A 56,658-nucleotide genomic window follows, 5' to 3' on the forward strand; every position below is an offset into this window, starting at 1 on the left:
GTTGTCGTGGTCACGCAGCAGGCGGTCGTCCTGCTGCAGTGCGAACGACAGCTGCTGCTCGAACTCGTTGAGCGGCATCAGGATGGCGTAGCGGTCCGGGCCGACCTTGCGCTTGATCGCCGCCATCACCTGTTCCATCTCGGCCCAGGTCTTGGGCATCTGGCTGTAGCCGGCCTCGCGCAGCAGGTCCTTGCGATAGAACAGCAGCCGGGTGTCCACGTACCACGGCACGCCATACAAGGTGCCGTCGACCAGATTGGTGTCCCACACGCCGGGGAAATAATCCTGCGGGTCGACGATCCTGGAACGCGCCACGTACGGCTGCATCGGTTCCAGCGTGTCCAGCAGGGCAAACTCCGGCAGCCAGGTGTTGCCGAGCTGGCACACGTCCGGCAAGCCGTCTGCGGCAAAGGCGGTCAGCAGCTTTTCGTGCGCCGCCGTCATCGGGATGTTCTGCACATCCACGTGGATGCCCGGGTTCTGCTTCTCGAAGTCGGTCACCAGCTCGGCGACCACTTCGGCCTCCTTGCCCATGGCCCAGAAGCGCACGGTGGTCTTGCCTGGATCGGAGCGTTCGCATCCGGCCACACCCAGACAGAGTGTGGCGGACAGTATCAACAGTTTCAAAAGGCGCACGGATTACTCGGGTTTGGGGCGTTGCGTGGAGTTTTGGCGTTGCGAGGGGTCTTGCTGGGCCTGGGCAGCGGCGGCACGCGACTCGGCCATGCCCAGCGAACGCGCGGCGGCCTTCTGCTCGTCCTTCTGCGGCGCCGGCTGCGGCTCGCCTTCGGGGGTGAGCCAGCCGCCGGTGAAGCCGGCGCGTTCCAGACCGGCCCGGATGTAGGGGTTCTTCTTCATCACGGTCCAGACGAATTCGTTCTGGTAATTGGCGATCATCGCCAGGATCGGGCCCTGGTCGATGGCGATGTAGTCGCTGGCCACCCAGCCGCGATCGGGCACCATGCGCCCGGTCTTGAGCGGGATGTCGTAGTTGAAGCTGGGATTGAACGAATCCAGAAAGCCGTAGCTCGAGTACAGGAAGTCGCCATAGCGCTTGTGCATCTCCTCGGTGGCCGGGATCACCACTTCCGGGGCGAACACGATCGAGGAAATCGCCGCCGACGGCACGATGGTGCCGTCGTCGAAGTTCTCGCGCAGGCCGGCGCCGCGCGAGGAGTAATGGCGGAACTGGCGCTGCTCGCCACGGTATTCCTGGCTGGTGTTCTGCGGGCCGTCGCCGGCGGTCAGACCCCAGACGTTCTCGCCGTAGTCCTTCCACTTCATCGGGTTGTCGATGGCGTAGTCGCGCTGGGCCAGGGTGGCCCGGCGGCTGTTGAGGAAATAGTCGATGCCGCGTTCGCGCATGTACTGGTCCTGGATATCGCGGAAATCGATCCAGACATGGCTGTATTGGTGACCGAACAGCGGGCCGAAGGACAGGTATTCCTGGCCCTGGTAGACGCCCCAGTCGTTGTTGTAGGTGCGGGTCCAGCTGGTCCACGCATCCACATCCACCCCATGGGTCGGCGAGCCGAGCGCGAGGATGTACAGCATCATCGCCTCGTTGTAGCCCATCCAGTCGTGGTCGATGAAGCCGCTCTCGGGGAACCAGCCCATCGAGATCAGCGGTGCGCGCTGCTGCAGCCAGCGCCAGTCCACGCGCTTGTACAGCGTATCGGCGATCTGGCGGATCTCTTTTTCGCGCGGGTCGTCGCCGTCGTAGTACGACTGGGTGAACAGCACGCCCATCATCAGCAGCGCGGTATCCACGCTCGACAGCTCGACCCAGCTGTCGTAGCGGTTGCCCTGCTGCATGTCCAGAAAGTGGTAGTAGAAGCCCTTGTACCCGGCCCTACCGGTCCGCTGCGGCCCCATCGGCGCATCACGGAAGAATTTCAGTGTGGTCAAGGTGCGGTCGATCGCCTGATTGCGACTGACCCAGCCATTCTCGATCCCGATCGGATACGCGGTCAGCGCGAACCCCACCGAGGCGATGCTGGCGAACGGGCGCGACGGAAAGCGGTCCGGCGACAACCCATTGAGTTCGTTGGTGGTGTCCCAGAAAAACTGGAAGGTGCGACGCTCGATGTCCGAGAACAGCGGCGGAAGCGCCGGTTTGACCGGCTTGGGTGGCAGCTGTGCTTCCACCAGGATGACTTTCACCGGTGCCTTCTTTTCGGCCACCTTGGGCTCCTCTGCCTGTTTGCAGGACGCCAGCACCAGCGCACCCAGCAATAGTGGAATCGTCAACCAATACGAAGTCCTGCCCCTGTTCATCCGCCCCCCACTCGTGTAATCGATTACATCTCGCACGCCAACCTACCCTATCCAAGCGCCGAGTTCGACCGCCCCGGCAGCTGCCGGGGCGGTCGGGTACCTCACCAGTTCAGGCCGAAAGCCAGACGGAAGGTACGCATCGGCGACGCCAGCACACCGGTCGGGGTGCCGTAAGCCGTGTTCAAGTCTCCGAGTGTCCCGGTCTCGCCGTTAAAGTTGGCGTAGTTCACCCAATTGAACACGTTGAGGATATCCGCACGCACGTTGAATTTGACACCGCCGCCGGTATCCCATTCTTTATTGGCGGCGATGCTGAACTCCTTGTAGCCCAGCGTGCCGTCCGGCTTGAACTGGACGATGTAGCACTGGTCGTTGCCGGCCAGGCAATTCTGCCCGTAACGCGCGGTCTGGCTGGCCAGCGACAGCTTGCCGGACAGTTTGACCTCGTAGGGCAGCTCGTAGATGCCGGTGACCACCAGGCGGTTCTTCGGAATGCCGCCGGCCTCGCGCCAGCCATAGTCCTCGATGCGTTCGCGATCCAGTGCGTAGTGCTCGCCGAACTGGCGGTTCTCCTTGGCATCGGAATAGGTGTAGGCCACGGTCAGGCCCCAGCCAGATTCCTCGTCGAACGGCTTTTCGACCTGCAGGGCGAGCTGGTTGTTGCGGGTTTCCACGCCGTTGGTCCCGAGCACGATGGCGCTGTAGCCGTCCGGGCCGTCGGTCGGCGAGCCGGAGGTGGTGCCCGGCTGGAAGAAGGAACCGTCCGGCAGGCGGTTGCCGCGCACGAACGCGAAGCCGTCATGGCTTTCGATACGGCTCAGGGTCACGTCGGTGAACCAGTCCTGGCCCCACAGCGGCACCATGTTGCGCATGCCGATGCTGAACTGGTCCGAGTACGGGGTCTTGATGTTGTTGTCGATCAGGTAGACCTCGCGCCCGCCGCCGCCGGTGCTGCTGCCGGTCAGGGTGTTCAGCCCTTCCTGCGTGCCGTAGGCCGGATTCCATGCCGTGCATGGGTCGCCCAGGCAGGCCTGGTTGTTGGCGCTGGTGAAGTAGTAGCTGTAGGAATTGAACGAGTTGTTGAGCTGCTCGAGCGCCAGGTAGTCGAAGATGTTGCGGTCGTAGGCGCGGCCGGCACCGCCGTAGATCACGTGGGCCTGATCGCCGAACAGGTCATAGGAGGCACCCAGGCGCGGCTGCCAGGCATTCTTGAACGCCTTGCGGTTGTTGCCGGTGCTGATGAAGTTGTTGATGTCGTAGTTGGCGTTGCGCAGGTTGGTCCAGTTCTGCAAGGCACCGGCGACGTCGGACGGGGTGACGAAGTCCAGGAATGCCGGGGTTTCTTCGTAGTCGTAGCGCACGCCCAGGTTCAGGGTCCAGTGCTCGTTGACCTCCCAGTCGTCCTGCAGATAGATGCCGTACTGCTTGTTCTCGGACACCACCGAGCCGCCACCTTCGACCAGCGGCGCACCGAAGCGCACCCGGTACGGCGTTTCCACATCGCTGAGGATGTTGTAGTAGTACTGCGGGTTGGCCGGGTTGAACTGGGTGGAATCCAGATCGATGCTCTTGAACTTCACGCCCATCTTGACGGTGTGCGCACCGTGCCATTCCAGGCTGTTCAAGGTCAGGTCGTCCTGGAAGGTCCAGCCCTTCTGCCCCTTGCGCTGGAAGCTGCTGCCGGCGCCTGCGGCAAGCACATCGGTCTCGTTGCCGCGGTTGGGCGTGTAGCTGAGGATGTAACCGTTGCCGTTGTTGATCGGCGCCTGGTTCCAGAACGCGCTCTCGTAGCTGAGGTTGGCCTCGTTGAGGAAGTTGGCGCCGCTGTACTGCCAACGCAGGTTGGCGCGCTTTTCTTCCTGGCCGTTGATGCTGCCGTGCTCAAGGGTCGAGGTGCCGCCGACGTCGTTGAGCTCGTCTTCCTTGCGGTACTTGCCGCTCAGCTCGAACAGGCTGTTGTCGCCGATGGTCCAGTCGATCTTGGCGAAGTACAGGTCTTCCTTGAACGGCGTGCTGTAGGTGGCGACCAGCGGCTGCAGCTGCGCAGGCAGCTGATCGACGCGGTCCGAATAGATCGAGCCGGGGATCACCACGTTCGGGGTGGTGTATTCCTTGGCTTCATAGGCGACGAAGAAATGTGCCTTGTCCTTGAGGATCGGGCCGCTGAAGGTCGCGCCGTACTGGGTCTCCTCGAAGTCGTCACGCACGCCGGCGCGCTTTTCCAGCGGGCTCTCTTCACGCCAGCTGTCGTTGCTGGTGTCCCAGAAGAAGCTGCCGTGGAAATCGTTGGTACCGGACTTGGACGAGGCGACGATGGCCGCGCCGCTGACCTGGTCGAACTCGGCCTTGTAGTTGGAGGTGATGACCTTGTATTCGCCGATCGCCGACTGCGGGAACGGATTGCCGCGGCTGGAGTCCTGGCCGCTGACGCCGCCGGTGAGCACGTAGTTCTTCTGGCTGACGCCGTCGATATAGACGTTGGTGCCTTCGGCCGAGGTGGCGCCCGAACGCACCTTGGTGGTGCCGTTGGCATCGCGGGTGAACTGCACGTTCGGCACGGTGTCGGCCAGTTCCAGGAAGTTGCGCGTGGCACGCGGCAGGTTCTGGATCTGCACGTTGGAGATATAGGTGGCGTTCTCGGAGGTACGGGTTTCCACCAGTACCGGCGGCGCCTTGACCTGCACCGCGTCCAGCGTGGTGGCGTTACCACCTTCGGCCGTGGCCGGTTCGCCGCCGACGCCCAGGTTCAGGGTCGCGGTCTGGCCGACCTGCACGGTGACGTTCTGCGAGGTGGTCTGGCCGTTGGCGGTGACGTCCAGGCGGTACGAACCCGGCGGCAGGCCGCCAAGCGAGTAGCCGCCGTTGCTGACCTGTACGGTGCGGGTCAGGCCGGTGGCGAGGTTGGTCGCGGTGACCTGGGCCTGGCTGGCAGGTGCCGAGTCGACGGTGACCTGGCCGCGGATCGTCGCGGCAGCGCTCTGCGCGAAGGCCGGGGCGGCGCCCAGCAGCAGGCAACTGGCCAGGGCGCAGCTGAGCAGCTTGCGCGCCGGACTGGCGGAATGGGGGTAGTGGTGGCGCATTGGTCCCTCCAGGGATCGGTACAGAATGTTGTTGTGGCGTTGCGGCTTGCAGGAACGACCGCTGCGGGGGGCAGCGGGAGCGGACAGGACGTCCGCGAAAGGGTCAGGGGCTGGAAACGTCAGAGGCCGGGCTCGCCGGCGCCGCAGGAGGCGCGGACCACCAGCTCGGGCGTGAGCAGTTGGCGGATGCCGTCGTCGTGGCCGGGCTGGTCCACCAGCCGCATCAGCCGGCTCATCGCCTGTTCGCCCAGGCGCGCGATGCTGACCCGCATCGTGGTCAGCGCCGGATGGACGAAACGGGCCAGCGGAATATCGTCGAAGCCGGCCAGTGCCACGTCGCCGGGTACCGAGACATCGGCCTGGGCAAAGGCGTACAGGCAGCCCAGTGCGGTCATGTCGTTGGCGGCGAATACCGCGTCGGGCAGCGCGCCGTCGGCCAGCATCGCCTGCCCGGCACGGTGGCCGGAGGCCTCGTCGAAGTCGCCAGGGAATTCGATGCCCTGCGCGGTGTCGCCGTGTGCGGCGATCGCATCGCGGAAGCCGCGCAGGCGTTCGCGCGCATCGAAGTTGAGCGCCGGCCCGCCGATGAAGGCGATGCGCCGATGCCCGGCCGAGAGCAGGTGTTCGGTCATCGCCATCGCGCCGGCATGGTCGTCGATGCTCAGCACCGGATAGGCGTCGCCCGGAACGTGCGCGTTGATCAGCACCGTGGGCAGCGCCTGCGGCAGGTTGTCGGTGAGGAACCCGGGCTGCTCGGCATACGGCGATAGCACCAGCAGACCATCCACCCGCCCGCGCATGGACTGCAACGCCCTGCCCTGCGCTTCGGGGTCGCCGTGGTAGCTGGACACCAGTAGATGCTGGCCGGCAGCACGCGCCGCGCCGTCGATCCCGCGGATCAGCTCGGAAAAGAATTCGCCGTACAGATCGGGCAGTACCACGCCCAGGGTCTGGGTGCGCCGGCTGCTCAGGCTGCGCGCCGCCGCATGCGGGCTGTAGCGCAAGCGTGCGGCGACGTCCTGCACCAGCTGGCGCACCGGCCCGGCGACGTTGTCGTGCCCATTGAGCGCACGCGACACCGTTGCAACGGAGACCTGTGCTTCCCGAGCGACATCTTTGATGGTGACCGCACCCTTGGCCATTCGTGTCGCCCTCCGCGACCGAGTCCCAAAACTGGCGCGGACTGTAAGCGTTTTCATACAAGGGCGTAAACCCCTGTCTTCACGCCCGTGAAAACGCTTACAGATCAAGCATCTGCAAGTGATGAATACGTGAAGCACCGTGTTGCGACGCAACAAATACTGCCCATATGTCCACGGATGAAGGCCGACGGCGATCACGGTTGGGGCGGTTTGGCCCGCTGCGCATGGACCCCGTAGGAGCGCACCCGGGCGCGACGGGCCTTACCGATAACCTGCGTCGCGCCCGGGTGCGCTCCTACTACGCAGTTGGCGTATTCAGTTATTCGGCCTCGCCTGGCGTATCGATATTGCGAGTGCGAGCGCCAATCGGGTTGCCAGTGACGCGGTTTCGCTCGGGCGCGCCCCTGCAAGAAAGCCAGCCTTCAGCCATCGCGCCCGATTGTCGAATGTCCACCCCGGCAATGCCTGCCCGTAGGAGCGCACCCGGGCGCGACCGGCCTTACCGGTGTAACCTGCGTCGCGCCCGGGTGCGCTCCTACGGCGGCGGCTTGATCGGCCTGGTTACCTCGCCTCGCCTGGTGCGAAGGCCTCGATCGACAGCGCGTGAATATCGGTCTGCATCATCTCGCCGACCGCGGCATAGACCGCGCGGTGACGTGCCAACGGCGGCTTGCCGGCGAAGGCGGCGCTGACCACGCGCACATTGAAATGCCCCCGCCCGTCGCGCGCACCGGCATGCCCGGCATGGCGATGGCTGTCGTCCACCACCTCCAGCTCGGTCGGCGCCAGGGCCGACTGCAGCGCGGCGCGGATCCGCTCGACCCGGCTCATGGCAGCACCCGGCGGAACGGGCGGACCTCGGTGCGCACATACACGCCCGCCTCCACATACGGATCGGCATCGGCCCAGGCGCGCGCGTCGTCCAGCGCGTCGAATTCGGCGATGACCACGCTGCCGCTGAAACCGGCCGGGCCCGGATCCTCGGCATCGATCGCCGGGCACGGGCCCGCCACCAGCAAGCGACCTGCCGCCGCCAGCGCCTGCAAACGGGCCAGGTGCGCCGGTCGCGCCTGCTGCCGGGCCGCCAGTGCATCGTCCCGGTCATACCCCTCGATTACGTACCACATCGACCACCTCGCCAAGAACCTGAAGATCAGCCGTGGGATTCTAGCCGCCTCGGCGCTGGACACCGGCCCTGCGCACGCATTACCCTTGACACCACTGCACACGCAATCGGACGCAGCGGCCCGTCGGCCCAGGCCCCACGCCTCACTCGACGACCGATTCGCTGCCCACCGCCGACCCGCGTAGACGACCTCCTCGCTGTCCCGTCGCCGCATGCCACGCGGCGCACGTTGTATGTGGATTTGTAGGATCGTGCCGGCACGGGCACGACATTGATTGCAATAACTCAAGGCAAAGCCCTGCAGGCGCGGCCCAGACCGCGGCCGGCGACCGTAAGACCCGATGTCGACCTGATGAATTCCGAACTCGCGCACGACGCGAATCCGCCAGCCACGAGCGCGCCGCCACAGCAGCAGGAAATGCCGCTGGCGGTGGTGCATGGGCAACCGGTGCTGCAGATCCCGCAGGATCTGTATATTCCGCCGGATGCGCTGGAAGTCATCCTGGATGCCTTCGAAGGTCCGCTGGACCTGCTGCTGTACCTGATCCGCCGCCAGAACCTGGACATCCTGGACATCCCCGTCGCCGAGATCACCCGGCAGTACGTGGCCTACATCAACGTGATGCAGGAGCTGCGCTTCGAACTGGCGGCCGAATATCTGGTGATGGCCGCGATCCTGGCCGAGATCAAGTCGCGCATGCTGTTGCCCCGCCCGCCCAGCCAGGAAGGCGAGGAAAACGATCCGCGCGCCGAGCTGGTACGCCGCCTGCAGGAATACGAACGCTTCAAGCAGGCCGCCGAGGATCTGGACACCCTGCCGCGCATGGGCCGCGACAGTGCGCCGGTGCAGGCGCATCTGCCCGAGCGCGCCGCGGTCAAGCTGCCGCCGCCGGTGGAACTGAAAGAAATGCTGATGGCGCTGTACGACGTGCTCAAGCGCGCCGAACTGTTCACCGGCCATGCGATCAAGCGCGAGGCGCTGAGTGTGCGCCAGCGCATGGGCGATGTACTGAGCCGCCTGGACGATGGCAGGTTCTATCGCTTCGAATCGCTGTTCACGGCCGAGGAAGGCAAGCTCGGCGTGCTCGTCACCTTCCTGGCGCTGCTCGAACTGGCCAAGGAGCAATTGCTGGACATCGTGCAGGAAGCGCCGCTGGCGCCGATCTACGTGAAGTCGCTGGCCTTGGGCAACACCAATGCGCCGTTGCAATTCTCCAGCGAATTCGATGACAGCGATGCCGCCAACGAACCTATCTGAAGCCGATCACCGAATGGATCAAGCGTTGATCACCCGCATTATCGAAGCCGCCCTGCTGGCGAGCAGCCAGCCGCTGACGCTGGCGCAGCTGCAGGGACTGTTTCCCGAAGAAGAGCCGGCGCCGCCCGGCAGCGTCGAGCGCGCGCTGGAACTGCTGCGCGAGGGCTGCGCCGAGCGCGGCGTGGAACTGGTCGAGGTGGCCTCGGGCTTCCGCTTCCAGGTCAAGGCCGAGGTGCATGGCTGGGTTGCCCGGCTGTGGACCGAGCGCCGCACCAAGTACACCCGCGCCACGCTGGAAACCCTGGCACTGATCGCCTACCGCCAGCCGATCACCCGCGGCGAGATCGAACAGGTGCGCGGCGTGGCGGTCAGCAGCAACATCATCCAGGCGCTGGAAGAACGCGAGTGGATCCGCGTGGTGGGCCACCGCGACGTGCCCGGCAAGCCGGCCCTGTTCGGTACCACCAAGGGCTTCCTGGATTACTTCGGGCTCAAGCGATTGGACGAGCTGCCGCCATTGTCTGAGTTGAAGGACATCGCCGAGCTGGAACCGCAGCTGCCGCTGGACCGCGACGGGCAACTGGATGGCGCGGTCCCGGCGTCGGCAGCGATGGATGCGGAGCACGCTGAAGCAGGTCAGGAAGCGGACGCCGATGCGGAGATGGCGGATGCACACGGCGCCGGCGCCGATGCGGCGACTGCCGCTGCGGCTGACTTGGAGTCCGAAGCGGATGTTGGCGCTGACGCAGACCCGAGCGAGGATGCGCCGGAACGCCGCGATGCGGATGTATTGCAGGCGGCGGACAGCACGACCGACGCAACCAGCGACACCGATGACGCAGCGCATGTGGATACCGATGTAGATGCCGAGATGGATGTCGATGTCGACGATCAGACCGCCAGCACCGCGACTGCAGTCGACGAAGAAAACGAACACCACGCCGCCGCGGTCGATGACCACGCCAGCGCCGATGAGTTGAGTAACGAAACACCGCAACACCCCGGGCATGCCTCGGCGCAGGACACGAACCCGTTGGACCCAGATGACGCCCGTGAGGGCGACCCCGACACCGCGCCGGGAACGCGCGCGGAAGCAGTGAACGAAGACGAAGACAACGCCGTCGCGACGACGACCGTGGCTGTTGACGAAGCCGATTCCGACCCAGAGGCCGACCCGCAACGCGTCGGCCGGAGCCAGACACATGAGTGACACCCCCCGCAAGCTGTCGTTGAACAAGCTTTCCCTCAAGCGCGACAGCGCGCCCGAAGCGCCCAAGCTGGAAGAGCGCCTGCACAAGGTGCTGGCCCAGGCCGGCCTGGGGTCGCGCCGCGCGCTGGAACAGCGCATTGCCGATGGCCTGATCAAGGTCAATGGCGCCGTCGCGCAGACCGGCATGTCGGTGCGCAGCGGCGACAAGATCGAGCTCGATGGCCGCAGTTTCGTGGCCAGCGCGCTGACCGAACCGGCACGCGTGCTGATCTACAACAAGCCCGAAGGCGAAGTGACCACGCGCGAAGATCCCGAAGGCCGGCCGACCGTGTTCGAGTCGCTGCCGGTATTGAAGGGTTCGCGCTGGATCGCGATCGGCCGCCTGGACATCAACACCACCGGCCTGCTGCTGCTGACCACCGACGGTGAGCTGGCCAACGCGATGATGCATCCCTCCTACGAGGTCGAGCGCGAATACGTGGTGCGCGTGCGTGCGCCGGAAGGCGAGGACAAGGTCTCCGACGCGATCATCGAGCGCCTGTCGCGCGGCGTGCTGCTGGAAGACGGCGGCGCCAAGTTCGACGAGATCGAACGCATCGGCGGCACCGACTCGCACGACTGGTTCCGCGTGGTGGTCAAGGAAGGCCGCAACCGCGAAGTGCGCCGGCTGTGGGAGTCGCAGGGCTGCCAGGTCAGTCGCCTCAAGCGCAGCCGCTACGGCAAGATCTCGCTGCCGCGCGAGCTGCTGCGCGGGCAGTCGATCGAAGTGGCGCAGGACAAGGTCGATGCCCTGCGCGCCGAACTCAAGCTGGAAGAAGGCGCGCCCTCGGCATTGACGCTGCAGCCGGTGATCGGCCAGCGCCGCGCCGCCAAGTCCACCGTGCACGTCTCGCGCGATGGCCGCAGCAATGCCTATGTCAACGGCCAGACCTCCGGCGCCGACGAAGGCCGTGAGCTGCGTCGCTTCGACAATCTGCGCGAGGATCGCGGCGGCCGTGGCCGTGGCAAGCCGGGCGGTTTCCGCGGCGGCCTCACCGTCAGCGGCGAGGCGGCGGCCAAGCAGTCGCAGCAGCGCCCGTTCAAGCAGCGCGCTCCCGGCAAGGGCGACCGTGCCCTGCCGGACGGCAACCCGGCCGCGTTCCGCAGCTGGTACGTGCCCGATGGCGTGAGTACCGGCCCCAGCGGCCACCGCAATGCCGGCCCCAGTGGCCCCGGCACCGGCCAGGCGCGCCCGTATGCGAAGAAGGGTCCGGGTGGCGCGCGTCCAGGCGGCGGCCCGGGCAATGCACGTCCCGGCGCAGGCGGCCAGGGGCGTGGCGGCGCCGGTGGCGGACAGGGCCAGTCGCAGGGCCAAGGCCAGCGCAAGCATCCCTATGGTCATCCGGGCAATGCGCCGAGCTTTCCGTCCGACCACGCCAACCCGGGCTTCAGCCCGTATGGCGCGGCACGTCCGGCAGCCGGCCGCCCAAGCGGCGCACGTGCAGGTGGCCCCGGTGGCAACCGTGGTCCGGGCGGCAATCGCGGCCCCGGTGGTCCCGGCGGCGCGTCGCGTGGCCCCGGCGGTCCGGGTGGTCGTCCGCCGGGTGGCGGCAATCGTCGCCCGCCAGGCGGCGGTAATCGCGGACGCTAAGCTGGCAGGACGCACATGAAAAACGGCCCTGCGAAGGGCCGTTTTTCGTTGCTGCTCAGGGCACGCCTGACGTCCAGGTCAAAGCGCGGATGGGTCGGTGTGATCTGCCCCGCTCGATGAAGTCACCGCGGGCCGCGCGAGCGGCGGGGCACCGCGCGCTCGACCGGCGAATTACTTGCGGCGCTCGATCACGAAGTTGCCGACATTGACACCCAGATCCACGCCCTCGCCCGTTCCGGCCAGTGCCAGCGAAATGTCGCCCTTGGTGACCACCTGTGCGGTGCTGGACTTGACGATGCCGGCATGCGCTTCGGCAGCTGCATAGGTGCCGAACAGATCATTGAGGCTGTAGGCGCCGGAGAAGCTGCCGCGGCCACCAACGATCTTGGACTTGCCGACGGTCAGGCCACCGCCCTTGCTGGAGATCTTGACCGGGATCACCGCGCCGTTGTTGCAGGTGATGGTGCCGGTGCCGCTGGCGGTCTTGTAGAACACCGACCAGCCCGACAGGTTGAACGACAGCTGGCAGTCGATGTTGCCGGCGGCCTGCGCCTGCGGTGCCAGCGTGGCGGCGCCCAGCAGCGCGAGAAGGGAAAGTGACTTGATCATGCGGGCATTCCGGTTGGTGAACGTGGCGCCGAGCCTAGCAGCGCCGATGTGGCAGCCGCGACAACATGCCGGCACCGCGCAGGCGACCGTTCAGCGAATGATTATTCGCCGCTGGCTGCCTGCGCCATGACGGTCTGCAACCGCGGCGTGGGATGATCGCCACATGCCACGAACTGCCTACAGCCTGCTCCTCGCCGCCCTGCTGCTGCCTCCGCTCGCCCATTGCAGCGACGCCATCCCGACCCAGGGCTATACCGTCGTGCGCACCTATCCACACGACACCGCCGCCTTTACCGAAGGCCTGTTCTATCTCGACGGGTTCCTGTACGAGAGCACCGGTGAGTTGGGCCGCTCCAGCGTGCGCAAGGTCGAGCTGGAGACCGGCCGCGTCCTGCAGCAGGTCACGACACCGTTGCCTTTTTTTGGCGAAGGCATCGTGGCCTGGCACGACCGCCTGATCCAGCTGACCTGGCGCAACCAGCGCGGGTTTGTCTACGACCTGGCCACGCTGACGCCGCGCACGCAGTTCAGCTATTCCGGCGAGGGGTGGGCGCTGACCCGCGACGACAGCGGCCTGTACATGAGCGATGGCACTGCCCGCATTCGGCGGCTGGATCCGCAGACGCTGCAGCAGGTCGGCAGCATCAAGGTCACTGCCGGCGGCAAGGCGCTGGACAATCTCAACGAGCTGGAATGGGTGAAAGGCGAGCTGTTGGCGAACGTCTGGTTGACCACCCGCATCGCGCGCATCGACCCGGCCAGCGGCAAGGTGATCGCCTGGATCGATTTGCAGGCGCTGGTACCGGACGCCGACACCCTGACCGACCCCGGCAACGATGTGCTCAACGGCATCGCCTACGACGCCGAGCACGATCGCCTGTTCGTCACCGGCAAGCGGTGGCCGAAGATCTACGAGATCAAGCTGGGTGAGTAGCCGGGATTGGGGATTTGGGATTGGGGATTCGCAACAGCGGGCAAACGGATAGCTGTGCCTTGCCTGCTTGCACCAATCCCCAATCCCTAATTCCTAATCCCGAATCACAAATTCATCGGCATCCAGCATCGCGGGAAAACGTGCGCGATGTTCGGCCAGGGCGGCAGCGCTGAGCGTGGTGGTGACCACTTGCGGCTGCTCGCGGATTTCCACCTGCGGCTGGCCGAGGAAATCGATCACCGCGCTGTCGCCGGCGTAGTGCAGCTGATTGCCATCGACGCCGACGCGGTTGACCGCCGCCACGAAGCACAGGTTCTCGATCGCACGTGCGCGCAGCAGCGTCTTCCAGGCATAGGCGCGCGCGGATGGCCAGTTGGCAACGAACAGCTGCAGATCGAAATCCAGCTGGCCCGGCCGCTCGACATCGAAGCGATTGCGGCAGAACACCGGAAAGCGCAGGTCGTAGCAGACCTGCGGATTGATCCGCCAGCCCTTCCACTCCACCGTCAGGCGATCGCGCCCGGCCGCGTAACGCAGGTGCTCGTTGCCGAAGCGGAACAGATGGCGCTTGTCGTAGGACTGCAGCGCCCCGTCGGGCGTGGCCCACAGCAGCCGGTTGAACACGCCCTGCCCGGTGCGTAGCTGCACGCTGCCGGTGACCGCCGCCCCCAGCCGCGCGGCCTGCGCACGCAGCCAGGCCACGGTCGGCCCGTCCATGTCCTCGGCCTTGTCGATGGCGTCGTTGGAGAACCCGCTGGTGAAGGTCTCCGGCAGGATCACCAGATCGGTCTGCCCGGCCAAGGGCTCCAGCAAGGCACCGTAATAGTCGCGATTGCCGGCCGGGTCATGCCAGCGGGTGTCGCCTTGGACAAGCGAGATGCGGAGGTCGTGCATGCTGAGGCTCGGGAATGGAGAATCGGGAATAGGGAATAGGGAATAGGGAATAGGGAATAGGGAATAGGGAATAGGGAATCGGACAGCGGTTTGGTGAGGGCGTTACGGCATCGGGCCAAGTGCAGATTCAGATCAAAAGCGACCAACCGCTCTTACGATTCCCGAATCCCCACTCCCGATTCCCAGCTCGTCAGAGCTGCTGCAACCGCGCGATCGCCGCCTCCAGCGTTGCATCGTTCTTGGCAAAGCATAGCCGGGCCAGCCGTTGTCCTTGCGGCGCCGTCTGGTAGAACGGCGACAGCGGAATTGCGGCCACGCCCTTCTCCACCGTCAGCCACTTCACGAACTCGGTGTCAGGCAGGTCGCTGACCGCCGAATAGTCCACCAGCTGGAAATAGCCGCCGGGCACCGGCAACGGCTGCAGGCGCGTGGTCAGCAACTGCTCGCGGAAACGGTCGCGCTTGGCCTGGTAGAACGCGCCGAGTTGCTCGTCGTGTTCGGGTTCGTCGCGGATCATCGCGGCAAATGCGTGCTGGGCCGGCCCGAAGCTGGTGAAGGTGTTGTACTGGTGCACCTTGCGGAACTCGGCGCTCAATGCCGGCGGCGCGATGGCGTAGCCGATCTTCCAGCCTGTGCAGTGATAGGTCTTGCCGAAGCTGGAAATCACGAACGCACGCTCGCGCAATTCCGGCCAGCGCAGCACCGATTCGTGGCGGCGGCCATCGAACACGATGTGTTCGTACACCTCGTCCGAGAGCAGGAAGATGTCGCTGCCGCGCAGCAGCTCGGTCAGGGTCTGCATGTCGTCGGCAGACAGCATCGCGCCGGAGGGATTGTGCGGCGAGTTGATCATCAGCAGGCGCGTCTTCGGCGTGATCGCCGCGCGTAGCGCCGGCCAGTCGACGGCGAAGGTCTGCGGGTCCAGCGCCACGTGCACCGCGCGCGCGCCGGCCAGGTCGATCGCCGGCTCGTAGCAGTCGTAGGCCGGGTCCAGCACGATGACCTCCTCGCCGGCACGCACCACCGCGTGGATGGCGTTGAAGATCGCCTCGGTGGCACCGCTGGTGACGGTGATCTCGCTGTCGGCATCGACCTGCGCGCCGTAGCAGCGCTGCGCCTTGCCGGCGATGGCCTGGCGCAGGACCGCCACGCCGGTCATAGGCGGGTATTGGTTGTGGCCGGCCGCCATGGCCCTGGTCAGTTCATCGACCAACCGCGACGGCACCGCGAAATCGGGAAAACCCTGGCCCAGATTCACCGCGCCGTGTTCGGCCGCCAACTGCGACATGACGGTGAAGATGGTGGTGCCCACCTTGGGCAGCTTGGTCGTGAGGGGCATCGGGCCTGTCCGGGCAGCAAACGGGGGACCGCGAGTGTACGCAAAGCCGCCAGGCGGTTGCGTCCGGGCGATGCAAAACAGCGTTCCCGGACACATCACGCCGCCCGATGCGCCCCGGCAGCGGGCCATCGTCGCTACAATGCGCGCCCTGCCTCACAGCGTGTCGTGCCAGCTGCTTCCCCGCGATGGCACGACACCCGCTCGCCCACCCCATGCCGTCCTGCGACGGGAGCCCGCTGCGCCGATGATCGAACCGCTGCACACTGCGCCACCGCTGCTGGCGGCGCGCGCGCTGGCTTTCAGCCGCAACGAGGAGCCGGTGTTCGGCCCGCTGGATTTCCATGTCGATGCCGGCGAAGCGCTGCTGGTGCAGGGCGACAACGGCGCCGGCAAGACCACGCTGCTGCGGGTGCTGGCCGGGCTGCTGCATGTGGAGCGGGGGCAGATCCAGATCGACGGCAAGACTGCGCGGCGCGGCGATCGCAGCCGCTTCATGGCCTATCTGGGCCATTTGCCGGGCCTGAAGGCCGATCTCAGCACGCTGGAGAACCTGCACTTCCTGTGCGGCCTGCATGGCCGCCGCGCCAAGCAGATGCCTGGCAGCGCGCTGGCCATCGTCGGCCTGGCCGGCTACGAAGACGCATTGGTGCGGCAGCTGTCGGCCGGCCAGCGCAAACGCCTGGCGCTGGCGCGGCTGTGGTTGTCGCCGGCCCCGCTGTGGCTGCTGGACGAGCCCTATGCCAACCTGGACCTGGACGGCATCACCCTGGTCAACCGGATGATCTCCGCGCACCTGCGCGGTGGCGGCGCGGCGCTGGTCACCACCCACGGTGCCTACGCGGCGCCGCCGGTGCGCACGCGCATGCTCACGCTGGAGACGGCGGCATGAGCCTGCATTCGCCACAACCGTCGCTGTGGCAGGCCGCGCGTGCATTGCTCAGCCGCGACCTGCAGCTGCTGTGGCGCCGTCGCAGCGATGCCTTGCAGCCGGCGTTGTTCGCCCTGCTGATCGTGGTGTTGTTCGCGCTGGGCCTGGGCGGGCGCCCCGACCTGCTGGCGCAGGCCGCGCCGGCGGTGCTGTGGCTGTCGGTGCTGCTGGCCGGCCTGCTGTCGCTGGATGCGCTGTTCCGCAGCGATGTGGAAGACGGCTCGATGGAGCAATGGCTGCTGGCACCGGTGCCATTGGCGTGGCTGATCGCGGTGCGCGTGCTGCTGCACTGGGCCACCAGCGCGCTGCCGTTGATCGCGGTGACCCCGCTGCTGGGCGAATTGCTGCACCTGCCACATGACCAGCTACCGGTACTGCTGGCATCGTTGGCACTGGGTACACCGCTTCTGAGTCTGCTTGGCGCCGTGGTCGCGGCGCTGACGGTGACGATGAAACGCTCTGGTATTCTCGTGGCGTTGCTGGCGTTGCCGTTGTACGTACCGGTGCTGGTGTTCGGTGCCGGCAGCGTGGCGGCCAGCGGCCAGGGCCAGGATGCGGTGGGTGCGTTGTTGTTGCTGGGCGCCGGGCTGGTGATCGGCGTGGTGCTGGCACCGCTGGCTGCGGCTGCCGCGATCCGGATTTCGTTGAGTTGAGCCGTGCGGTCGATGCGCTGTCGATAAGACGCTCCACTCACTGCGTTGTTGCTGTTTCGAGAGCCAATGCCATTCCAAAGGCCGTTGCCATCGCATGAACGTCGTCGTCCGCTGGTTCCATCAACTCGCCTCGCCCCCGACCTTCGACCGTTTCACTGCGCGCTGGGCGCCGTGGTGCCACGCGCTGGCCGCGGTGTTGCTGGGCGCGGGCATCTGGCAGGCCTTGTTTGCGGTGCCGGCCGACTACCAGCAGGGCGACAGCTTTCGCATTCTGTATATCCATGTGCCAAGCGCGTGGATGAGCCTGTTCGTGTTCGGGTTGATGGCGGTATACGCGGCGATCGCGCTGATCTGGCGCATCAAGATCTGCGAGATCCTGGCAATGGCCTGCGCGCCGATCGGCGCGGCGTTCACCGTGATCACCCTGCTGACCGGCAGCATCTGGGGCAAGCCGATGTGGGGCGCCTGGTGGGATTGGGACCCGCGCCTGACCACCGAGCTGATCCTGCTGTTCCTGTATCTGGGCGTGATCGGCCTGTACCAGGCCATCGACGATCGCCGTCAGGCCGCACGCGCGGCCGCCTTGCTGGCGATCGTCGGCGTGGCGTTGCTGCCGGTGATCCGCTATTCGGTGGTGTGGTGGAACTCGCTGCATCAGGGCCAGAGCATTCGTCTGCTCGGCCCTTCCACCATCGATGCGAGCATGCTGCTGCCGCTGTGGCTGATGGTGATCGGCACCAAGTTCTGGTTCGCCGGTTCGCTGCTGACGCGTGCGCGCGCCGACAACCTGCGCCGCGAAGCCGGCAAGGCCTGGATCGTGCGCGACGCGCCGGAGGGCGCGGCATGAGCTACCTGCCCTACGTCATCGCCGCCTACGCGGTGTTCGTGCTGGTGCTGCTATGGGACCTGATCGCCGGCCGCTGGCAGGTGCGTCGCGCGTTGAAGATCGCGCAGGCGCGGCGCCTGCGCGAGCGCAAGCGCGCGGTGCCCAGCGATGCGGAGCTGATCCGGTGAACCCGCAACGGCGCCGCCGGATCTGGCTGGTGATTGCGCTGGTACTGGCCGGCGGCCTGGCGACCACGCTGGTGGCAATGGCACTGCAGCGCAACGTGGCCTATCTGTACACACCGTCGGAAGTGCTGCGCGGCGACGCCGGCGAGCACGCGCGCTTCCGGCTCGGCGGCATGGTGGAGAAAGGCTCGTTCCAGCGCGCCTCCGGTTCGTTGGAAGCGCAGTTCCGCGTCACCGATGGCGATGCGCAGTTGCCGGTCCGCTACGACCGCATCCTGCCGGACCTGTTTCGCGAGGGACAGGCGGTGGTGGCGACCGGTCGCATGCAGCACGGCGTGTTCGTGGCCGAAGAGATCCTGGCCAAGCACGACGAGACCTATATGCCGAAGGAAGTCGCCGACAAGATGGGCAGCGCGCACCGCAAGCACGATGTGCCGGCGGCCGCGGACCAGGCCGGAGCGCTGCGGTGACGTCAGGCATCACGACGTTCGCGTTGCTGCACGGTGTTGGCGTGCAAGGTGCTTGCGCGGCCGACGCCGTCGCTGCGCGCAGGCAGGCGCAGGCAGATGCTGCATGGATGCCGCCTCTGCCTTGCGCCCGCACTCGTTGCCCCACTGCATGCTCACCAATGCGCCGACCCGATGCTGCCTGAGCTCGGTACCTTCCTGCTGATTCTGGCGTTGCTGGTGGCCCTGCTGCAGGCCGCGTTGCCGCTGGCCGGTGCGCAGCGCGGACGCAGCAGCTGGATGGCAGTGGCGCGGCCAGCCGCGTTGGTGCAGCTGGGCCTGATTGCGGCGGCCTTCGCGCTGCTGACGCATGCATTCCTGGTGCAGGATTTTTCGGTGCGCTACGTCGCCGAGAATTCCAACAGCCTGCTGCCGGTGATGTATCGCTATTCGGCGGTGTGGGGCGCGCACGAAGGTTCATTGCTGCTGTGGACGCTGGTGCTGGCGCTGTGGACCGGTGCGGTGGCGTTGTGGTCGCGGCAGCTGCCCGCGCACGTCATCGCGCGCGTGCTCGGGGTGATGGCCCTGGTCAGCATCGGCTTCCTGGCCTTTTTGCTGTTCACCTCCAACCCGTTCGCGCGCTTGTTGCCGGTGCCGCTGGAAGGCGCCGACCTCAATCCGCTGTTGCAGGACCCGGGGCTGATCATCCATCCGCCGATGTTGTACTGCGGCTATGTCGGCTTTGCGGTGCCATTCGCCTTCGCCATCGCCGCGTTGCTGGAAGGCCGCATGGATGCGCGCTGGCTGCGCTGGACGCGGCCATGGACCAATGTGGCCTGGGCGATGCTCACCGTCGGCATCGCGCTCGGCAGCTGGTGGGCGTATTACGAGCTGGGCTGGGGTGGCTGGTGGTTCTGGGACCCGGTCGAAAACGCCAGTTTCATGCCGTGGCTGGTGGGCACCGCGTTGCTGCATTCGCAGGCGGTCACCGAAAAGCGCGGCAGCTTCGCCAGCTGGACCTTGCTGCTGGCGATCGCCGCGTTTTCGCTATCGCTGCTGGGCACCTTCCTGGTGCGCTCGGGCGTGCTGACCAGCGTGCATGCGTTTGCGGCCGATCCCTCGCGCGGCCTGTTCATCCTGGTGTTCCTGCTGGCGGTGGTCGGTGGCTCGCTGGTGCTGTACGCGATCCGCGCGCCCCGCCTGTCGCTGGTCGATGATCCGCGCCGCGCCTTTGCCGGCAGCTCGCGCGAAACCTTGTTGCTGTTGAACAACCTGTTGCTCACCTGCGCCTGCGCGATGGTGTTGCTGGGCACGCTGTATCCGCTGCTCGCCGACGCCTTGGGCCTGGGCAAGCTGTCGGTCGGCCCGCCCTACTTCGGCACCTTGTTCGTGGTGCTGATGGCGCCGTTGGTGGCGCTGCTGCCGTTCGGTCCGCTGACCCGCTGGCAGCGCGAGCAGGCCTCGCGCCCGTTGGCGATGCTCGCGCCCTGGGCCGGACTGGCGGTTGCCGCAGGCGTATTGGCCTGGTTCGCCGCGCCGCAGGGGCAGTGGAAGGCGGCGATCGGCGTGGCCGGCGCGGCCTGGGTGCTGTTGGGCACGCTGCGCTTTTTGTGGACACGGCGCGCCGCCAAGGGCCGTCAATTCACCGCCGAAATGCTGGGCATGGTGCTGGCCCACCTGGGCGTGGCGGTCTTCCTGGCCGGTGCGTTGCTGGTGGAATCGCTGAGCCTGCAGCGCGAGGTCGCGTTGGCGCCCGGGCAGCAGATGCAGATCGGCCGCTATGCGCTGCACTTTGATGACGTCGAAGAACTGCGCGGGCCCAATTACGTCTCCGACCGTGCCAACCTGCAGGTGTTCGAGGATGATGTGCCGGTCGGCCTGCTGCATGCGGAAAAACGCCGCTACGCCAGCGGCGGGCAGACCCTGACCGAGGCGGCGATCCGCCCCGGCCCGTTCGGCGACCTGTATGTCGCCCTTGGCGAACCGCTGGGCAATCAGGCCTGGGCGGTCCGCGTCCACCTCAAACCGTTCGTCCGCTGGATCTGGCTGGGAGCGCTGCTGATGGCGCTCGGCGGCCTGGTTACCGCGGCCGACCGGCGTTTTCGTCGTTCTCCGGAGATCCAAGATGGCTGAGTCACGTTCACCCCGCCTGCCCACTGCGGTTCTGGTGGGTGCCATCGTGCTGCTGCTCGCACTGGCAGCGCTGCTGGTCTATGCGGTGGTGCGCTCCGGTCAGGACGATCGCGATGCCCTGCCCTCTGCGCTGATCGGCAAGCCTGCGCCGGAGTTCGCGCTGCCGCTGCTGCACGACCCCAGCATCGTGGTGCACGCGCGCGAACTACGCGGCGCACCGTACATCATCAATGTGTGGGGCAGCTGGTGCCCGGCCTGCCGCGAGGAGCATCCGGTATTGAGCCGCTTTGCGCTGACCAAGCGCGTGCGCGTGATCGGCTACAACTGGAAGGACGAGCGCACCGATGCACTGCGCTGGCTCGAACAACTGGGCAACCCGTACCTGCTGGTGGTGGCCGACAAGGATGGCCGCACCGCGATCGACTTCGGCATCGCCGCGGCGCCGGAGACCTTTCTGGTCGACGGGCGCGGCGTGGTGCGCTGGAAGTACAGCGGCATGCTCACCCAATCCATCATCGACACGCAGCTGATTCCGGTGCTGAGCAAGATCGAGCGCTCGCCCAGTGCCGCACCGGACCTGCACGCCACGCAATGATGCGCGCCTGGCTGCTGACGCTGCTGCTGTTGCCCTGGCTGGCGCTGGCCCAGCCGGTCGGCGACCCGGCGCCGCTGCGCTATGCCTCGGCCGAGGAAGAGGCACGCTTCCATACCCTCACCGCCGAGCTGCGCTGCGTGCAGTGCCAGAACCAGTCGCTGGCCGACTCCAATGCGCAGATCGCCCAGGACCTGCGCCGCGAAGTACTGGCGCTGATGCACGAAGGCCGCAGCGATGCGCAGATCCGCCAGTTCCTGGTCGCGCGCTATGGCGAGTTCGTGCTGTACCGCCCGCGTGTGGAATCGCGGACCTGGCTGTTGTGGTTCGGTCCGCTGCTGGCGCTGTTGATCGGCGGTGGCGCCGTCGCGTTGGTGGTGCGTCGACGTAGCGTGGCTGCGCCCGCCTTGCCCGCCGATGAGCAGGAGTGGTGATGGTCGGCTTCGTCATTGCCGTGGTGGTGCTGGCCCTGGTCGTTTTCGGCGTGGCGCTGCGGCCGCTGTGGCGCGATGCGCGCGGGCTGACTGCCGGCATCGCGGTGTTGCTGCTGGCCGCGAGCGCGGCGCTGTATTGGCAGGTCGGCACGCCGGGCGCGATCCAGGCACCCGCCGAGCGACCGGCCACGCCACGCTCGCTGGATGAAGCCATCATGCAGCTGCGCGCGGCACTGGCGCGCAATCCCGACCAGGCCGAAGGCTGGGTGTTGCTGGGGCGCTCGCTGTCCAGCCAACAGAAATTTGCCGAAGCGCGCGATGCGTTTGCACGCGCGGTCGCACTGCGTCCGGACGAGCCGGACGTACTGGTGGCTGCCGCGCAGTCGCGCATGCTCGCCGACGACAGCGGGCGCCCGGATCCGCAGGCCATGCGTCTGCTGGAACACGCGCTCAGCGTGCAACCGGACCATCAACGTGCACGCTGGTTCTTGGGTGTGGTGCAACGACAGGCCGGCCAGCCGGCCAGGGCCAGCGAGACCTGGGAGCCATTGCTGCGTGTGGTCGATGCCGCGACCCGCCCCGGCCTGCTCGAACAGATCAATGCCGCGCGACAGGAAGCCAAGCTGGAACCGATCCAGGCACCGGCGGCGCCTGCCCCCCCTACCACCAATGCAGCCAGCGGAAAACGCATCAAGGTGCGGGTGACGCTGGATGCCGAGTTTGCCAAACGCGCCGGAATGCCCGGCGATACCAGCGTCTTCGTCATCGCACGCGCTGCAGACACCCCGATGCCGGTAGCAGTGGAAAGACACACGCTGAGCGAGCTGCCGTTGACTATCACCCTGGACGATGGCGACAGCCCGATGCCGACACGTGCGCTGTCGTCGCTGGACACCGTGCAGGTGTTGGCGCGACTGTCGCGCAGCGGCAACGCGATACGCCAGGCCGATGATGTCGAGAGCGCGCCGGTGATGGTGGAACTGCCCGCCGCCGCGCCAGTGGAGTTGATGATCGGCCGCTGATTGCTCGCCGCATGTCGTTGCGACGCAATCAACGATGACACTGCACCGGAGTGCGTCGGTTGCACTGTTGAAACCCACGCACACCGACTGAAACCCACGCATACCGACCATCTGTGCTGGTCCTTGCCCGCCCACCGTCGCGGGACCCTGAGCGGCATGGATGCCGCGCCGGAGCCTACATGGACGTACTTGCGGCGTGTCCCGCGATGGTGGGCGGGCAAGGGCCTCGCAGCAAACCCGCAGCGTAGAGGGCGCGGTGCCCTCACCGCTTGCGGGACACGCCGTGAACCCGTCCCTGGGGGGTTCGGTGGCGGCATCCATGCCGCCACACGGTCCCGCAACCGGCAAGGACACCGCACCAGACAATTGGTCGGCTCTTTGTTTGAAGAGCTGTTTGTCGCGCGGTGCGCATCAGACGTGGACACGATGCTTCACGATCGAACAAGGCGCATCAGGCGCTGCTCTTAACTATGCGTACCGACCATCTGTACTGGTCCTTGCCCGCTCACCGTCGCGGGACCTTGAGCGGCATGGATGCCGCGCCAGAGCCTACACGGACGTACTTGCGGCGTGTCCTGCGATGGTGGGCGGGCAAGGGCCTTGCAGCCAGGCCACAGGTCCGCCGCTCTGGAGAATGGCATCGCACAGCGCAAGGCCTCAAACCGACTCCCGACTCCCCATTCCCCATTCCCCATTCCCATCCTGCACCCTGGCGTATGCCATGGCAGATAGAATTGCCGCATGACCGAATTCATTCCCCCCGGCACGCTGTTCCACGCGCTGCCCTCGCCGTTTCCGATGAAGCGCGGCGGCGTGTTGCACCAGGCGCACGTGGCCTATGAAACCTGGGGCACGCTGGCGGCCGATCGCAGCAACGCGGTGTTGATCGTCACCGGCTTGTCGCCGAACGCGCATGCTGCGGCAAATCAGGCCAATGCCGAGCCGGGCTGGTGGGAGGCGATGCTGGGGCCAGGCAAGCCGATCGATACCGGGCGCTGGTTCGTGGTCTGCGTCAATTCCCTGGGCAGCTGCAAGGGCTCGACCGGTCCGGCATCGATCAACCCTGCCACCGGCGCGCCGTATCGCCTGAGCTTCCCGGAATTGTCGATCGAAGACGTGGCCGATGCCGCCGCCGACGTGGTGCGCGCATTGGGCATCGCACAGCTCGCCTGCCTGATCGGTAATTCGATGGGCGGCATGACCGCGTTGGCGTTGCTGCTGCGGCACCCGGGTATCGCGCGCAGCCATATCAATATCTCCGGCAGTGCGCAGGCATTGCCGTTCTCGATCGCGATCCGCTCGCTGCAGCGCGAAGCCATCCGCCTGGATCCGCACTGGAACGGCGGCCATTACGACGACACCCGTTACCCGGAATCGGGCATGCGCATGGCGCGCAAGCTTGGCGTGATCACCTATCGCTCGGCGCTGGAATGGGACGGCCGTTTTGGCCGGGTGCGGCTGGATTCCGAGCAGGCTGCCGATGATCCGTTCGGGCTGGAATTCCAGGTCGAAAGTTATCTGGAAGGCCATGCGCGCCGCTTCGTGCGCTTCTTCGATCCCAACTGCTATCTGTATCTGAGCCGCTCGATGGACTGGTTCGACCTGGCCGAGTATGTCGATGACACACCGGCCATCGACACACGTTCTGATGGCACGCAAGCTGGCGGCGCTGCTGTCGCCGCCAAGCCGGACATGGGCGCCTCGACCGACGCCACGGTACTGGCCGGCCTGGCGCAGATCCGCATCGCGCGTGCGCTGGCGATCGGTGCCAATACCGACATCCTGTTCCCGGTGCAGCAACAGGAACAGATCGCCGAAGGCCTGCGTGCCGGCGGTGCCGATGCACGCTTCATCGGGCTGGATTCGCCACAAGGCCACGATGCCTTCCTGGTCGACTTCGCGCGCTTCGGGCCGGCGGTACGCAACTTCCTGGACGCTTGCTGATTTCCAGACCTGCGCAACGGCGGCGTGGCTCGTCGCACCCGCGTGGCCCGTCGCACCCGCATGGCCTGCCGCGCAAGACGCTGGCGCTGCTGTTTCTGGTCGGCATGGCCGCGATGGCGTTTGCAGGTCGCCTGCCAACGCTGCTGGCGCTGTGGTACGCGGCCACCAGCATCGTGGCGATGCTCGCCTACTGGCGCGACAAGCGCGCGGCCCAACGCGGCGGGCAACGCACACCGGAAGCGACCCTGCACCTCATCGCGCTGCTCGGCGGCTGGCCGGGCGCGTTGCTGGCGCAGCAACTGTTCCGGCACAAATCCAGCAAGGCGACCTTCCAGCTACGGTTCTGGATCACCGTCGTGGTGAACGTCGCTGCCTTGTGTTGGGCATGGCAACACCCCACGATGATGGCTGCGTTGGACACATTGCCTGGTTGAGGCAACGCACGCACTCACTGCGACCGAGCGTTGCCCGCATGCATGCGCGGTGCCTTGGTCGGCCGGCTACGACTCGCCCCTGGACAGCAGCTTTACCGGCGAGTCCACCACCACGGTCTGGTCTGCGGTGTCTCCAAGCGCCTGGAGGCACTCCCGCGACAACGCCTGCCGCGGCAACTCCAACGAGCGCTGGTTGTCGAGATCGCGCGGAGTGGTCGGGCCGCCCGACAGCGTGATATTCGTCTGCATGCGAGTGGACACCGGCACATTGTTCAACTGCTCGGGTTTGAAACGCTGCGCCTTGACCCATTGCGCAGCCATTCCCTCCAACCAGCGCGCTCCGCGTGCGTCGGTCGGGCTGTTGATGTGCACCTGCTCGAACGTTGCGCGCCCGTTCGCCAGCACGTTGTAGTCAATTGTCAGCTGCAACGCCGTGGCGGACAGCAGGCCCGGGGGTGGCGCCGATCTGGGCTGGAACTCAACACGCGGCGGCCGGTAAGGACCATTGCCCGCATTGGCGATCGCCAGACTGACTGCATCCTGTTTCGACACCAGACATGCTGCGACCTGCACATAAGTGACCGCCGAGACCGGCCTGCCTTGCTCGGTTGGCGGTGCGAACGTCCAGGCGCTTACGCGACGCTCGATGGATTCCCGCACTTTCTCGTGCAGGCCTTGATCGGCCTGCGCCGAAACGATGGAACCATCGGGACCGACCTCGACCCTGACCTGTGTCATGAACGCCGAAGGCCTGGAGACCTCGGCCACTGCGGCCTGCGTCATGCACGCAGCCGCACAGAGCACTGCCTTCATCCATCCTTGCATGTGCTGCATCATCGATTCCTGTCGAAGTGGTTACCCGATCCTCGCTGATGGCAGCCGCCTGCGCAAGGACCCCTAGGCCAACGGCTCCAGTGCACCGGCGCGCATGCGGTAGCGCCGCTGCACTACACCCTCGGGCACGCTGTCGTGGGTGATCATCACCAGGCTGCGTTCGCCCAGTGCCGCCGATAGATCCAGCAGCAAGGCGTGCGCGGTATCCACGTCCAGGCCGTCGGTGGGTTCGTCCAGCAACAGGATCGCTGCATCGCGCAGCAAGGCTCGCGCCAGCGCCAGCCGGCGCGCCTGGCCGGCCGAGAGCGTGGCGCCGTTTTCACCGACCCAGGTGTCCAGGCCGTTCTGCGCGCTGGCCCAGGCGCGCAGACGCACCTGGTCCAGCACGCTCCACATCGCCGCATCGCTTGCGTCCGCATCGCCGATGGCCAGGTTATCGCGCACCGTGCCGGCAAACACCGGGGCATTCTGCGGCAGCCAGGCGATGCGGCGATGCCAGTGCGTCTGCGCCACGTGGCGCAGGTCGATACCGGCGTAGCGCACCTGCCCGGCCTGCGGGTCCCACAGCCGCAGCAGCACTGCGGACAAGGTGCTCTTGCCGCTGCCGCTGTCGCCGCTGATGGCGATGCGTTCGCCGGGCGCCAGCGTCAGATCGAGCGCCTGCAGCACCGGACGTGCGCTGCCCGGCCATGCAAAGCCGACCTGATCCAGCTGCAGCGTGCCGCTGCGTGGCACCTCCACCGGCTGCGGGGGATCGAGCACCGATGGCGCCTGATCGACGATGGACTGCAGGCGCCTGGCTGCAACGCGTGCGCTCTGCAGCGCCTGCAAGGCGAGCCCGGCGCCGGCCCAGACTTCCAGCAGCGCCATGGTCAGGAACACCAGCCCGGCCGCCATGTCCGCCGCAATCGATCCGCGTTCGGCCGCGCCCAATGCCAGCCACAGCATGCCGGCCAGGCCGAGACCGCCGCAGATTGCATGCAGCAGATTGCCGCCGATCAGCCGGCGGCGCTGCAGGCGATCGCCATCGACCACTGCCGCCGCCGCCGCATCGACCTGATGCAGCCAGGCACCTTGCGCATCCACCGCGGCGAGATCGGCCGCACCTTCCAGGCCCTCGAATGCCTGCGTGCGCAGGGCCGTGCGTTGCCGGGCGCGCAGCTGTTCGCGCTGCGCCCCGCCGCGCGCCACCTGCCACGGCACCACACCACCGATGACCACGCCAAGCACCACCAGCAACAGGCCAGCCGGCGGGTGGATCAGCGCCGCGGCAACCACACCGGCAAGCCAGATGCCGAGCAATGCGCTCAACGGTGCCAGCGCGCGCACGCTCACGCCATCGACCTCGCCGATGTCGGACATCAGCCGCGCCAGCAGATCGCCGGTGCGCGTGGCCGACAAGCGGCCCGGCGCGAGCGGCAACGCGCGGCGGAAGAACCATACGCGCAGATCGCGGGCGATGCGCAGCGTGGCGTCGTGGCCGATCAATTTTTCGCCATAGCGCGAAAAGATGCGCGCGAAGGTCAGCGCACGGATGCCGGCCGAAGGCGAGAAGAAATTGAAACCGGTGCCCATGCCCGCGACACCGGCCAGGGCAGCGGCGGTCAGAAAGCTGCCGGACAGGCCGAGCAGGCCCACGCCGGCCAGCATGGTGACCAGTACCAGCAGGGCCGACAGCAGCAGGCGCCAGGCATGCCGGCGGAACACGGTGCGCAGACGATCGGGCTGTGCGGCGTTCATGGCTGCTCCGATACCACGGTGGCGCCGCGCAGGTCGATCACCGTATCGGCCCACTGCATCACCGCAGCGCTGTGCGTGGCCACCACCACCGCGCGGCCGCGTGCGAACACACCCAGCGTGCGCAGCAACTCCGCTTCGGTGTCCGGGTCGAGAAAGGCGGTGGGTTCGTCCAGCAGCAACAGGTCCGGCTCACGCAGCAACAGCCGTGCCAGGGCCACGCGCCGTGCCTCGCCGCCGGACAGCCCGAAACCGCGTTCGCCGATCACCGTGTCCAGGCCCGCAGGCAACTGCGCAGCGAAGCGCAGCACCTGCGCGGCATCGGCCACCGCGTGCAGGCGCGCAGCGCCGGCCTGTGGGTCGGCCAGGCGCAGGTTGTCGGCGATGCTGCCGTGAAACAGGTACGGCCGCTGCGTGGCATAGCCGATGCGGGCATCCGGACGCAGCACCACGCTGCCTGCCTCCGGCGCAAGCCAGCCGGCCAGCCCCTCGAGCAAGGTGCTCTTGCCGCTACCGCTGGCACCGATCACCGCCACGCGCTGGCCGGGCTGCAAGGTCAGCGAAAAATGCGCGACCACGCTGTGTGGCGCGCCCGGCGGCCGCAGCGCAAGATCATGCGCCTGCAGCAACGGGGCCTGCGTCTGGGCAGGTTCCATCACGCGCAACGGAGGCACCGGCACCCGCACCGTTGCCGACGGTGGCTCGAATCCTTCCAGCAGACGCTCGGCTTCGGCCACCGCCGCCAGGGCATTGGCGCGGTCGTGGTAATGCGCGGCCAGCCGCCGCAATGGCGCAAAGAATTCCGGCGCCAGCAACAGGCAGAACATGCCCGCGCCCAGCGTCGGCAAGCCGTGCAGATTCAACATACCCAGATAGCTCAGGCCGAAGTACAGCGCCACGATCGCCACGCTCACCGAGGCGAAGAACTCCAGCACCGTGGACGACAGGAAGGCGATGCGCAGCACCTTGAGCGAGCGCTCGCGCACGCCTTCTGCCGCGGCGGCAATGCCGCTCAACTCGGCGTTGCCGCGGCCATACACGCGCAGCAAGCCCAAGCCTTTGAGGCGATCGGCGAAGTGCCCGCCCATGCGTGCCAGTTCGCCCAACTGCTCGCGCCCGGCGGCTTCGGCGCCCCAGCCCACCAGCATCATGAAAAACGGAATCAGCGGCGCGGTCAGCAGCAACACCAGGCCCACCACCCAATCGACCGAGAACACCGCGAGCAGGATCAACGGCGGCACCAGCGTCATTTCGGTGCGCGCGAGCTGGTAGCCGACGAAGTAGCCCTCCAGCGCATCGGTGTGCGCCAGGCTCAGCTCGCCCAGTTCGCCGCTGCGTTGCCGGCGCAACCACACTGGCCCGTGCTGCACCAGGCGCCGCGCGATGCGGGCGCGCAGCTCGCGCTTGGCCACATCGGCCACCTCGCCGGTCAGCGACTGCGCCCAGGCATTGAGCATCGCCCGCCCCACCAGCGCACAGACCAGCCCCGCGCCCACGTCGCGCAGCTGCGTCAGCGCCAGATGCTGCACCAGCACGGCCTGCAGCAACCAGGCGATCGCCGCCGCCTGCGCCAGCAGCAGCACGCCGGACACCGCCACCGCCACGCCGGCCAGGCGCCGCGCACGCGTGGCCGGGGCTGCCAGTGCATCCAGCCACCGGCCGCGTTGGCGGCGCTGGGCTGGCGTTTCGCTGGCTCGCACGCTGGGCTGGCTCACATCGCTCTCTGGGAAGACATCGTGTTGCAGGCGATTGTAAGGCGCCACCTCCCGCTCCGGGCTGCGCATTGTGCCGCACCCGTCCGCCCCGGCATTGATCTGGATCAACGCGCATGTTGCGGCAAGCGCAGATGATCGGCTGCATTCCTTCATCGACACCCAACCAGGCCCACCCGCCATGATCGACTCGACAGTTGTTGAACTGTCGCGGCTGCAGTTCGCAGTCACCGCGATGTACCACTTCATCTTTCCGCCGCTGACCATGGGCCTGTCGTTCCTGCTCGGCATCATGGAGAGCGTCTATGTGATGACCGGCAAGGAGATCTGGCGGCGCATGACCATGTTCTGGGGCGTGCTGTTCGGCATCAACTTCGCCATGGGCGTGGGTACCGGCATCGTGATGGAGTTCGAGTTCGGCATGAACTGGTCGTACTACAGCCATTACGTCGGCGACATCTTCGGCGCACCGCTGGCGATCGAGGGCCTGATGGCGTTCTTCCTGGAAGCGACCTTCCTGGGCCTGTTCTTTCTCGGCTGGAACCGGCTGAGCAAGGTGCAGCATCTGGCCACCACCTGGCTGGTGGCACTCGGCAGCAACTTCTCCGCGTTGTGGATCCTGATCGCCAACGGCTGGATGCAGAACCCGACCGGCGCGGTGTTCAACCCGGACACCATGCGCATGGAAGTGGTCGATTTCATGGCGGTGCTGTTCAACCCGGTGGCGCAGGCCAAGTTCGTGCACACCGTCAGCGCCGGCTACGTGCTCGGTGCGGTGTTCGTGATGTCCATCAGCGCGTTCTACCTGCTGCGCGGCAAGCATGTGGAGATGGCACGGCGTTCGTTCGCGGTGGCTGCCGCGTTCGGCCTGTTGTCGTCGCTGTCGGTGGTGGTGCTCGGCGATGAGAGCGGCTATGCCGCCAACGAACATCAGAAGATGAAGCTGGCCGCGATCGAGGCCATGTGGGAGACCGAAGCCGCGCCGGCCGACTTCACCGCGTTCGGCATTCCCAACCAGCAGACCCATCGCAACGACTACGCGATCAAGATTCCGTATCTGATGGGGTTGATCGCAACACGTTCGCTGGACCAGCCGATCCCCGGCATCCTGGAACTGGTTGGCCGTGCCGAACACCGTATCCGCGGGGGCCAGATCGCCTACGGCGCGCTGGAGCGCATCCGCGCCAACAAGGACGATGCCCAGGCACGCCAGGTCTTCAATGCGCATTGGCAGGATCTGGGCCACGGCCTGCTGCTCAAGCGCTATCGCGACGACATCGGCAATGCCACGCCGCAGCAGATCGCCCAGGCCGCCATGGACACGGTGCCGCGGGTACTGCCGTTGTTCTGGACCTTCCGCATCATGGCCGCCATCGGCATCTACCTGATTGCGTTCTTCGCCATTGCGTTCTGGTTCGCCTGCAAGCACAACTTCCAGGACAAACGCTGGTTCCTGACGGTGGCGCTGTGGACCTTGCCGCTGCCGTGGATCGCGATCGAGTGCGGCTGGTTCGTGGCCGAGTACGGCCGCCAGCCGTGGGCGGTGGAAGGCGTACTGCCGACCTTCTATGCCGCCTCGGGACTGGACCTGTACGAAATCGTGTTGACCCTGGTCGGCTTCACCGCGCTGTACACCACGCTGCTGGTGATCGCGATCAAGCTGTCGCTGAAGACGATCCGCAAGGGCCCGGATGCGCTGTTCCCGCCGACGCACCGCACCCCGGCACCGCACAACGACTCGCCCCACGCGTCATCACCCAACGCCCCACTGAGCACCGGCGCGCTGGCCGGCGGCGCACCGTAAGCCAGGAGAGACACCATGGATTTCATCTTGCTCGACTACACCACACTGCGCGTGATCTGGTGGCTGTTGCTTGGCGTATTGCTGTCCGGTTACGCGGTGATGGGCGGCTTCGACCTGGGCGTCAGCACCTTGCTGCCGCTGGTTGCCCGCAACGATGCCGAACGGCGGCTGGTGATCAACACCATCGGCCCGGTCTGGGAAGGCAACCAGGTGTGGCTGATCCTGGGCGGCGGCGCGATCTTCGCCGCATTCCCGCCGCTGTATGCGGTGAGTTTTTCCGGCTTCTACCTGGCGATGTTCCTGATCCTGTTCGCACTGATCCTGCGGCCGGTCGGCTTCAAGTTCCGCGGCAAGCTGGTCGACCAGCGCTGGCGCAACAACTGGGACTGGGCGTTGTTCGTCGGCGGCTGCATTCCGGCACTGATCATGGGCGTGGCGGTCGGCAACGTGCTGCTCGGTGTGCCGTTCCACTTCGACGACAGCATGCGCATCTTCTACACCGGCAACCTGTTCGGACTGCTGACACCGTTCGCGCTGCTCGCCGGCCTGCTCAGCGTGGCCATGCTGATGGCGCACGGCGCAGCGATGCTGGTGCTCAAGACCGACGGACCGGTGGCCGCGCGCGCCGCGCGTTTCGGCAGCATCGCCGCGCTCGGCGCGGTGGCGTTGTTTGCGGCCGCCGGTGCGTGGGTGGCGCTGGGTCTGCCGGGGTATGCAGTGACCTCGGTGCTGGCCACCGATGCGCCGACCAATCCACTGGCCAAGACCGCCGCACTCACCGCGGCCGGCGGCTGGCTGCACAACTACAGCAGCATGCCGGCCACCTTGATCGCACCGCTGGTCGGCCTGATCGGGCTTGCGATGAATGCGCTGCTGTTGCGCGTACGTCGTGGCGGCCTGGCGTTCATCGCGTCGGGTTGCGCCATCGTCGGCATCGTCTTCACCGTCGGCTTTGCGTTGTTCCCGTTCCTGCTGCCCTCGTCCACCGCACCGAGCGCAAGCCTGACGCTGTGGGATGCCTCCAGCAGCCGCCTGACGCTGTGGATCATGCTGCTGGCGACCACGCTGTTCATGCCGATCGTGCTGGCCTATACGAGCTGGGTCTATCGCGTGCTCAAGGGCAAGGTCACCGCCGACGAACTGTCGGCCAATCCAAACGCCTACTGAGCAAGCCCCGCTGCGCTGCTGCGCGCATGGCGCCCGCGGCGGGCCTTCAACGTCTCACGTATTTCAACGACTCAAGGAGAATGACAATGTGGTATTTCGCCTGGATCCTCGGCACCGGTCTGGCCGCACTGGCTGCGGTGCTCAACGGCATGTGGTTCGAAGCACGCGAGCCCGAGCGTGGCCAGCCGCATCGGTAAAAAATATTTTCGATAGATGCTTGCCGATCTGGCATTCCCTATGTAACATACGCGGCTCCTTCGGGGTGTAGCTCAGTCTGGTAGAGCGCTACGTTCGGGACGTAGAGGTCGCAGGTTCGAATCCTGTCTCCCCGACCAGTTTCAAAACACAAAACCGGCCTCGTGCCGGTTTTGTGTTTTCAGGCGCTGGCGCATGCAGGTGCGCAGTGCGGATGGTCTGTCATGTCTGTTGTCATTGCCGCTGCCTCCCCGTCCGCCCGGTTGCGTGGTCGCGGCCTGGTGCTGGCTGCCATTTTGTTGTCTGCGTTCAATCTGCGCACCGCGGTGACCTCGTTGACGCCGCTGCTGGAGCGCATTGCCGACGAGTACGCATTCGGCGCGCCCACCATGGGCGCGCTCGGCATGTTGCCGACGGCGGCATTCGCATTGACCGGGGTCGCCACGCCGGCGTTGCTGCGCCGCTTCGGCCTGCTGCGCACGGCGCTGCTGTCGATGGCATTGGCCACCCTCGGCCTGGTGTTGCGCCCGCTGTTGCCGCAGACCACCGGACTGTTCATCGGATCGCTGGTGGCGCTGGCCGGCATGGGCATGGGCAATGTGGTGCTGCCGCCGCTGGTGAAGCGCTATTTCGGCGATCGCGTCGGCGGCGTCAGCACGCTCTACATCACCGTGCTGCAGGTCGGCACCCTGCTGCCGGCACTGCTGGCGGTACCGGTGGCCGATGCGCTGGGCTGGCGCAGCTCGATGGTGGTGTGGGTGTTGCCGGCGCTGCTGGCACTGGTGGCCTGGGCCATGGTGCACACCAACCACCGCCGTCTCCGCGCGACCGGACCGGCACCGGTCACGCCCACACCCGAAGCCGAGGGCCGCGTGGCACGCACCGCCCTGGGCTGGAGCATGGCGGTGACCTTCGGCATGACCTCGCTGGTCACCTATTCGATGTTCACCTGGTTGCCGACCCTGCTGCGCGAAGCCGGCGCCTCGCCCGCGTTCGGCGGCACCATGGTGGCGTTGTTCGCCGCACTGGGCATGGTCGGTGCCTTGACCATGCCGGCGCTGGCAGTGCGCATGCGCAACCCGTTTCCGATCGTGCTGCTGTGCGCGGCCTGCCATCTGGTCGCGTTCGCCGGGCTGTGGTGGGCGCCATTGGCCGCGCCGATCCTGTGGGTGACCCTGCTCGGCCTGGGGCCGAGCACGTTTCCGCTGGCATTGGTGCTGGTCAACCAGCGCAGCCGCACCGCGGCCGGCTCGGCCGCCCTGTCCGGGTTTTCGCAGGGCATGGGCTATGCGATGAGCTGCCTGGGGCCGTTCCTGTTCGGCTGGCTGCACGCCCACCACGGCGGCTGGACCTCGCCATTCGCCTTCCTGGTGATCTGCATCCTGCTGCAACTGGCGGCAGCCTGGGTGGCCTGCCGCCCGCAGCTGCTGGAAGACGTCTGGGCACCGGCGCCGCGCGGCGCCGGCGTGGTCAACGTACCGGCAGACTGATGTAGCTGGGCTGCTCCGGGGTCACGTAGACGCGCTGGGTGGCCTTTTGATAATCGCCGGGCCTGGCGAAGAAGATGTTGTCCACGTAGGTCTGCGGGTTGCGGTCGTACAGCGGAAACAGGCTGGACTGCACCTGCACCATCACCCGGTGGCCCGGCTGGAAGGTGTGGTTGGCAGTCGGCAGGCCGAACTGGAACGCCAGCGGCTGATTGGACGCCAGCGGCTTGGGCGTGCTGAAACTCTCGCGATAGCGGCCGCGGAAGATCGCCAGCGACACCGGCAATTCGTAACCGCCCATCTTCGGACTGGACGCCATCTCGTCCGGATAGACATCGATCAGTTTCACCACCCAGTCGCTGTCGCTGCCACTGGTGGAGGCCTGCAGATGCACTTCCGGTGCGCCGGCGATCTGCAGGGGTTCGGTCAGCGGTTCGGTGACGAAGGTCAGCACATCCGGGCGGCCGTCGACGAAGCGCTGGTCCTGCACCAGCCAGGTGGTCCACATGCTGCGATCGCCGAAGTCCACCGGGCGCGGCACGAACGGCACCGGCTTGGCCGGGTCGGCCACGTACTCCTCGAAGCCCGGCTGCCCCGCCGCCGGCCGCTGGAACGACAGCTTGCCGCCGGCCTGCAGGTACAGCGGTTTGCTGGCCGCGGCACAGCCCTTGGCGCAGCTGCGCGGCCAGGCCTGCAGACGGTCCCAGTGATTCTCTCCGGTGTTGTAGATGAACACCGGCGGCGTGCTCGCCTTGGGCGCGCCATCGACCAGGTATTGGTCGAAGAACGGGCGCAGCACGTCGTGACGGAACTGGCGCGCGGTATCGCCGTCGAAATTCAATGCGCCCAGCGCGCTGCCGTCGTAGTTGACCTGGCTGTGCCGCCACGGGCCCATCACCAGGTAGTTGAGCGTATTGCCCTTGTCGCGCGGCTCCATCGCCGCGTAGCTATGAATCGCGCCCCACATGTCCTCCTGGTCCCACAGCCCCTGCAGCCACATGGTCGGCACCTTGAGCGGCGTGCGCGCCATCACCTTGTCCAGCGCCTGCTCCTGCCAGAACGTGTCGTAGGCCGCGTGTTCGGTGAGCTTGTGCCACCACGGCAGCTGCTCCAGGCCGGCGGCCTTGGCGAAATCGCCCGCCGAGCCGGCACGCAGCAGGTTGCTGTAGTCGTCATGGCCCTGGCGCGCGATGCCGATGCCCTTGCCGCGCTGGGTGAGCTGGCCGGTGAAATAGTCGAAGTTGACCTGGCGGAACGCACCGTAGTTGAACCAGTCGTCGCCCATCCAGCCGTCGATCATCGGGCTTTCCGGCACTGCGACCTTGAGCGCCGGATGCGGGTTGGTCAACGCCATCACCACGGTGAAACCTTCGTAGGACGAGCCGATCATGCCGACCTTGCCGTTGGACTCCTTCACGTTCTTCACCAGCCAGTCGATGGTGTCCCAGGCATCGGTGGCATGGTCCACCTCGCTGGGATTGAGCGCACCGCGCAGCGGCCGGGTCATCACGTAATCGCCTTCCGAGCCGTACTTGCCGCGCACGTCCTGGATCACGCGGATATAGCCGCCTTCCACGAACACGTCATCGCCCTGTGCGAGCAGGTCCTTCATATGCGGCGAGGCCATGCGCTCGGTGCGCCCGCTGGCGTTGTACGGGGTGCGCGTCAGCACCATCGGTGCGTTGCGTGCGCCCTTGGGCAGCACGATCACCGTATGCAGCTTGACCCCGTCGCGCATCGGGATCATGACCTCGCGCTTGATGTAGTCGTTGGCGGCATCGCTGGCCACGAACGGCTTGCCGGTGATGTCCGGCGTCATCGGCGAGGTTTGCGCCAGCGCGCCGCCGGTGGCGGCGGCAATGGCGGTGGCGAGCAGGCAGGCGGCAAAACGGCGCATCGACGACTCCGGAACGTGCGGGGGCAGTCCTCGACTGTAGGCAGGACGCGGCCTGCCGGGGGAGTGTCAAAGGTCGTGGTTGGCGGGATGGGAACACGCGGGCCAACCGCAAGGCGCGGCCCCGGCATCTGAACCAACGGAGTCCATGTATCGCTCAGCTGGCAGCCGCGAAGGCCTGGCGAGAACAATGACCAGCGCATCACTGCCGCCAAGTCGCGCGCAATCAAACCCAACGATCAGCAGCGAAATATGCCATTGCTCGCGCATCGCGTGCTGGAGGCGATGCTGATATCCACGATTCGCACGCAAGTCGATCGCTTCGCGCTTCCATTTTTCGAAAGGGATGTTCCCGCACATGATGGAGCGGCCTTTACCAATCAGGTGCTCATCCATGGGTATTTGCGGTTCCGTCGATCGTGTCCAGTCGGGAAGATTCACATATACCGAAAGTTCTCCGGCCCAGCAGCCGCCAGCGGGCAGCACTCCACAGCGCGTCAACAGCCCCGACCACGCAGATGGCGTGCTGGCAGGACTGAGCAGCGTGAGCCATCGCAGGAGTGCGAGCAGATCGTCTTCACGACAGCGCTCCCTCTCGCCGAGCCTTAGGGCTGTCAGCGAGGTCATGCAGTCCGTCAGGGCCGAGTACTACAAGGCGCCCCGCTTGAAATCGAGCAACAAAAAGAGAAACGCTGGCTTTGAGGAGGCCGTTCGAATCCACAATGCGACTGCAGAGATCGCCCGGATGCGACAGCAGGTGGATAACCTGGAAGAGGACGTGGTGTCGGCGGCCATGGATGGGAACGCGCACAATTGCGGTGAGCTGGCTACCCTGGCCGTCCACTATTTGCAGCAAGATCACAACCAGATCGCACGCCTTGCTTTCTTCAATGGAACAGCGCACACCGCCGCGATCGTCGGCCCAGTGCCGCGCGCAGGCAGCTTGCCTTCGGACATGACAGATTGGGACGCGGACATCTATGTCTGCGACCCCTGGTGCAATATCGCCTGCAGGGCAAACGACTATCCCGCCGAATTCAAAGAAAAGATGGAAAAGTGGGACCGCGCGGGGAAACAGGTGTGGCTGTCAGGAACTGGCTTCGTTTCCCCAACAAGCGATGAATGGATGAGCACGGTGCTTGGAGGAGAAAAGCGGGCCACGTGATCGAGTCGATGTCGGCCAGTGGCGCTGCAATGCACAGCGCCACAGGACTAAGCCGGCAACGCATGCCACTTCAATGGCGTACCTGGCCTTCGCCACGCACCACGAAGCGCTCCACGGTGAGCGCTTCCAGGCCCATCGGGCCGTAGGAATGCAGGCGCGTGGTGGAGATGCCGATCTCCGCACCCAGGCCGAGCTCGCCGCCGTCGGAGAAGCGCGAGGACGCGTTGACCATCACCACCGCCGAGCGCAGCGACTGCACGAACTGCTCGGCATTGGCGGCGTCCCGGGTGGCGATCACCTCGGTGTGGTCCGAGCCGTACTGGCGGATATGCGCCAGCGCGGTGTCCAGATCCGGCACCACGCGGATGGCCAGGATCAGGTCGAGGAATTCGGCGGCGTAGTCCTCGTCGCTGGCGGCGCCAATATCCGGCAACAGTGCGCGCGTTGCCGCATCGCCACGCAGCTCCACGTTACGGTCGCGCAGGGCCTGCGCGGCCGCCGGCAGGAAACGCGCGGCGATGTCGGCATGCACCAGCAAGGTCTCCAGCGCATTGCAGGCCGATGGCCGGCTGGCCTTGCCATCGACCAACAGACGCACGGCCAGATCCACGTCCGCCGACGCATCCACGAACAGATGGCACACGCCCTTGTAATGCTTGATCACCGGCACGCGCGCATGCTCGGCGACGAAGCGGATCAGTCCTTCGCCACCACGCGGAATCGCCAGATCGACGATATCGCTGAGTTGCAGCAGCTCCAGCATGGTCTCGCGGCGTAGATCCTCCACCAGCGTCAGCGCCGCTTCCGGCACGCCGGCCTCGTGCAAGGCGCGCTGCAGGGCGCGCGCAATCGCGGTATTGGAGTGGATCGCTTCCGAGCCGCCCCGCAGGATCACGCCATTGCCGGCCTTGATGCACAGCGCTGCCGCATCGGCAGTCACATTCGGGCGTGCTTCGTAGATCATCGCGATCACCCCCAGCGGCACGCGCACCTTCTGCACGACGATGCCATTGGGGCGAACATCCTCGCGCGTGACCTGCCCGACCGGATCGGGCAATTGCGCAACCTCGCGCAAGGCTGCGGCGATGCCGGCCAGGCGCCTGTCGTCCAGTGCCAGCCGGTCGAGCATGGCCGTGCCGGTGCCCTTGGCGCGGGCGGCTTCAAGATCGCGCGCGTTGGCGGCAAGGATCGATGCGGCATCGGCTTCCAGCGCGGCAGCCATCGCCTCCAACAAGGCCTGCTTGGCCTGCGCGGAAAGTTGCGACAGTACTTGCGCCGCATCACGGCATTGCAGGGCGAGGGATTTGATGGTCATTGTGGAATCGGGAGTGGAGAATCGGGAATGGTAAAAGCACGCGCCATCACTTTACTGCGGCAGAATCGGCAGCGGGAAAGTTGGCTGGAAACGCTCTTGCGATTCCCGATTCCCGATTCCCCGCTACAAAAGCACCAGATCATCGCGATGCACCACGTTCTCGCCGTAGCTGTAGCCGAGCACGGGCTCGATATCGCGCGAGTGGCGGCGGGCGATGCGGCGGATATCCACGGCCGAATACTGGCTGACGCCGCGTGCCAGGCGGCGCTCGCCGGCGTCGTCGCGCAGGCGGATCTCCACCATGTCGCCACGCCGGAAATCGCCGTGCGCACCGGCCACCCCGCCCGGCAGCAGCGAGGCGCCCTTGTCGGTCAGCGCGGCGGCGGCACCGGCATCGATCAGGATCGCGCCCGCCTCCACGGGTGCGTGGCGCAGCCAGTACTTGCGGGCGGCGATGCGCGTGCGCGCGGCATGGATCCGCGTGCCATGCAGGCGACCCTGCGCCAGGGCGCGCACCACATCGCCATTGCGGCCGTTGAACAGATAGGTTTCGATGCCGGCCGCACCGGCCTTGGCAGCGGCCTCCAGCTTGGTGCGCATGCCGCCGGTGCCCACGCTGCTGCCGCTGCCGCCGGCCATCGCCAGCACCTCGGCAGTGAGCTCGGGCACCTCGTCGAGCGGCCGCGCCAGCGGATTGCTGCGCGGGTCGGCGCTGTACAACCCGTCGATATCGGTGGCGATGAACAAGGCATCGGCATCGACCAGGGCGGCGACGATCGCGGCCAGGTTGTCGTTGTCGCCCAGCTTGAGCTCGTCCACCGACACGGTGTCGTTTTCGTTGATCACCGGCAACGCGCCCAGCCGCAACAACTCGCCCAGGGTGGCGCGTGCGTTGAGATAGCGGCGGCGGTTACGCAGGTCGTCGTGGGTGAGCAGCACCTGCGCTACCGGGCGCTCGAAGAAGCGCTGCCAGAGCGCGATCAACTGCGCCTGTCCGAGCGCAGCCAGCGCCTGGCGCGCGGCGATCGGTGCGCCGGCCTCGGCCGCCCTGGGCAGGATCGCCCGGCCGGCCGCCACCGCGCCCGACGACACGATCACCAGCTCGCGCCCGGCCGCCAGATTGGCCGACACGAATTGCGCCAGGCCCAATGCGAATCGTGGCGACAAGCCACCGCCATCGGCGGCCAGCAGGCTGCTGCCGACCTTGAGCACTGCGCGTCGCCACGGCGGCAGCGCCTGCTCGGTAAACGACGCAGCAGTGGCGATGGGCGTGCTCATGGCGACGATCTGCTCAGTGCGTGTTCCACTCATGGACGGTCAGCGTGGAGGCATCGCGCAGTACCAGCGGATCACGTGCCACGATCTGCTGCGCCTGCTGCAGGCTGTCCACGTTGACCAGCACGTAGGCGCCACCACTGCCATCGCTGAAGCCGCCGGTCAGCTCCAGCTGCCCGGCCGCGCGAAGCGTGTCGAGAAATGCACGATGCGGCTGCACCACATCGGCCGGGAAATCCGGCTTGCGCATCGCCAATACCAGATAGCGCGTCGCCATCAGCCGGCCTCCTTGTCGGGTGCTGCTTCGCTACGGCCGAACGGCGTGGAAATCACCAGAAAGCGCGCTTCCCTCTCGGACAGGTTGTGCATCTGGTGGGTGGAACCGGGCGGCACATGCAGGCCCTGCCCCGCGCGCAGCACATGCTGCTCGCCGTCCAGCTGCAGCATCACCTCGCCGGCCAGCACATAGAAGAAATGCCGTGCGCGGCTGTGCCGATGGCGCAGTTCGGCAGCGCCCGGCGGCATGCGTTCTTCCAGCACACTCAGGTTGGGGTCGCGCAGCAGGTGCCAGCCATCGCTGGCCTCGCCCCAGGGATAATGTTCTGCGCTGTCGGTACTGATCACGGCCATCAGACCAGCGCCTCCCAGCGGGCACGCAGCACGTCCAGCTGCAGGTCCGCGGCGGCGCCTGGCGAGACGCGCGCGGCCAGGCTGCCTTCCGGCGTGCGGCCCTGCCCGGCGGTGTCGGCCGATTCCGCCGCGGCCTTGTAGGCCTCGCGGAACGGCACACCGGCAACGGCCGCTTCCACCGCCACGTCGGTGGCGTACATGCCCGAATCGATCGCCGCGCGCAGCTTGTCCGGGCGCCATTCCAGGTTGGCCAGCAGGGCCGGCAGCAGTTCCAGCGCCGCCATGCCGCGCCCGAAGCCGTGCACGATGGCGCCCTTGCTGCTCTGCAGGTCGCGGTGATAGCCCGACGGCAGCGACAGCAGCTGTTCGATCTCGGTGCGCGCGGCGGCCACGCTGGCGTGGGTGGCGCGCATCAGCTCGATCACGTCTGGGTTGCGCTTGTTCGGCATGATCGAGCTGCCGGTGGTGTACTGCGCCGGCAGCGCGACGAAGGCGAACTCGCCGCTGGTGAACAACGACAGGTCCCAGGCAATCCGGCGCAGGTCCAGCGTTGCGCTGCCAAGCGCCTCGAGCGCGGCCAGTTCGTACTTGCCACGCGAGAGCTGCGCATAGATCGGCGACACCTGCAGCCGTGCAAAGCCCAGCTCGGCAGTGGTGTGTGCACGGTCCAGCGGCAGGTTGACACCGTAACCGGCCGCGGTACCGAGCGGATTGCTGTCCACCAGACGCAGGGTGTCGGTCGCACGCACCGCATTGTCGATAAAGGCCTCGGCCCAGCCTGCCCACCACATGCCGGCCGAGGACACCACCGCGCGCTGGATATGCGTATAGCCCGGCACCGGCAACGCGGCTTCTGCCTGCGCGCGATCCAGCGCCACCTTGGCGATCTCCGCGCCAAGCTCGGCCACGCGCTGCAGCTTGTCCTTCAACCACAGGCGGGTGGCGACCAGGATCTGGTCGTTACGGCTGCGCCCGGTGTGGATCTTGCGGCCGGCATCGCCCAGCCGTTCGGTCAGGCGCGCTTCGATCGCCGAATGGCAGTCCTCGTAGCGCTCGTCCAGCACGAACGCACCGCTGCGGAAATCGGCAGCCAGCAGATCCAGTTGCTCGCTCAGCCCGCCCAGCTCCTGCAGCGACAGGATGCCGATGTGCTGCAGCCCCTGCGCATGCGCCTTGCTGGCGGCGATGTCGCACAGGAAGAACTCACGGTCCAGGATGACGTCGTCGCCGGCCAGGAAACTCTGGATCTTGGCGTCCACCGCCACGCCGGGTTTTTGCCACAACAGATTGGTCATCGGAAAGCGTCTCGAGTAAGTCGTCCAGTTAAATCACCGCACATGGAGGTGCGGGCTGCTGCGAGGGACTCGCATCTTCGAATCCCCGCACATGGATGTGCGGGCTCTTGCGAGGGACTCGCATCATCAGCCAATCGCAGTCAATTCGTCCCAGACCAACGCCAGGTTGAGATTCTGCATCGCCTGCGTCGCCGCGCCCTTGAGCAGGTTGTCCAGCGTGGCCACCACCACCACCCGCTTGTTGCCCGGCGCCAGCGTCACGCCGCCGATCTGCACGCCATGCCTGCCGGCAATGCGGCTGACCCACGGCGCTTCATCGACGATCTCGATCAGCGGCTCGTCGGCGTAACGCTGCGTGTAGCGCGCCTGGATCTGCTCGCGTGTCAGCGGCTGCTGCAGCCATAGGTTAACGGTCATGGTGATGCCGCGGAAATGCGGCGCCACATGCGGCATGAACTCCACCGGCACGCCGAGCTGCGCAGAGACTTCGCGCTCGTGGATGTGGTTGGTCAGCGCATACGGCATCAGGTTATCGGCCAGCAGCTCGGGGTTGTTCTTGTCCGACGGCGTGGTGCCCGCACCCGAATAGCCGGAGACGCCGAAACACTGCGGCGGGCCGGCCAGTTGGTCGAGCAAAGGGGCGATCGTCAGCTGCATCGCGGTGGCATAGCAACCCGGGTTGCTGATGCGCTTCTGCCCGGCGTAGTTGCCGCGCGTCAGCTCCGGCAACCCGTAATACCAGGCCGGATCGAAGCGGTAATCGGCCGACAGATCAATCAGCAGTGTCTGCGGCCTGGCCGCATCGATCGCCACGACGAAGGGTTCGGCCTTGCCGTTGGGCAATGCCAGGATCACCACGTCGGCGGCCTTGGCGGCCACCGCGTCGGCATCCAGGCTCTCGTAGCGCAATTCGCCACGATACGCAGCGTTGTGGTCGGCCACCGGCTGCCCGGCCAGTTCGCGCGAGGACACGAACAGCAGCTGCAGATGCGGGTGTGCCACCACCAGCTTGATCAATTCCGATCCGGTATGCCCGCGGGCACCGACGATGCCGATGGTCGTTGCTTGAACAGTCATGCGTTTGCTTCCAGGCGGAACTGCAGGTGGCGTTTGACCCCGGCCCATTCCGTATCGATGATGGAGAACACCACGGTATCGCGCGGTGTGCCGTCAGGGTGACGGGTGTGATTGCGCAGCACGCCGTCCTGCTTTGCACCGAGCCGCGCAATCGCCGCGCGCGAGGTGTGATTGAACCAGCTGGTCTCGAACACCACGCTCAGGCAGCCCAGCGTTTCGAAGGCGTGCTGCAGCAGCATCCGCTTGGTGTCGGTATTGACGCCGCTGCGCTGCACGCGCGGCGCGTACCAGGTGTAGCCGATCGACAGCTTGGGCACTGTCGCATCCAGCCCGTAATAGCGCGTGCAGCCGACGACCTCGCCGGCCGCATCGCGTACCACGTAAGGCAGCACCCGCCCGCCGGCTTGCGCATCCAAGGCCGCGCCCACGTAGTCGTCCACCTGCGCCGGTGCCGGCACGCCGGTGTACCACAGCCGCGACAAGGCCCCATCGCCCAGCGCGCCGCGCAGACCATCGGCATGCGCAGCCTGCAATGGTTCCAGTGTTGCGTGTTGCCCGCGTAGCGTGGGCAGCTCGCGCCAAAGCAATGGCAATGCGACGGGCGCCATCGTACTCAGCCCAGCAGCGTCGGCTGGCGCGTCGCACAATGCGCCACGCAATGCTGGATCTGCTCGAAGCTCTCCAGCCCGTACCAGAACACCTTCCACTTCTCCTGCTTGATGCAGCCGTCGGACTCGGCGTAGTAGAAGATGTTGACCTGGTTGTTGTGCCGCGAGCGCCAGAACAGCTGCGGAGTCTCCTCGCGCATCACGTTCCATACCGCACGGCCCAGGCCTTCGCCCTGCGCATCGTCGAGCACGGCGAACTTGTCCAGGTAGATCAACGCGCTTGCACCCAGCATGCCCTCATCGGTGAGGATCACCGCCGCGCGATAGTTCTCGCTGACGTAGGCGCGCAGCAACCTGGTGCTGCTGAAGTACTCGGGCACCAGCGTGCGGCCGAAGCTGGATTCGATCAGGGTCTTGAGCCGTGGCAGGTCCAGTTCGTCCCAGGAGGTCGCGCGCAACACGCGCTCGCCGCGCCGCACCAGCGTGCCCGAACCCTTGTGCGTGAACAGCTCCTTGGCCAGATCCGCCGGCCGGGTGATCGATACCGATGATTCCAGCGGCAGGCGATCGAGCAGGTCCTTGATCTGTTCGATCTTGACCCGCATCCCGCCATTGATCCACGGCTGCTGCATCAGGTGATCGAACTCGGTGGACAGGTTGATCGAATCGATCACCTTGCCATCGGCATCCAGCAGACCGCCGGTGCCGGTGAGGAAGATGATCTTGTATGGCTGCAGCTCCTGCACCAGTTCGTTGGCGGCAAAATCCGCGTTGATGTTGAGGATCTGCCCGCTCGGCGTCTCGCCCAGGCTGGTGATCACCGGAATCGAGCCGGCCTGCAGGCTGGCTTCGATCGGCGCCAGGTTCACCGCCTTGACCTCGCCGACCAGGCCATAGGTGTCGCGATCCAGATACTGCGCTTCGAACACGCCGCCGGTGATCGAGGTCGCACGCGCGCCATTCTGCTGCAGCGCTTCCACCAGCTTGAGGTTGGAGGCCTGGAACACCTTGCGCACGATCGCCAGGGCTTCGGGCGAGGTCACCCGCAAGCCGCTGACGGTCTGTTTTTCGATGCCCGCTGCAGACAGCTCCGCATCCAGCTGCGGGCCGGCGCCATGCAGCACGATCGGGGTCAGGCCCACTTCCTGCAGGAACGACAGCGACGAGGTCAGCGCGTCCAGGTCGTCGCGCAGCACCGCGCCGCCCACCTTGACCACCGCAAAGCGTTTGGCATCCAGCTGCGAGAAACGCTTGAGGTACTGGCTGATTTCCTTGGCGCTGGCCATGCTCGAAAGCAGGCGCACGATGGTCTGACGGGTCTGTTTGTGAGGCTGTGCGGAGAGGGACATTGCCGTGATCGAAGAGAGGAATGGCCGCGCCAGGCGCGGAACGCGGGTTCAGTTGCAGCCGTTGATGATGCGATGGACCGACTCGGCGTAACGCTGCAACTGCGCAAGCGTCACGAACTCGTCGGCGGTGTGCGCCTGGGCGATGTCGCCCGGTCCATACACCAGTGCGGTATAGCCACCGGCCGAGAACAGCGAGGCCTCGGTCCAGAAATCCACTGCATTGCCGATCGGCAGGTCCAGCGCATCGGCGACATCGCGTGCGGCCAGGCGGCGCTCTTCTGCACGCGCGATGTCACCCGACGGCAGGCTCGGCCCGCGAAAGGTTTCTTCGAACTGCGCTGCCGCAGGATTGGCGAAGCCAGCAAACGTGGCCAGCAAGCCATCCACATCCATCGACGGCAACGGACGAAAGCCGAAACGCAGCTCGGCCGCCGGCGCGATCATGTTGGCCTTGATGCCACCCTCGACGCGGCCGATGTTGAAACGCAGGCCGGTCAGGCCGCCGAAGCGCGCATGCGCCAGCGACTCGACATGCTCCAGCGCCCTGCCGCCCCAGCGCATCGCCTGGTGCAGCGCACTGGCGGATGGATCCTGCTTGCCCGACGCATGCCCGGCACGCCCGGCAAAGCGCATCAGCACGGAGCTGATTCCGCGATGCGCCAGCACCGCCTCGCTCATGGTCGGCTCGGCGACCAGCACCGCGTCATACGGCACGCCGCGCGCCAGGAACGCGGCGATGCAGCGCGGGTCGTTGGCTTCCTCGTCGGAGGAAAACAGGAATGCCGCATCGCCCTGCCCGGCATTGGCCGCCGCCACCAGCGCCGCTGCCGCCCCCTTGATGTCGCAGACGCCCAGGCCGATCACGCGATCATCGGTACGCCGCATCACGTGCGGATCGGCACTCCAGTGCGGCGAATCCGGCACCGTATCCAGATGCACGTTGAACAGGTACTTGGGCGCACCGCGCACCGCATACAGGCTTACCGCACCGGCACCGTGGTCGATCACCTCGACCTGGAACCCGGGCAGCTGCGCGCGCAGATAATCGAAGATGCCGCCCTCGGCAGCGATCGCCCGCGGCGGGTTGCGGGTGTCGAAGGACACCAGCTTTTGCAGATGCGTCAGTGTGTTGTCGAGCAGTGTGGTCATTGATCGCGTCTTGATTGCGTCGGCCAGAGGGTGGACGGTCTTTCTAACGCCCATCTGGCCCTTCCCCCGCCTGCGGGGGAAGGTGCCCGACAGGGCGGATGGGGGCATGCGGCAGGTCGCCCTCATCCGGCGCGATGCGCCAGCTTCTCCCGCACGCGGGAGAAGCAAGATGCCGGCTGCCTGCGGAGCGGTCGCCTCAGCGATTCACCTGCGCATACAGCGTCGAGCTCATCCCGAACAGCTTGATGAAGCCTTCCGCCTCTTCCACGCCCCAGTCGGCCGACTGCGCATAGGTCGCGCCCTTGGTGTTGAGCAGATGCGGCGAACGCACCGCCACCGCATCGACGCGGCCACCGCGGGTTTCCAGCGTGACCTCGCCGTTGACCTTGGACTGCGACGACTTCAAAAACGCCTCGATATCGGTCTTGAGCGGGTCGTGGTAGAAACCTTCGTACACCAGCTCCACCCACTTGCGCGCCACATCCGGCTTGAAGCGGTTCTGCTGCTTGGTCAGCACCGCATCTTCCAGCGCGCGGTGCGCGGTCAGCAGCGAAATCAGGCCGGGCGCTTCGAAGACGATGCGGCCCTTCAAACCGATCACGGTGTCGCCGGTATACACGCCGCGGCCCACGCCGTAGGGCGCAAACAGCTTGTTAAGCTGGGCCAGGATGTGCTCGCCGGGCAGCGTCTTGCCGTTGAGCGCGACCGCCTCGCCTTCGACGAACGTCAGGGTGACGGTCAGCGCTTCGGCCGGCCACTCGCTGCGCGGCGCGCACCAGCCACGCGCACCTTCACCCGGCGCTTCCCAACGGTCGATCTCGCCGCCGGACATGGTCAGCCCGAGCAGGTTCTCGTTGATGGTGTAGGCCTGCTGCTTGGCGCGCACGCCGAAGCCGCGCTCTTCCAGATACTTCTGCTCGTAGGCGCGGGTCTGGGTGTGCTCCTTCTGGATCTCGCGGATCGGCGCCACGATCTGGTAATCGCCCAACGCCTTCACTGCCAGGTCGAAACGCACCTGGTCGTTGCCCATGCCGGTGCAGCCGTGGGCGATGCTGCGCGTACCCAGTTCCCCGGCGCGCTTGAGCGCGGCATCGACGATCAGGTAACGGTCGGACACCAGCAACGGATACTGGCCCTGGTAGCCCTCGCCGGCCCACACGAACGGTTTGACAAAGCCCTGCCAGATGGCCGGACCGCCATCGACGGTGACATGGCTGGCCGCGCCCAGCTCGGCGGCACGCTTCTCGATGAAGTCGCGTTCCTCCGCATCCACGCCGCCGGTATCGGCGAACACGGTGTGCACCGCATAGCCCTGCGCCTGCAGATACGGAATGCAGAAGCTGGTGTCGAGGCCGCCGGAGAAGGCGAGAACGATATCCTTCTTGCCGCCGGGAATCGGGAGTTGGGAATCGGGAATGGTGGAAGCAGTGCTCATCATTGTTTCCTTGGTACGTAAAAGTGGGGATCAACGTTCTTGCTGTTGCGATTCTCTATTCCCGATTCCCGATTCCCGCTTGCGAAGCGAGCGCCGCCATGATCGCCTTCTGGACATGCAGGCGGTTCTCGGCCTCGTCGATGGCGATGCAGTTGGGCGAATCCATCACCGCGTCGGTGGCCTTGACGTTGCGACGCAGCGGCAGGCAGTGCGAGAACACGCCGTTGTTGGTCAGCGCCATCTTGCGTTCGTCGACGATGAAGTGCTGGTACTGGTCGCGGATCGGCTTTTCCGGCTCCCAGTTGCCGAAGAACGGCAGTGCGCCCCAGCTCTTGGCATACACCACGTCGGCACCGGCATAGGCGCTGTCGATGTCGTGGCTGACCTGCAGCGAGCCGCCGCTTTCGGCCACGTTCTGCGCCGCCCAGTCCATGTAGCGCTCGTCCAGGATGTAGTCCGGCGTCGGGCACAGCAGGGTCACGTCCATGCCCATGCGGGTGGCGATGGTCAGCGCGGAATTGGCCACCGCGGTGTTCAACGGCTTGGGGTGATAGGTCCAGGTGAGCACGTACTTCTTGCCGCGCAGATCCTGGGTGCCGAAGTGTTCCTGCAAGGCCAGCGCGTGCGCCAGCTCCTGGCACGGGTGGGTGATCGTCTCCATGTTGATCACCGGTACCGGCGAATACCTGGCGAAGCTCCTGAGCACCTGGTCCTCGCGGTCCTTGGACCAGTCGACGAACTTCGGGAATGCGCGCACGCCGATCAGGTCGACATAGCGGCCCAGCACGCGCGCCACTTCGGCGATGTGCTCCTCGGTGTCGCCATCCATCACCGTGCCCAGATTGAACTCGATCGGCCAGGCATCCTTGCCCGGCTGCAGCACCACTGCATGCCCGCCCAGCTGGAACGCGCCCAGCTCGAAGCTGGTCCGCGTGCGCATGGACGGGTTGAAGAACACCAGCGCGATCGACTTGCCCTTCAGCTCGCTTCCCAGCTTGTTGCGTTTGAACAACGCGGCCTGGGTCAACAGCGCGTCCAGTTCGGCGCGGCTCCAGTCCTGGGTGTTCAAGAAGTGCTTCAGTGACATCGATCGGTCCTTGTGCTGCGTGCTTCTGCTGCGTGGTCCGCCAGGAGCGACGGGGTGCGCGACATGCGCGTTTCTTGCGGTTGAAACTTTTGTGACGTCAAAACGAAAAAACCCAGCCTCAGGGCTGGGTTTTCAACAGCGGAACAGCCAAACGCTCCGGTTACCCAGCGAAAATGTGGGATTCCGGTCGGCGGGCACGCGAGGTCATGCCGGAGGCCATCCGGGCGGCGCTGGTGTCGTGCTGAAAGGCGTTTGCGTGCATAGGGCGCGAATCCTCGCATGCATGCGGGTACGGCGCAACCGCTGCGCGACTCAGCGCGGCGGCGCGACGATGGCGTCGGGGATGTAGGGGGTGACCGACACACGGATGCGCAGCCGGTTGCCCGGGTCTTCCGGCAGCCGCGAGCGGTACTTGGTGCCCTTGTAGACGTAGTCCACGTCGAAGGCGATCGGCCGCCGGAACTCGCGCGGCACCTCCACCACCCGGCAGTTGCGCCGCGTGCTGGTCGGTGGCACTGCCATCGGCACGGCGGCCGGCTCGGGGCGCCGCGAGAACATCTCCTTGACCGAATCCACCATCCGGTTGATGCGGCCTTCGTCCTCGGCCGGTACTACCGGCGCGACCGGCTCGGCCTCGCACTGCTCCTCGATGCGGGTGGCACGCAAGGTCTGGTAGACCGGCTCGACGTTGAGCACCTGCGCGTAATCCAGCTTCACGTTCTCGATCACCACCACCCTGTTCTTGGGATCGGTCTCTGCCGCATGCGCTGACGGTGCCTGCCAGGCGAACACACACAGCAGCAGGAAGAACGGGGAAGGTCGCATCAGTACCAGGGGGCGGAGCGAAGCAATACGTAAGTGTATGGAGCTTGCGATCCCTTGGGCTGAACGCAGCCCATCCGGTCACCGGCATCGCGGCAGACAAGCGGCTGGTTCGCCATCCCGCCGCGACCGGCTAGAATCGCCCGGTTATCCTTTTCCAGATGCCGATGAGCCTGCGCCTGCACAACAATCTGACGCGGCGGGTCGAACCGTTCGCGCCGCTCGACCCGTCCTGCCCCACCCTGTATGTGTGCGGCCCCACCGTCTACAACTACGCGCATATCGGCAACGCCCGCGGCCCGGTGGTCTTCGACGTGCTGGCCGCGCTGCTGCGCCGCCACTATGGCGCGCTGCGCTATGCACGCAACATCACCGACGTGGACGACAAGATCAACGCCGCCGCACAGGCGCAGGGCGTGCCGATCTCCACCATCACCGACCGCTTCGCCGCGATCTACCGCCAGGACATGGCCGCGCTCGGCGTGCTGCCGCCGGACATCGAACCGGAAGCCACCGCGCATATCCCGCAGATCGTGGCGATGATCGAGCAGCTGATCACCAATGGGCATGCCTATGCCGCCGAGGGCCATGTGCTGTTCGCGGTGGCCAGCTTCGCGCACTACGGCAAGCTCTCGCGCCGCGATCCGGACGAGATGCTGGCCGGCGCGCGCGTGGACGTGGCGCCGTACAAGCGCGACCCGGGCGACTTCGTGCTGTGGAAGCCCTCCAGCGACGAGCTGCCCGGCTGGGACTCGCCCTGGGGCCGCGGCCGCCCGGGCTGGCATATCGAATGCTCGGCGATGGCCGCCGCGCACCTGGGCCCGACCATCGACATCCATGCCGGTGGCGTGGACCTGCAGTTCCCGCATCACGAGAACGAGATTGCGCAGAGCGAATGTGCGCATGGCGGCGCCACCTTCGCCCGCTTCTGGCTGCACAACGGCATGCTCAATTTCAGCGGCGCCAAGATGAGCAAGTCGCTGGGCAATATCGAGACCGTGCACGACCTGATCGCCAGGCACCCGCCCGAGGCGCTGCGCTACGCGCTGCTGAGCGCGCATTACCGGCAGCCGCTGGACTGGTCCGATGGGTTGATCGAACAGGCCAAGAACACGCTGGATCGGCTGTACGGCACCGTGCGCGACCTGGCCGCGGCCGAGCACGCCGCAGGGATCGCCCCCGCGCCGCCGGCCACGATTCCCGACGAGGTGGAGGCCGCGCTCGACGACGACCTCAATACGCCGCTTGCGCTGTCGGTCATCGCCAGCATTGCTTCCGAAGCACGCGCGCTGCGCACCCAACTCGCGCATGGCGGCGACGCACCGGCAGGTGTTGCCACGCTGTCCGGGCTGAAGTCGCGGCTGCTCGGCGCAGGCCTGGCACTGGGCTTGCTGCAGCAGGATCCGGCCGCCTGGTTCTCGCGCGGCACCGACGCCGGCGACGATGCGCGCATCACTGCGCTGGTCGAAGAACGCAATGCCGCGAAGAAGGCCAGGGATTTTGCCCGCGCCGATGCCATCCGCACCCAGCTGGCCGACGAAGGCATCGTGCTGGAAGACACCCCGCAAGGCGTACGTTGGAAGCGCGCATGACCCTCTTTCCTTCTCCCGTCGGGAGAAGGTGCCCCGCAGGGGCGGATGAGGCTGCGAGCGAAGCCACATGCACCTTCCTCGAGGTAAGAGCGACGCCACCCGCATCGAATTCCAGCGAGGCTTCGCCCCTACCCTTACCCCCAACCCCCGCTCCGCGCCCCGGCCCGCGCTGGCGGCGCGGGCGCTCCAAGGCACGCGCGCCAATGGCGCGCAAACCGCGCCTTCTCGCCCCGGCGGGAGAGGGGCACCCTTGCGGTGTCGCCGGGCAGCGCGATCACCGACCGACTCTGGATTTTTGATGACCACCACCCCCTTCCCGCTCGAACCCACCGCCGTCGACGCACAGGCCGCCATCGCCGAGGAGTTCTCCTTCTTCGGCGACTGGTCCGAGCGCTACCAGTACCTGATCGACCTGGGCCGCAAGCTGCCCAGCTTCCCCGAACAGTGGAAGACCGAAGAACACCGCCTGCATGGCTGCCAGTCGATGGTGTGGATCGTGCCGGAGGGCAATGCCGAGCGGCTGGACTTCCACGCCGTCAGCGACTCGGCGATCGTGTCCGGGCTGATCTATCTGGCCTTGCGCGTGTACTCCGGGCGTAGCGCGCAGGAGATCCTGGCCACCGAGCCGGACTACATCGCCGGAATCGGGCTGGCCAAGCATCTGTCGCCGACCCGCAGCAACGGCGTGGCGGCCATGCTGGCCTTCATCCGCGACACCGCCCGCGCGCAGCAGTGAGTACGCCGACGCCCTCGCCCGCCGCCTCGCTGCGTACGCTGCTCGCCCACCCCGGCTTCGGCCTGGTGCTGCTGTATCGCGTGGCGGCGATGCTGTCGTACCAGATCGTCGCGGTCACGGTCGGCTGGCATATCTACGAGATCACCCGCAATCCGCTCTCGCTCGGCTTGATCGGCCTGGCGGAGATCCTGCCGTTCTTCTGCATCGCGCCGTTTGCCGGCTATCTGGTCGATCACCTGCCGCGCCGCCGCCTGGGCACGATCGCGGTGCTGGGCCTGGTCGCCACCGCGCTGCTGTTGCTGGCCATCACCCATGGCTGGCTGCCGGTGCAAGGCGTGTGGCCGATCTATGCAGCCATCGCACTGACCGGTGCGGCACGCTCGTTCCTGTCGCCGGTCTATAACGCGCTGTTCGCGCGTGCGCTGCCGCGCGAGGCCTTCGCCCGTGGCGCCAGCATCGGCAGCGTCACCTTCCAGGCCGGCATGGTGATCGGCCCGGCGCTGGGCGGCGTGCTGGTCGGCTGGGGCGGCAAGGGGCTGGCCTATGGCGTGGCCGCCAGCGTGGCGTTGGTGGCGATCCTGGCACTGGCGCTGTTGCGGGTCAGCGAGCCGGTCAACACAGGCCCCCGCGCGCCGATCTTCCGCAGCATCGCCGAAGGGGCGCAGTTCGTGCTGTCCAACCAGATCATGCTGGGCGCGATGGCGCTGGACATGTTCTCGGTGTTGCTGGGCGGCGCGGTGTCGATGCTGCCGGCCTTCATCCACGACATCCTGCATTACGGCCCGGAAGGCCTGGGCATCCTGCGCGGTGCCCCGGCGCTGGGGTCGATCGTGGTCGGGGTGTGGCTGGCCCGGCACCCGCTGCAACGCAATGCCGGGCGCATCCTGATGCTGTCGGTGGCCGGCTTCGGGCTGTGCACGATCGCATTCGGCCTGTCGCGGCACTTCTGGCTGTCGGCGGCGATCCTGCTGGTGTACGGCATGTGCGACGGCGTGTCGGTGGTGGTGCGTCAGACCATCCTGCAGCTGGCCACGCCCGATGCGATGCGCGGCCGGGTGTCGTCGATCAACGGCATCTTCATCGGCTCGTCCAACGAGCTGGGCGCGTTCTACGACGGGGTGATGGCGCGCCTGGTCGGCCTGGTGCCGGCGGTGGTGATCGGCGGCTGCGTGACCCTGGGCGTGGTCGCTACCACCGCGTGGAAGGCGCCCAAGCTGCGCACGCTGGATCTGCGCGACCTGCAGTGAGCCCTGCAACGATGCGGTGCCGGCTGCCAATGCAGCCGGCACTGTTTCGCTGCGTATGCCGGGCCGGGCACGGCACGCCCGTACATCTGGCCCACATCAGGCAAGCGACGCTCACCAGGCCACCTGCCCTGCGTCAGGCATGTCGATGCATCGAACGCCATTGCGTGTGCGCGATGCGCACAAAAAACCCCGCACATGGCGGGGTTTTTCAGTCGACGGACAAGGCCTGGACCTCGTCGAACGATCAGTCGCCCTGCTGCTTCTGCAGGTGCTCCCAACGCTCCTGGGCGTCGATGGTGCGCTCGGCGGTCAGACGCGCTTCCAGGCGGTCGATGCCGATCTCTTCGCCGGTGTCCACGCAATAGCCGTAATCGCCGTCTTCCAGGCGCTTGAGCGTGCTGTCGATCTTGCCGATCAGCTTGCGGTGACGGTCGCGGGTACGCAGCTCCAGCGAGTTCTCGGTCTCGCGCGTGGCACGCTCGGCTTCGTCGCCGATGTCGCGCACTTCTTCGCGCAGGTTTTCGATGGTCTGCTTGGACTCTTCGACCAGGTCGTTGCGCCAGCTCTGCAGCCGCTGACGGAAGTACTCCTGCTGCAGCTTGCTCATGTACTCCTCATCGGCCGCAGGCTTGTAGCCCTGCGGCAGGATCGGACGACCGGTGGCTTCATCGGTCTTGTACTCGACCACCTTGTACTTGGTCTTGGGGGTCGGGCTGGACGGCTTGGAGGTCACGGCCACGGCCACCTTGCCGACCGGACGGGTCGCGGCGGGCTTGGCGGGGGCTTCGGTTTTGGTTGGCGTTTTTGCTGAAGATTTCGAAACGGGCACGGGATTCTTAGGTGACGGGGTCGCAGGCTTTGCCGGCTTCGCAGGGACGGCCTTGGAGACCGGTGCGGGCGCGGGCTTTTCAGCCTTGACCGGGACTGACTTGGCCGGAGCCGACTTGGTAGCCGGCTTCGGTGCGGACTTGGGCGCCACCGGCTTGGCGGCCGGTTTGGCGGCAGCCGGAGCTGCCTTGTTCGCCGCCGGCTTGGCAGCACTCTTGGCGACAGGAGATTTTACAGGTTTGGAGGCCGCGGGTTTGGACGCTGCGCTCTTGGAGACCGGCGCCGGCTTGGCCGTGGTCTTCGTCGCAGCTGCCTTCTTGGCGACAGGCGGCTTGGCGGGCGGTGTCGCCTGCTTGGTGGCCGGTTTTGCAGCGGCGGGCGCCGCTGCCTTCTTCGCAACGGGTCTGGCGGACTTCTTGGCGGCCTCTACGGCCTTTTTTGCAGGTTTTTTAGCAGCCACGAAACGCTCATCCTTGGTTCCCCCGGGGCCCGGGAAAGCGGGCCTTTATAGCTTACCCCACGGACCCCCGGCAACCACGTATTAATCCAAGTGGCATATCATTGGCAAGTGATCTCACGCCTGCTCATTGCGCTGCTGCGCTTCTACAAGCGGTTCATCAGCCCCTTGCTGGGGCCGCGCTGCCGTTTTGCGCCCAGTTGCTCGGAGTATGCGATGACCGCGATCGGCCGCTTCGGCCCACTGCGCGGTTGCTGGCTGGCCACGCGCCGGCTCGGCCGCTGCCATCCATTCCATCCGGGCGGGTTCGATCCCGTGCCCGACGCGCCTGCGTCTGCAGCCTCGCCCGTCTCCCCTTCCTGCAGTTGCAAAGGACCTCATCCATGAGCCGAACCCTCATCGTCAACGCCCGCCTGGTCAATGAAGGCAAGGAATTCGACGCCGATCTGCTGATCGACGCCGGCCGCATCGCGAAGATTGCCAGCAAGATCCCCCCGGCCGCCGGCGACACCGTGGTGGACGCCGCCGGACGCTGGGTGCTGCCGGGCATGATCGACGACCAGGTGCACTTCCGCGAGCCGGGCCTGACCCACAAGGGCGACATCGCGACCGAATCCGGCGCCGCGGTGGCCGGTGGCCTGACCAGCTTCATGGACATGCCCAACACCAATCCGCCGACCCTGGACGCGGCCGCACTGCAGGCCAAGTACGACGCTGCAGCCGGGCGCGCCTGGGCCAACTACGGCTTCTACATGGGCGCCAGCAACGACAACCTGGCCGCGATCCAGACCCTGGACCCGAAGACCGCGCCGGGCATCAAGGTGTTCATGGGCGCCTCCACCGGCAACATGCTGGTCGACAACCCCGAGACGCTGGACGCGATCTTCCGCGACGCACCGACGCCGATCATCACCCACTGCGAAGACACCCCGACCATCGATGCGACGCTGGCGCAGTACAAGGAGAAATACGGCGACGCGCTGACCTCGGAGATGCATCCGGACATCCGCTCGCGGCAGGCCTGCCTGAAGTCGTCGCAGCTGGCGGTGGCGCTGGCGCGCAAGCACAACACCCGCTTGCACGTGCTGCATATCTCCACCGCCGACGAGCTGGCGCTGTTCGAGGCCGGCCCGCTGGTCGATCCCGACGGCAAGCTGCGCAAGCGCATCACCGCCGAGACCTGCATCCACTTCTTGCGCTTTGACCGCAGCGATTACGCGCGGCTGGGCAACCTGATCAAGTGCAACCCCGCGATCAAGGACGCCGAGGACCGCGTGGCGCTGATCGAGGCGCTGGCCGAGGACGTCATCGACGTGCTCGCCACCGACCATGCGCCGCACACCTGGGAAGAGAAGCAGAAGCCCTACGCGCAGGCGCCCTCCGGCCTGCCGCTGGTGCAGTACGCGCTGGTCGCCGCGCTGGAACTGGTGCACGAGGGCAAGCTGCCGATCACCCGCATCGTGCAGAAGTTCGCGCATGCCCCGGCGCAGTTGTTCGACGTGGAAGAACGCGGCTTCCTGCGCGAAGGCTATTTCGCCGACCTGGTGATGATCGACAACACCCCGTTCACCGTGAAGCGCGAGCAGGTGCTGTCCAAGTGCGGTTGGTCGCCGTTCGAAGGCACCACGTTCCGCTCGCGCATCGCCGCGACCTGGGTCAACGGCCAGCAGGTGTGGGATGGCGAACAGTTGCTCGGCAGTGCGGCCGGCCAGCGCCTGACCTTCGACCGCTGATGCGCGCAGCCCTGTTTGGCGCCTGGCTTGCGCTGGCGCCGCTGTCGCTCGCCGTCGGCAGCGCCGCTGCGCAGTCCGCTGCGGCGGACGTGGTGTTTCCGCAAAGCGCGTCGCAGGGCGCGCTGGTGATCGGCAAGGTGCCGGCGGGTAGCCAGGTGCAGTACGCCGGCCGCACGCTGCGCGTCAGCGGCTACGGCAGCGTGGTGTTCGGCATCGGCCGCGATGCCACCGGCCCGTTGCAGGTGCAGATCACCCGGCCCGATGGCAGCACGCAGACCGCCAGCATCGCGGTGACGCCGCGCGACTGGCCGGTGGAACGCGTCAACGGCGTGCCGCCCAAGACCGTCAATCCGCCTGCGGCGATCGCCGAGCGGATCAAGCGCGAGCAGGCGCAGGTCACCGCCGCGCGCGATCGCGACGATGCCCGCCCCGATTTCGCGCAAGCCTTCATCTGGCCGGTGCAGGGCCGCATCAGCGGGCGCTTCGGCAATGCACGCGTCTACAACGGCCAGCCCGGTGCCGGCCATTCGGGCATGGATATCGCCGTGCCCACCGGCACGCCGGTCAAGGCGCCGGCCGCCGGCGTGGTGACCTTCGCCGCGCCGGACCTGTACCTGACCGGCGGCACCGTGCTGCTGGACCATGGCTTCGGGGTGAGCTCCAATTTCCTGCACCTGTCGCGCATCGACGTGAAGGTGGGTGACCGGGTGGAGCAAGGCCAGGTGATTGCCGCGGTCGGTGCCACCGGGCGCGCGACCGGGCCACACCTGCATTGGGGAATGAACTGGTTCGACGTGCGGATCGATCCGTTACTGGTGCTGGAACGCAATCAATAGTCGGAGCGTCGGGATCCGAACAAGGCCGGCGCGCGGCGGCATGGTCGCTGCGCCCCACCCGCCGTGCTCGTGTTCGCCGCGGGCCTTTGGGGTATA

General features: G+C 66.6%; 53 protein-coding genes and 1 tRNA gene (1 of these 54 cut by a window edge). 27 read left to right on the forward strand and 27 right to left on the reverse strand.

Going from position 1 to position 56,658, the window contains the following annotated elements:
- The 6 genes from H7A86_RS11530 to H7A86_RS11555 all read right to left on the reverse strand — a co-directional run.
- Positions 1–636: the 5' portion of a sugar ABC transporter substrate-binding protein gene (locus tag H7A86_RS11530; protein WP_104582521.1), read on the reverse strand. The gene continues 723 nt to the left of window position 1, outside the view; 636 of the gene's 1,359 nt are visible here — the first part of the coding sequence; its start codon is at positions 634–636; the stop codon falls past the left edge of the window.
- 3 nt (positions 637–639) lie between these two features.
- Complete coding sequence (locus tag H7A86_RS11535) at positions 640–2,277, reverse strand: glucoamylase family protein (protein ID WP_104582520.1); 1,638 nt, start codon at positions 2,275–2,277, stop codon at positions 640–642.
- A gap of 101 nt (positions 2,278–2,378) precedes the next feature.
- Complete coding sequence (locus H7A86_RS11540) at positions 2,379–5,357, reverse strand: TonB-dependent receptor (RefSeq protein ID WP_104582519.1); 2,979 nt, start codon at positions 5,355–5,357, stop codon at positions 2,379–2,381.
- Between the two features lie 119 nt (positions 5,358–5,476).
- Positions 5,477–6,499: a LacI family DNA-binding transcriptional regulator gene (locus H7A86_RS11545; RefSeq protein WP_104648989.1), complete on the reverse strand. Its 1,023-nt coding sequence runs from the start codon at positions 6,497–6,499 to the stop codon at positions 5,477–5,479.
- A gap of 561 nt (positions 6,500–7,060) precedes the next feature.
- Complete coding sequence (locus H7A86_RS11550) at positions 7,061–7,330, reverse strand: BolA family protein (RefSeq protein WP_104648990.1); 270 nt, start codon at positions 7,328–7,330, stop codon at positions 7,061–7,063.
- Positions 7,327–7,626, reverse strand: coding sequence for a YciI family protein (locus H7A86_RS11555; protein ID WP_104648991.1), 300 nt, complete (start codon positions 7,624–7,626; stop codon positions 7,327–7,329). Before H7A86_RS11555 ends, H7A86_RS11550 begins: the two co-directional genes overlap by 4 nt.
- 351 nt (positions 7,627–7,977) lie before the next feature.
- On the opposite strand from H7A86_RS11555, the gene H7A86_RS11560 reads away from it, so the two are divergent.
- The 3 genes from H7A86_RS11560 to H7A86_RS11570 are packed head-to-tail and all read left to right on the forward strand — an operon-like array spanning position 7,978 to position 11,723.
- Positions 7,978–8,883 carry a segregation and condensation protein A gene (locus H7A86_RS11560; protein WP_104582515.1) on the forward strand — a complete coding sequence of 302 codons (906 nt, stop codon included), beginning with the start codon at positions 7,978–7,980 and terminating at the stop codon, positions 8,881–8,883.
- On the forward strand, positions 8,861–10,093 hold the full coding sequence (gene scpB, locus H7A86_RS11565) for an SMC-Scp complex subunit ScpB (protein ID WP_232099084.1): 1,233 nt from the start codon (positions 8,861–8,863) through the stop codon (positions 10,091–10,093). The genes H7A86_RS11560 and scpB overlap by 23 nt, the downstream gene beginning before the upstream one ends.
- Positions 10,086–11,723 (forward strand): pseudouridine synthase, encoded by a 1,638-nt coding sequence (locus H7A86_RS11570; RefSeq protein WP_104648993.1) that lies wholly within the window; start codon positions 10,086–10,088, stop codon positions 11,721–11,723. Before scpB ends, H7A86_RS11570 begins: the two co-directional genes overlap by 8 nt.
- A gap of 171 nt (positions 11,724–11,894) precedes the next feature.
- Here the strand turns inward: H7A86_RS11570 and H7A86_RS11575 are convergent, their stop codons facing one another.
- Positions 11,895–12,332, reverse strand: a complete 438-nt coding sequence (locus H7A86_RS11575; protein ID WP_119131883.1) for a hypothetical protein — start codon at positions 12,330–12,332, stop codon at positions 11,895–11,897.
- A gap of 163 nt (positions 12,333–12,495) precedes the next feature.
- Between H7A86_RS11575 and H7A86_RS11580 the strand changes: the two genes are divergently transcribed.
- Positions 12,496–13,266, forward strand: coding sequence for a glutaminyl-peptide cyclotransferase (locus tag H7A86_RS11580; protein ID WP_119131882.1), 771 nt, complete (start codon positions 12,496–12,498; stop codon positions 13,264–13,266).
- A gap of 93 nt (positions 13,267–13,359) precedes the next feature.
- Here H7A86_RS11580 and H7A86_RS11585 read toward each other — a convergent pair whose 3' ends face one another.
- Complete coding sequence (locus H7A86_RS11585; protein WP_119131881.1) at positions 13,360–14,160, reverse strand: amidohydrolase; 801 nt, start codon at positions 14,158–14,160, stop codon at positions 13,360–13,362.
- Positions 14,161–14,350: 190 nt separating this feature from the next.
- Positions 14,351–15,499, reverse strand: a complete 1,149-nt coding sequence (locus H7A86_RS11590; RefSeq protein ID WP_119131880.1) for a pyridoxal phosphate-dependent aminotransferase — start codon at positions 15,497–15,499, stop codon at positions 14,351–14,353.
- 244 nt (positions 15,500–15,743) lie between these two features.
- On the opposite strand from H7A86_RS11590, the gene ccmA reads away from it, so the two are divergent.
- The 11 genes from ccmA (at position 15,744) to H7A86_RS11645 (ending at position 25,096) form a co-directional block, all read left to right on the forward strand.
- Complete coding sequence (gene ccmA / locus H7A86_RS11595; RefSeq protein ID WP_104582508.1) at positions 15,744–16,388, forward strand: heme ABC exporter ATP-binding protein CcmA; 645 nt, start codon at positions 15,744–15,746, stop codon at positions 16,386–16,388.
- Positions 16,385–17,080 (forward strand): heme exporter protein CcmB, encoded by a 696-nt coding sequence (ccmB, locus tag H7A86_RS11600; RefSeq protein ID WP_006452115.1) that lies wholly within the window; start codon positions 16,385–16,387, stop codon positions 17,078–17,080. The genes ccmA and ccmB overlap by 4 nt, the downstream gene beginning before the upstream one ends.
- A gap of 94 nt (positions 17,081–17,174) precedes the next feature.
- Positions 17,175–17,927: a heme ABC transporter permease CcmC gene (ccmC, locus tag H7A86_RS11605; protein WP_115676925.1), complete on the forward strand. Its 753-nt coding sequence runs from the start codon at positions 17,175–17,177 to the stop codon at positions 17,925–17,927.
- Positions 17,924–18,094: a heme exporter protein CcmD gene (locus H7A86_RS11610; protein WP_033483498.1), complete on the forward strand. Its 171-nt coding sequence runs from the start codon at positions 17,924–17,926 to the stop codon at positions 18,092–18,094. The genes ccmC and H7A86_RS11610 overlap by 4 nt, the downstream gene beginning before the upstream one ends.
- Positions 18,091–18,561: a cytochrome c maturation protein CcmE gene (ccmE, locus tag H7A86_RS11615; RefSeq protein WP_104582505.1), complete on the forward strand. Its 471-nt coding sequence runs from the start codon at positions 18,091–18,093 to the stop codon at positions 18,559–18,561. The genes H7A86_RS11610 and ccmE overlap by 4 nt, the downstream gene beginning before the upstream one ends.
- A 171-nt stretch (positions 18,562–18,732) precedes the next feature.
- Positions 18,733–20,670 carry a heme lyase CcmF/NrfE family subunit gene (locus H7A86_RS11620; protein ID WP_119131879.1) on the forward strand — a complete coding sequence of 646 codons (1,938 nt, stop codon included), beginning with the start codon at positions 18,733–18,735 and terminating at the stop codon, positions 20,668–20,670.
- On the forward strand, positions 20,663–21,265 hold the full coding sequence (locus H7A86_RS11625; RefSeq protein WP_119131878.1) for a DsbE family thiol:disulfide interchange protein: 603 nt from the start codon (positions 20,663–20,665) through the stop codon (positions 21,263–21,265). The genes H7A86_RS11620 and H7A86_RS11625 overlap by 8 nt, the downstream gene beginning before the upstream one ends.
- On the forward strand, positions 21,262–21,696 hold the full coding sequence (locus H7A86_RS11630; RefSeq protein ID WP_180707863.1) for a cytochrome c-type biogenesis protein: 435 nt from the start codon (positions 21,262–21,264) through the stop codon (positions 21,694–21,696). The genes H7A86_RS11625 and H7A86_RS11630 overlap by 4 nt, the downstream gene beginning before the upstream one ends.
- Entirely contained in the window at positions 21,696–22,718 is a 1,023-nt protein-coding gene (locus H7A86_RS11635; RefSeq protein WP_180707864.1) for a tetratricopeptide repeat protein, read from the forward strand. Before H7A86_RS11630 ends, H7A86_RS11635 begins: the two co-directional genes overlap by 1 nt.
- Positions 22,719–23,459: 741 nt before the next feature.
- Entirely contained in the window at positions 23,460–24,662 is a 1,203-nt protein-coding gene (metX, locus tag H7A86_RS11640; protein ID WP_119128692.1) for a homoserine O-acetyltransferase MetX, read from the forward strand.
- Positions 24,656–25,096, forward strand: a complete 441-nt coding sequence (locus tag H7A86_RS11645; RefSeq protein ID WP_232099086.1) for a DUF1294 domain-containing protein — start codon at positions 24,656–24,658, stop codon at positions 25,094–25,096. The genes metX and H7A86_RS11645 overlap by 7 nt, the downstream gene beginning before the upstream one ends.
- A 66-nt stretch (positions 25,097–25,162) precedes the next feature.
- Here the strand turns inward: H7A86_RS11645 and H7A86_RS11650 are convergent, their stop codons facing one another.
- From H7A86_RS11650 to cydD, 3 genes are all read right to left on the reverse strand, one after another.
- Entirely contained in the window at positions 25,163–25,930 is a 768-nt protein-coding gene (locus H7A86_RS11650; RefSeq protein ID WP_147421322.1) for an energy transducer TonB, read from the reverse strand.
- Between the two features lie 63 nt (positions 25,931–25,993).
- Complete coding sequence (cydC, locus tag H7A86_RS11655) at positions 25,994–27,670, reverse strand: thiol reductant ABC exporter subunit CydC (protein ID WP_119131467.1); 1,677 nt, start codon at positions 27,668–27,670, stop codon at positions 25,994–25,996.
- Entirely contained in the window at positions 27,667–29,451 is a 1,785-nt protein-coding gene (gene cydD, locus H7A86_RS11660) for a thiol reductant ABC exporter subunit CydD (protein WP_119131466.1), read from the reverse strand. Before cydD ends, cydC begins: the two co-directional genes overlap by 4 nt.
- A gap of 109 nt (positions 29,452–29,560) precedes the next feature.
- Between cydD and H7A86_RS11665 the strand changes: the two genes are divergently transcribed.
- From H7A86_RS11665 to H7A86_RS11685, 5 genes are all read left to right on the forward strand, one after another.
- Positions 29,561–31,183 (forward strand): cytochrome ubiquinol oxidase subunit I, encoded by a 1,623-nt coding sequence (locus H7A86_RS11665; RefSeq protein ID WP_104586081.1) that lies wholly within the window; start codon positions 29,561–29,563, stop codon positions 31,181–31,183.
- Between the two features lie 15 nt (positions 31,184–31,198).
- Positions 31,199–32,350, forward strand: a complete 1,152-nt coding sequence (gene cydB, locus H7A86_RS11670) for a cytochrome d ubiquinol oxidase subunit II (protein WP_104586060.1) — start codon at positions 31,199–31,201, stop codon at positions 32,348–32,350.
- An 86-nt stretch (positions 32,351–32,436) separates the two neighbouring features.
- Positions 32,437–32,547 carry a cytochrome bd-I oxidase subunit CydX gene (gene cydX, locus H7A86_RS11675; RefSeq protein WP_016903201.1) on the forward strand — a complete coding sequence of 37 codons (111 nt, stop codon included), beginning with the start codon at positions 32,437–32,439 and terminating at the stop codon, positions 32,545–32,547.
- 61 nt (positions 32,548–32,608) lie between these two features.
- A tRNA-Pro gene (locus H7A86_RS11680) sits at positions 32,609–32,685 on the forward strand.
- A 123-nt stretch (positions 32,686–32,808) separates the two neighbouring features.
- A complete protein-coding gene (locus tag H7A86_RS11685; RefSeq protein WP_164740047.1) occupies positions 32,809–34,035 on the forward strand; it encodes a CynX/NimT family MFS transporter in 1,227 nt (408 codons plus the stop codon).
- Here the strand turns inward: H7A86_RS11685 and H7A86_RS11690 are convergent.
- Together H7A86_RS11690 and H7A86_RS21050 are read right to left on the reverse strand one after the other, a co-directional pair.
- The gene (locus tag H7A86_RS11690) at positions 34,016–35,929 is read right to left on the reverse strand and encodes a CocE/NonD family hydrolase (protein ID WP_119128688.1); all 1,914 of its coding nucleotides are present in this window, start codon (positions 35,927–35,929) and stop codon (positions 34,016–34,018) included. The two genes, H7A86_RS11685 and H7A86_RS11690, sit on opposite strands and share 20 nt — an antisense overlap.
- A 66-nt stretch (positions 35,930–35,995) precedes the next feature.
- On the reverse strand, positions 35,996–36,553 hold the full coding sequence (locus tag H7A86_RS21050; RefSeq protein WP_232099088.1) for a hypothetical protein: 558 nt from the start codon (positions 36,551–36,553) through the stop codon (positions 35,996–35,998).
- A gap of 37 nt (positions 36,554–36,590) precedes the next feature.
- On the opposite strand from H7A86_RS21050, the gene H7A86_RS11700 reads away from it, so the two are divergent.
- Complete coding sequence (locus H7A86_RS11700; protein ID WP_232099089.1) at positions 36,591–37,091, forward strand: hypothetical protein; 501 nt, start codon at positions 36,591–36,593, stop codon at positions 37,089–37,091.
- Between the two features lie 70 nt (positions 37,092–37,161).
- Here H7A86_RS11700 and H7A86_RS11705 read toward each other — a convergent pair whose 3' ends face one another.
- The 12 genes from H7A86_RS11705 to H7A86_RS11760 all read right to left on the reverse strand — a co-directional run bounded on the left by H7A86_RS11705 (position 37,162) and on the right by H7A86_RS11760 (position 49,115).
- A complete protein-coding gene (locus H7A86_RS11705) occupies positions 37,162–38,406 on the reverse strand; it encodes a glutamate-5-semialdehyde dehydrogenase (RefSeq protein ID WP_119131464.1) in 1,245 nt (414 codons plus the stop codon).
- Between the two features lie 123 nt (positions 38,407–38,529).
- The gene (gene proB, locus H7A86_RS11710; protein WP_119131463.1) at positions 38,530–39,684 is read right to left on the reverse strand and encodes a glutamate 5-kinase; all 1,155 of its coding nucleotides are present in this window, start codon (positions 39,682–39,684) and stop codon (positions 38,530–38,532) included.
- 13 nt (positions 39,685–39,697) lie between these two features.
- On the reverse strand, positions 39,698–39,958 hold the full coding sequence (locus tag H7A86_RS11715) for a YciI family protein (RefSeq protein WP_115676911.1): 261 nt from the start codon (positions 39,956–39,958) through the stop codon (positions 39,698–39,700).
- Positions 39,958–40,311, reverse strand: a complete 354-nt coding sequence (locus tag H7A86_RS11720) for a cupin domain-containing protein (RefSeq protein ID WP_180496635.1) — start codon at positions 40,309–40,311, stop codon at positions 39,958–39,960. Before H7A86_RS11720 ends, H7A86_RS11715 begins: the two co-directional genes overlap by 1 nt.
- Positions 40,311–41,606 carry an argininosuccinate lyase gene (locus tag H7A86_RS11725; RefSeq protein ID WP_119131462.1) on the reverse strand — a complete coding sequence of 432 codons (1,296 nt, stop codon included), beginning with the start codon at positions 41,604–41,606 and terminating at the stop codon, positions 40,311–40,313. The genes H7A86_RS11720 and H7A86_RS11725 overlap by 1 nt, the downstream gene beginning before the upstream one ends.
- 126 nt (positions 41,607–41,732) lie before the next feature.
- Positions 41,733–42,683 (reverse strand): N-acetyl-gamma-glutamyl-phosphate reductase, encoded by a 951-nt coding sequence (argC, locus tag H7A86_RS11730; RefSeq protein ID WP_119131461.1) that lies wholly within the window; start codon positions 42,681–42,683, stop codon positions 41,733–41,735.
- A complete protein-coding gene (locus tag H7A86_RS11735) occupies positions 42,680–43,291 on the reverse strand; it encodes a GNAT family N-acetyltransferase (RefSeq protein WP_119131538.1) in 612 nt (203 codons plus the stop codon). Before H7A86_RS11735 ends, argC begins: the two co-directional genes overlap by 4 nt.
- A 5-nt stretch (positions 43,292–43,296) precedes the next feature.
- Entirely contained in the window at positions 43,297–44,640 is a 1,344-nt protein-coding gene (locus H7A86_RS11740; protein WP_119131460.1) for an acetylglutamate kinase, read from the reverse strand.
- Positions 44,641–44,688: 48 nt separating this feature from the next.
- Complete coding sequence (locus H7A86_RS11745; RefSeq protein WP_119131459.1) at positions 44,689–45,789, reverse strand: acetylornithine deacetylase; 1,101 nt, start codon at positions 45,787–45,789, stop codon at positions 44,689–44,691.
- Between the two features lie 196 nt (positions 45,790–45,985).
- Complete coding sequence (locus tag H7A86_RS11750; protein WP_180707865.1) at positions 45,986–47,227, reverse strand: argininosuccinate synthase; 1,242 nt, start codon at positions 47,225–47,227, stop codon at positions 45,986–45,988.
- Positions 47,228–47,279: 52 nt separating this feature from the next.
- The gene (locus tag H7A86_RS11755; RefSeq protein ID WP_119131457.1) at positions 47,280–48,311 is read right to left on the reverse strand and encodes an N-acetylornithine carbamoyltransferase; all 1,032 of its coding nucleotides are present in this window, start codon (positions 48,309–48,311) and stop codon (positions 47,280–47,282) included.
- A 312-nt stretch (positions 48,312–48,623) separates the two neighbouring features.
- On the reverse strand, positions 48,624–49,115 hold the full coding sequence (locus H7A86_RS11760) for a glycine zipper 2TM domain-containing protein (RefSeq protein WP_164739250.1): 492 nt from the start codon (positions 49,113–49,115) through the stop codon (positions 48,624–48,626).
- Between the two features lie 185 nt (positions 49,116–49,300).
- Here H7A86_RS11760 and cysS point away from each other — a divergent pair, with 185 nt between their 5' ends.
- From cysS to H7A86_RS11775, 3 genes are all read left to right on the forward strand, one after another.
- Complete coding sequence (gene cysS, locus H7A86_RS11765; RefSeq protein ID WP_180707866.1) at positions 49,301–50,725, forward strand: cysteine--tRNA ligase; 1,425 nt, start codon at positions 49,301–49,303, stop codon at positions 50,723–50,725.
- Between the two features lie 298 nt (positions 50,726–51,023).
- Entirely contained in the window at positions 51,024–51,461 is a 438-nt protein-coding gene (locus H7A86_RS11770; RefSeq protein WP_016903219.1) for a SufE family protein, read from the forward strand.
- Positions 51,458–52,708, forward strand: coding sequence for an MFS transporter (locus H7A86_RS11775; protein ID WP_104586172.1), 1,251 nt, complete (start codon positions 51,458–51,460; stop codon positions 52,706–52,708). The genes H7A86_RS11770 and H7A86_RS11775 overlap by 4 nt, the downstream gene beginning before the upstream one ends.
- A 244-nt stretch (positions 52,709–52,952) precedes the next feature.
- On the opposite strand, the gene dksA is transcribed toward H7A86_RS11775, so the two are convergent.
- Positions 52,953–53,996 (reverse strand): RNA polymerase-binding protein DksA, encoded by a 1,044-nt coding sequence (dksA, locus tag H7A86_RS21190; RefSeq protein ID WP_119131454.1) that lies wholly within the window; start codon positions 53,994–53,996, stop codon positions 52,953–52,955.
- Between the two features lie 90 nt (positions 53,997–54,086).
- On the opposite strand from dksA, the gene yidD reads away from it, so the two are divergent.
- From yidD to H7A86_RS11795, 3 genes are read left to right on the forward strand one after another with little or no spacing between them, the layout of a single operon-like run.
- A complete protein-coding gene (gene yidD / locus H7A86_RS11785) occupies positions 54,087–54,380 on the forward strand; it encodes a membrane protein insertion efficiency factor YidD (RefSeq protein WP_104586168.1) in 294 nt (97 codons plus the stop codon).
- Complete coding sequence (locus H7A86_RS11790; RefSeq protein ID WP_119131453.1) at positions 54,377–55,726, forward strand: dihydroorotase; 1,350 nt, start codon at positions 54,377–54,379, stop codon at positions 55,724–55,726. Before yidD ends, H7A86_RS11790 begins: the two co-directional genes overlap by 4 nt.
- On the forward strand, positions 55,726–56,562 hold the full coding sequence (locus tag H7A86_RS11795; protein ID WP_180496639.1) for a M23 family metallopeptidase: 837 nt from the start codon (positions 55,726–55,728) through the stop codon (positions 56,560–56,562). Before H7A86_RS11790 ends, H7A86_RS11795 begins: the two co-directional genes overlap by 1 nt.
- Positions 56,563–56,658 lie beyond the last annotated feature (96 nt).

Source organism: Xanthomonas euroxanthea, assembly GCF_903989455.1.
GTDB classification, from domain to species: domain Bacteria; phylum Pseudomonadota; class Gammaproteobacteria; order Xanthomonadales; family Xanthomonadaceae; genus Xanthomonas; species Xanthomonas euroxanthea.

Bases quoted from the DNA above. Each gene is read 5' to 3' on its own strand.
- H7A86_RS11545 (WP_104648989.1), bottom strand. From the start codon at position 6,499: ATGGCCAAGGGTGCGGTCACCATCAAAGATGTCGCTCGGGAAGCACAG.
- H7A86_RS11575 (WP_119131883.1), bottom strand. From the start codon at position 12,332: ATGATCAAGTCACTTTCCCTTCTCGCGCTGCTGGGCGCCGCCACGCTG.
- H7A86_RS11770 (WP_016903219.1), top strand. From the start codon at position 51,024: ATGACCACCACCCCCTTCCCGCTCGAACCCACCGCCGTCGACGCACAG.
- H7A86_RS11690 (WP_119128688.1), bottom strand. From the start codon at position 35,929: ATGCGCCGTTTTGCCGCCTGCCTGCTCGCCACCGCCATTGCCGCCGCC.
- H7A86_RS11550 (WP_104648990.1), bottom strand. From the start codon at position 7,330: ATGAGCCGGGTCGAGCGGATCCGCGCCGCGCTGCAGTCGGCCCTGGCG.
- proB (WP_119131463.1), bottom strand. From the start codon at position 39,684: ATGAGCACGCCCATCGCCACTGCTGCGTCGTTTACCGAGCAGGCGCTG.
- H7A86_RS11555 (WP_104648991.1), bottom strand. From the start codon at position 7,626: ATGTGGTACGTAATCGAGGGGTATGACCGGGACGATGCACTGGCGGCC.
- H7A86_RS11580 (WP_119131882.1), top strand. From the start codon at position 12,496: ATGCCACGAACTGCCTACAGCCTGCTCCTCGCCGCCCTGCTGCTGCCT.
- H7A86_RS11650 (WP_147421322.1), bottom strand. From the start codon at position 25,930: ATGCAGCACATGCAAGGATGGATGAAGGCAGTGCTCTGTGCGGCTGCG.
- H7A86_RS11725 (WP_119131462.1), bottom strand. From the start codon at position 41,606: ATGACCAATCTGTTGTGGCAAAAACCCGGCGTGGCGGTGGACGCCAAG.
- H7A86_RS11740 (WP_119131460.1), bottom strand. From the start codon at position 44,640: ATGTCCCTCTCCGCACAGCCTCACAAACAGACCCGTCAGACCATCGTG.
- H7A86_RS11570 (WP_104648993.1), top strand. From the start codon at position 10,086: ATGAGTGACACCCCCCGCAAGCTGTCGTTGAACAAGCTTTCCCTCAAG.
- H7A86_RS11540 (WP_104582519.1), bottom strand. From the start codon at position 5,357: ATGCGCCACCACTACCCCCATTCCGCCAGTCCGGCGCGCAAGCTGCTC.
- H7A86_RS11590 (WP_119131880.1), bottom strand. From the start codon at position 15,499: ATGCCCCTCACGACCAAGCTGCCCAAGGTGGGCACCACCATCTTCACC.
- H7A86_RS11585 (WP_119131881.1), bottom strand. From the start codon at position 14,160: ATGCACGACCTCCGCATCTCGCTTGTCCAAGGCGACACCCGCTGGCAT.
- cydX (WP_016903201.1), top strand. From the start codon at position 32,437: ATGTGGTATTTCGCCTGGATCCTCGGCACCGGTCTGGCCGCACTGGCT.
- H7A86_RS11715 (WP_115676911.1), bottom strand. From the start codon at position 39,958: ATGGCGACGCGCTATCTGGTATTGGCGATGCGCAAGCCGGATTTCCCG.
- H7A86_RS11610 (WP_033483498.1), top strand. From the start codon at position 17,924: ATGAGCTACCTGCCCTACGTCATCGCCGCCTACGCGGTGTTCGTGCTG.
- H7A86_RS11750 (WP_180707865.1), bottom strand. From the start codon at position 47,227: ATGATGAGCACTGCTTCCACCATTCCCGATTCCCAACTCCCGATTCCC.
- metX (WP_119128692.1), top strand. From the start codon at position 23,460: ATGACCGAATTCATTCCCCCCGGCACGCTGTTCCACGCGCTGCCCTCG.
- H7A86_RS11535 (WP_104582520.1), bottom strand. From the start codon at position 2,277: ATGAACAGGGGCAGGACTTCGTATTGGTTGACGATTCCACTATTGCTG.
- cydB (WP_104586060.1), top strand. From the start codon at position 31,199: ATGGATTTCATCTTGCTCGACTACACCACACTGCGCGTGATCTGGTGG.
- ccmC (WP_115676925.1), top strand. From the start codon at position 17,175: ATGAACGTCGTCGTCCGCTGGTTCCATCAACTCGCCTCGCCCCCGACC.
- H7A86_RS11630 (WP_180707863.1), top strand. From the start codon at position 21,262: ATGATGCGCGCCTGGCTGCTGACGCTGCTGCTGTTGCCCTGGCTGGCG.
- ccmB (WP_006452115.1), top strand. From the start codon at position 16,385: ATGAGCCTGCATTCGCCACAACCGTCGCTGTGGCAGGCCGCGCGTGCA.
- H7A86_RS11665 (WP_104586081.1), top strand. From the start codon at position 29,561: ATGATCGACTCGACAGTTGTTGAACTGTCGCGGCTGCAGTTCGCAGTC.
- H7A86_RS11705 (WP_119131464.1), bottom strand. From the start codon at position 38,406: ATGACCATCAAATCCCTCGCCCTGCAATGCCGTGATGCGGCGCAAGTA.
- ccmA (WP_104582508.1), top strand. From the start codon at position 15,744: ATGATCGAACCGCTGCACACTGCGCCACCGCTGCTGGCGGCGCGCGCG.
- cydD (WP_119131466.1), bottom strand. From the start codon at position 29,451: ATGCGCAGCCCGGAGCGGGAGGTGGCGCCTTACAATCGCCTGCAACAC.
- cysS (WP_180707866.1), top strand. From the start codon at position 49,301: ATGAGCCTGCGCCTGCACAACAATCTGACGCGGCGGGTCGAACCGTTC.
- H7A86_RS11620 (WP_119131879.1), top strand. From the start codon at position 18,733: ATGCTGCCTGAGCTCGGTACCTTCCTGCTGATTCTGGCGTTGCTGGTG.
- H7A86_RS11795 (WP_180496639.1), top strand. From the start codon at position 55,726: ATGCGCGCAGCCCTGTTTGGCGCCTGGCTTGCGCTGGCGCCGCTGTCG.
- H7A86_RS11560 (WP_104582515.1), top strand. From the start codon at position 7,978: ATGAATTCCGAACTCGCGCACGACGCGAATCCGCCAGCCACGAGCGCG.
- H7A86_RS11625 (WP_119131878.1), top strand. From the start codon at position 20,663: ATGGCTGAGTCACGTTCACCCCGCCTGCCCACTGCGGTTCTGGTGGGT.
- H7A86_RS21050 (WP_232099088.1), bottom strand. From the start codon at position 36,553: ATGACCTCGCTGACAGCCCTAAGGCTCGGCGAGAGGGAGCGCTGTCGT.
- scpB (WP_232099084.1), top strand. From the start codon at position 8,861: ATGCCGCCAACGAACCTATCTGAAGCCGATCACCGAATGGATCAAGCG.
- H7A86_RS11755 (WP_119131457.1), bottom strand. From the start codon at position 48,311: ATGTCACTGAAGCACTTCTTGAACACCCAGGACTGGAGCCGCGCCGAA.
- H7A86_RS11790 (WP_119131453.1), top strand. From the start codon at position 54,377: ATGAGCCGAACCCTCATCGTCAACGCCCGCCTGGTCAATGAAGGCAAG.
- H7A86_RS11745 (WP_119131459.1), bottom strand. From the start codon at position 45,789: ATGACCACACTGCTCGACAACACACTGACGCATCTGCAAAAGCTGGTG.
- argC (WP_119131461.1), bottom strand. From the start codon at position 42,683: ATGACTGTTCAAGCAACGACCATCGGCATCGTCGGTGCCCGCGGGCAT.
- H7A86_RS11735 (WP_119131538.1), bottom strand. From the start codon at position 43,291: ATGGCGCCCGTCGCATTGCCATTGCTTTGGCGCGAGCTGCCCACGCTA.
- H7A86_RS11635 (WP_180707864.1), top strand. From the start codon at position 21,696: ATGGTCGGCTTCGTCATTGCCGTGGTGGTGCTGGCCCTGGTCGTTTTC.
- H7A86_RS11720 (WP_180496635.1), bottom strand. From the start codon at position 40,311: ATGGCCGTGATCAGTACCGACAGCGCAGAACATTATCCCTGGGGCGAG.
- cydC (WP_119131467.1), bottom strand. From the start codon at position 27,670: ATGAACGCCGCACAGCCCGATCGTCTGCGCACCGTGTTCCGCCGGCAT.